Origin of the sequence: Caballeronia sp. LZ035 (genome assembly GCF_031451175.1) — a bacterium.
Classification (GTDB): domain Bacteria; phylum Pseudomonadota; class Gammaproteobacteria; order Burkholderiales; family Burkholderiaceae; genus Caballeronia.
Window position 1 is genome coordinate 439955 of record NZ_JARUXS010000001.1, and the last position, 55416, is coordinate 495370.

Annotated in this window: 56 protein-coding genes and 1 riboswitch (2 of these 57 only partly in view); of the genes, 29 read left to right on the top strand and 27 right to left on the bottom strand. The window is 64.4% G+C overall.

Going from position 1 to position 55416, the window contains the following annotated elements; translation table 11 throughout:
- Both aceK and QCE88_RS02090 read right to left on the bottom strand, forming a co-directional pair.
- Positions 1–221, bottom strand: partial view of a bifunctional isocitrate dehydrogenase kinase/phosphatase gene (gene aceK, locus QCE88_RS02085; protein WP_309898767.1) — the start only. 1582 nt of this gene lie to the left of the window's left edge; the window shows 221 of its 1803 coding nt (coding positions 1–221); the start codon lies at positions 219–221; its stop codon lies off the left edge, out of view.
- Between the two features lie 28 nt (positions 222–249).
- Positions 250–672: a MerR family DNA-binding transcriptional regulator gene (locus tag QCE88_RS02090; protein WP_309898769.1), complete on the bottom strand. Its 423-nt coding sequence runs from the start codon at positions 670–672 to the stop codon at positions 250–252.
- Between the two features lie 104 nt (positions 673–776).
- Between QCE88_RS02090 and QCE88_RS02095 the strand changes: the two genes are divergently transcribed.
- Positions 777–1850 carry an MBL fold metallo-hydrolase gene (locus QCE88_RS02095; protein WP_309898770.1) on the top strand — a complete coding sequence of 358 codons (1074 nt, stop codon included), beginning with the start codon at positions 777–779 and terminating at the stop codon, positions 1848–1850.
- 7 nt (positions 1851–1857) lie between these two features.
- Here the strand turns inward: QCE88_RS02095 and QCE88_RS02100 are convergent, their stop codons facing one another.
- On the bottom strand, positions 1858–3453 hold the full coding sequence (locus tag QCE88_RS02100; protein WP_309898773.1) for an ABC transporter substrate-binding protein: 1596 nt from the start codon (positions 3451–3453) through the stop codon (positions 1858–1860).
- Between the two features lie 211 nt (positions 3454–3664).
- Positions 3665–3860, top strand: a riboswitch (yybP-ykoY riboswitch).
- 97 nt (positions 3861–3957) lie between these two features.
- On the opposite strand from QCE88_RS02100, the gene QCE88_RS02105 reads away from it, so the two are divergent.
- A complete protein-coding gene (locus QCE88_RS02105; RefSeq protein WP_309898775.1) occupies positions 3958–4968 on the top strand; it encodes a sodium:calcium antiporter in 1011 nt (336 codons plus the stop codon).
- Positions 4969–5324: 356 nt separating this feature from the next.
- Here QCE88_RS02105 and QCE88_RS02110 read toward each other — a convergent pair whose 3' ends face one another.
- The 3 genes from QCE88_RS02110 to QCE88_RS02120 form a co-directional block, all read right to left on the bottom strand.
- Positions 5325–5624 (bottom strand): flagellar protein FliT, encoded by a 300-nt coding sequence (locus QCE88_RS02110; protein WP_309898776.1) that lies wholly within the window; start codon positions 5622–5624, stop codon positions 5325–5327.
- A 22-nt stretch (positions 5625–5646) separates the two neighbouring features.
- A complete protein-coding gene (gene fliD / locus QCE88_RS02115) occupies positions 5647–7173 on the bottom strand; it encodes a flagellar filament capping protein FliD (RefSeq protein WP_309898778.1) in 1527 nt (508 codons plus the stop codon).
- Positions 7174–7359: 186 nt separating this feature from the next.
- Positions 7360–8871 carry a flagellin gene (locus QCE88_RS02120; protein ID WP_309898780.1) on the bottom strand — a complete coding sequence of 504 codons (1512 nt, stop codon included), beginning with the start codon at positions 8869–8871 and terminating at the stop codon, positions 7360–7362.
- Between the two features lie 243 nt (positions 8872–9114).
- Between QCE88_RS02120 and QCE88_RS02125 the strand changes: the two genes are divergently transcribed.
- Both QCE88_RS02125 and rpsU read left to right on the top strand, forming a co-directional pair.
- Positions 9115–10065 (top strand): aldo/keto reductase, encoded by a 951-nt coding sequence (locus QCE88_RS02125; protein ID WP_309898782.1) that lies wholly within the window; start codon positions 9115–9117, stop codon positions 10063–10065.
- Positions 10066–10443: 378 nt separating this feature from the next.
- Positions 10444–10656: a 30S ribosomal protein S21 gene (gene rpsU, locus QCE88_RS02130; RefSeq protein WP_309807007.1), complete on the top strand. Its 213-nt coding sequence runs from the start codon at positions 10444–10446 to the stop codon at positions 10654–10656.
- A 112-nt stretch (positions 10657–10768) separates the two neighbouring features.
- On the opposite strand, the gene QCE88_RS02135 is transcribed toward rpsU, so the two are convergent.
- The 3 genes from QCE88_RS02135 to QCE88_RS02145 form a co-directional block, all read right to left on the bottom strand.
- Complete coding sequence (locus QCE88_RS02135) at positions 10769–11134, bottom strand: hypothetical protein (RefSeq protein ID WP_309898783.1); 366 nt, start codon at positions 11132–11134, stop codon at positions 10769–10771.
- 29 nt (positions 11135–11163) lie between these two features.
- Complete coding sequence (locus QCE88_RS02140; protein ID WP_309903325.1) at positions 11164–11589, bottom strand: hypothetical protein; 426 nt, start codon at positions 11587–11589, stop codon at positions 11164–11166.
- A 464-nt stretch (positions 11590–12053) separates the two neighbouring features.
- Positions 12054–12659, bottom strand: a complete 606-nt coding sequence (locus tag QCE88_RS02145; protein ID WP_309898785.1) for a DNA-3-methyladenine glycosylase I — start codon at positions 12657–12659, stop codon at positions 12054–12056.
- A 114-nt stretch (positions 12660–12773) separates the two neighbouring features.
- Here QCE88_RS02145 and QCE88_RS02150 point away from each other — a divergent pair, with 114 nt between their 5' ends.
- On the top strand, positions 12774–13703 hold the full coding sequence (locus QCE88_RS02150) for a BadF/BadG/BcrA/BcrD ATPase family protein (RefSeq protein ID WP_309898787.1): 930 nt from the start codon (positions 12774–12776) through the stop codon (positions 13701–13703).
- A gap of 104 nt (positions 13704–13807) precedes the next feature.
- Positions 13808–14647, top strand: a complete 840-nt coding sequence (locus tag QCE88_RS02155; RefSeq protein WP_309898788.1) for a Cof-type HAD-IIB family hydrolase — start codon at positions 13808–13810, stop codon at positions 14645–14647.
- A 94-nt stretch (positions 14648–14741) separates the two neighbouring features.
- On the opposite strand, the gene QCE88_RS02160 is transcribed toward QCE88_RS02155, so the two are convergent.
- The 3 genes from QCE88_RS02160 to QCE88_RS02170 all read right to left on the bottom strand — a co-directional run bounded on the left by QCE88_RS02160 (position 14742) and on the right by QCE88_RS02170 (position 17431).
- Entirely contained in the window at positions 14742–15023 is a 282-nt protein-coding gene (locus tag QCE88_RS02160; protein WP_309898790.1) for a hypothetical protein, read from the bottom strand.
- A 310-nt stretch (positions 15024–15333) separates the two neighbouring features.
- Positions 15334–16113: an aquaporin Z gene (aqpZ, locus tag QCE88_RS02165; RefSeq protein WP_309898792.1), complete on the bottom strand. Its 780-nt coding sequence runs from the start codon at positions 16111–16113 to the stop codon at positions 15334–15336.
- A 253-nt stretch (positions 16114–16366) separates the two neighbouring features.
- Complete coding sequence (locus QCE88_RS02170) at positions 16367–17431, bottom strand: glycosyltransferase family 4 protein (protein ID WP_309898794.1); 1065 nt, start codon at positions 17429–17431, stop codon at positions 16367–16369.
- Positions 17432–18149: 718 nt separating this feature from the next.
- On the opposite strand from QCE88_RS02170, the gene flhD reads away from it, so the two are divergent.
- The 15 genes from flhD (at position 18150) to QCE88_RS02245 (ending at position 32658) form a co-directional block, all read left to right on the top strand.
- Entirely contained in the window at positions 18150–18473 is a 324-nt protein-coding gene (gene flhD / locus QCE88_RS02175) for a flagellar transcriptional regulator FlhD (RefSeq protein WP_309807015.1), read from the top strand.
- 19 nt (positions 18474–18492) lie between these two features.
- Positions 18493–19068: a flagellar transcriptional regulator FlhC gene (flhC, locus tag QCE88_RS02180; protein WP_309898796.1), complete on the top strand. Its 576-nt coding sequence runs from the start codon at positions 18493–18495 to the stop codon at positions 19066–19068.
- Positions 19069–19209: 141 nt separating this feature from the next.
- Entirely contained in the window at positions 19210–20070 is an 861-nt protein-coding gene (gene motA / locus QCE88_RS02185) for a flagellar motor stator protein MotA (RefSeq protein WP_309898798.1), read from the top strand.
- A 40-nt stretch (positions 20071–20110) separates the two neighbouring features.
- Positions 20111–21109: a flagellar motor protein MotB gene (gene motB / locus QCE88_RS02190; RefSeq protein WP_309898800.1), complete on the top strand. Its 999-nt coding sequence runs from the start codon at positions 20111–20113 to the stop codon at positions 21107–21109.
- A 92-nt stretch (positions 21110–21201) separates the two neighbouring features.
- Positions 21202–21579 (top strand): response regulator, encoded by a 378-nt coding sequence (locus QCE88_RS02195; RefSeq protein ID WP_309898802.1) that lies wholly within the window; start codon positions 21202–21204, stop codon positions 21577–21579.
- 75 nt (positions 21580–21654) lie between these two features.
- The gene (gene cheA, locus QCE88_RS02200) at positions 21655–23949 is read left to right on the top strand and encodes a chemotaxis protein CheA (protein ID WP_309898804.1); all 2295 of its coding nucleotides are present in this window, start codon (positions 21655–21657) and stop codon (positions 23947–23949) included.
- 36 nt (positions 23950–23985) lie between these two features.
- Complete coding sequence (gene cheW, locus QCE88_RS02205) at positions 23986–24510, top strand: chemotaxis protein CheW (protein ID WP_309898806.1); 525 nt, start codon at positions 23986–23988, stop codon at positions 24508–24510.
- A gap of 28 nt (positions 24511–24538) precedes the next feature.
- Complete coding sequence (locus QCE88_RS02210) at positions 24539–26398, top strand: methyl-accepting chemotaxis protein (RefSeq protein WP_309898808.1); 1860 nt, start codon at positions 24539–24541, stop codon at positions 26396–26398.
- Positions 26399–26587: 189 nt separating this feature from the next.
- Positions 26588–27514 carry a CheR family methyltransferase gene (locus QCE88_RS02215; RefSeq protein ID WP_309898810.1) on the top strand — a complete coding sequence of 309 codons (927 nt, stop codon included), beginning with the start codon at positions 26588–26590 and terminating at the stop codon, positions 27512–27514.
- Entirely contained in the window at positions 27511–28263 is a 753-nt protein-coding gene (gene cheD, locus QCE88_RS02220) for a chemoreceptor glutamine deamidase CheD (RefSeq protein WP_309898812.1), read from the top strand. Before QCE88_RS02215 ends, cheD begins: the two co-directional genes overlap by 4 nt.
- Positions 28260–29381, top strand: coding sequence for a chemotaxis response regulator protein-glutamate methylesterase (locus tag QCE88_RS02225; RefSeq protein ID WP_309898814.1), 1122 nt, complete (start codon positions 28260–28262; stop codon positions 29379–29381). Before cheD ends, QCE88_RS02225 begins: the two co-directional genes overlap by 4 nt.
- Positions 29382–29432: 51 nt before the next feature.
- Entirely contained in the window at positions 29433–29828 is a 396-nt protein-coding gene (cheY, locus tag QCE88_RS02230) for a chemotaxis response regulator CheY (protein ID WP_309898815.1), read from the top strand.
- Between the two features lie 23 nt (positions 29829–29851).
- On the top strand, positions 29852–30544 hold the full coding sequence (gene cheZ / locus QCE88_RS02235; RefSeq protein ID WP_309903327.1) for a protein phosphatase CheZ: 693 nt from the start codon (positions 29852–29854) through the stop codon (positions 30542–30544).
- 296 nt (positions 30545–30840) lie between these two features.
- Complete coding sequence (locus tag QCE88_RS02240) at positions 30841–31323, top strand: DUF2844 domain-containing protein (RefSeq protein ID WP_309903329.1); 483 nt, start codon at positions 30841–30843, stop codon at positions 31321–31323.
- Between the two features lie 18 nt (positions 31324–31341).
- Positions 31342–32658 carry a DUF3443 domain-containing protein gene (locus QCE88_RS02245; RefSeq protein WP_309898817.1) on the top strand — a complete coding sequence of 439 codons (1317 nt, stop codon included), beginning with the start codon at positions 31342–31344 and terminating at the stop codon, positions 32656–32658.
- 57 nt (positions 32659–32715) lie between these two features.
- On the opposite strand, the gene QCE88_RS02250 is transcribed toward QCE88_RS02245, so the two are convergent.
- The 4 genes from QCE88_RS02250 to argS all read right to left on the bottom strand — a co-directional run bounded on the left by QCE88_RS02250 (position 32716) and on the right by argS (position 37021).
- The gene (locus QCE88_RS02250) at positions 32716–33492 is read right to left on the bottom strand and encodes an SDR family oxidoreductase (protein ID WP_309898818.1); all 777 of its coding nucleotides are present in this window, start codon (positions 33490–33492) and stop codon (positions 32716–32718) included.
- 20 nt (positions 33493–33512) lie between these two features.
- Positions 33513–34160 (bottom strand): thiol:disulfide interchange protein DsbA/DsbL, encoded by a 648-nt coding sequence (locus tag QCE88_RS02255; RefSeq protein ID WP_309898820.1) that lies wholly within the window; start codon positions 34158–34160, stop codon positions 33513–33515.
- A gap of 173 nt (positions 34161–34333) precedes the next feature.
- Complete coding sequence (locus QCE88_RS02260; RefSeq protein WP_309898821.1) at positions 34334–35095, bottom strand: SPOR domain-containing protein; 762 nt, start codon at positions 35093–35095, stop codon at positions 34334–34336.
- A gap of 141 nt (positions 35096–35236) precedes the next feature.
- Complete coding sequence (gene argS / locus QCE88_RS02265; protein ID WP_309898823.1) at positions 35237–37021, bottom strand: arginine--tRNA ligase; 1785 nt, start codon at positions 37019–37021, stop codon at positions 35237–35239.
- A gap of 311 nt (positions 37022–37332) precedes the next feature.
- On the opposite strand from argS, the gene QCE88_RS02270 reads away from it, so the two are divergent.
- Entirely contained in the window at positions 37333–37659 is a 327-nt protein-coding gene (locus QCE88_RS02270) for a DUF1840 domain-containing protein (protein WP_309898825.1), read from the top strand.
- A gap of 167 nt (positions 37660–37826) precedes the next feature.
- On the opposite strand, the gene QCE88_RS02275 is transcribed toward QCE88_RS02270, so the two are convergent.
- From QCE88_RS02275 to QCE88_RS02305, 7 genes are all read right to left on the bottom strand, one after another.
- On the bottom strand, positions 37827–38015 hold the full coding sequence (locus tag QCE88_RS02275; protein WP_309898827.1) for a hypothetical protein: 189 nt from the start codon (positions 38013–38015) through the stop codon (positions 37827–37829).
- Positions 38016–38213: 198 nt separating this feature from the next.
- A complete protein-coding gene (metH, locus tag QCE88_RS02280; RefSeq protein WP_309903331.1) occupies positions 38214–40958 on the bottom strand; it encodes a methionine synthase in 2745 nt (914 codons plus the stop codon).
- Position 40959: 1 nt separating this feature from the next.
- Positions 40960–42018: a homocysteine S-methyltransferase family protein gene (locus tag QCE88_RS02285; RefSeq protein ID WP_309898828.1), complete on the bottom strand. Its 1059-nt coding sequence runs from the start codon at positions 42016–42018 to the stop codon at positions 40960–40962.
- Positions 42019–42247: 229 nt separating this feature from the next.
- Positions 42248–42505: a DUF3567 domain-containing protein gene (locus QCE88_RS02290; RefSeq protein WP_309830134.1), complete on the bottom strand. Its 258-nt coding sequence runs from the start codon at positions 42503–42505 to the stop codon at positions 42248–42250.
- Positions 42506–42638: 133 nt separating this feature from the next.
- Positions 42639–43427 (bottom strand): alpha/beta fold hydrolase, encoded by a 789-nt coding sequence (locus QCE88_RS02295; RefSeq protein ID WP_309898830.1) that lies wholly within the window; start codon positions 43425–43427, stop codon positions 42639–42641.
- A gap of 137 nt (positions 43428–43564) precedes the next feature.
- Entirely contained in the window at positions 43565–44872 is a 1308-nt protein-coding gene (locus tag QCE88_RS02300; protein WP_309898833.1) for a DUF3108 domain-containing protein, read from the bottom strand.
- 109 nt (positions 44873–44981) lie between these two features.
- The gene (locus tag QCE88_RS02305) at positions 44982–45824 is read right to left on the bottom strand and encodes an IclR family transcriptional regulator (protein WP_309898835.1); all 843 of its coding nucleotides are present in this window, start codon (positions 45822–45824) and stop codon (positions 44982–44984) included.
- Positions 45825–45915: 91 nt separating this feature from the next.
- Between QCE88_RS02305 and QCE88_RS02310 the strand changes: the two genes are divergently transcribed.
- From QCE88_RS02310 to rfaE2, 7 genes are all read left to right on the top strand, one after another.
- Positions 45916–46902, top strand: coding sequence for a fumarylacetoacetate hydrolase family protein (locus QCE88_RS02310; RefSeq protein ID WP_309898837.1), 987 nt, complete (start codon positions 45916–45918; stop codon positions 46900–46902).
- Between the two features lie 111 nt (positions 46903–47013).
- Positions 47014–48180 carry an ABC transporter substrate-binding protein gene (locus QCE88_RS02315; protein ID WP_409018024.1) on the top strand — a complete coding sequence of 389 codons (1167 nt, stop codon included), beginning with the start codon at positions 47014–47016 and terminating at the stop codon, positions 48178–48180.
- A 19-nt stretch (positions 48181–48199) separates the two neighbouring features.
- Entirely contained in the window at positions 48200–49027 is an 828-nt protein-coding gene (locus QCE88_RS02320) for an enoyl-CoA hydratase/isomerase family protein (RefSeq protein WP_309898839.1), read from the top strand.
- 46 nt (positions 49028–49073) lie between these two features.
- Complete coding sequence (locus QCE88_RS02325; RefSeq protein WP_309898841.1) at positions 49074–49826, top strand: PhaM family polyhydroxyalkanoate granule multifunctional regulatory protein; 753 nt, start codon at positions 49074–49076, stop codon at positions 49824–49826.
- Between the two features lie 376 nt (positions 49827–50202).
- Positions 50203–51135: a MerR family transcriptional regulator gene (locus QCE88_RS02330; protein WP_309898843.1), complete on the top strand. Its 933-nt coding sequence runs from the start codon at positions 50203–50205 to the stop codon at positions 51133–51135.
- A 463-nt stretch (positions 51136–51598) separates the two neighbouring features.
- Complete coding sequence (locus QCE88_RS02335) at positions 51599–52477, top strand: ferritin-like domain-containing protein (protein WP_309898844.1); 879 nt, start codon at positions 51599–51601, stop codon at positions 52475–52477.
- A 162-nt stretch (positions 52478–52639) separates the two neighbouring features.
- Entirely contained in the window at positions 52640–53122 is a 483-nt protein-coding gene (gene rfaE2 / locus QCE88_RS02340) for a D-glycero-beta-D-manno-heptose 1-phosphate adenylyltransferase (protein WP_309898846.1), read from the top strand.
- Positions 53123–53134: 12 nt separating this feature from the next.
- Here rfaE2 and QCE88_RS02345 read toward each other — a convergent pair whose 3' ends face one another.
- From QCE88_RS02345 to QCE88_RS02365, 4 genes are all read right to left on the bottom strand, one after another.
- Positions 53135–53374: a hypothetical protein gene (locus QCE88_RS02345; RefSeq protein WP_309898848.1), complete on the bottom strand. Its 240-nt coding sequence runs from the start codon at positions 53372–53374 to the stop codon at positions 53135–53137.
- A 29-nt stretch (positions 53375–53403) separates the two neighbouring features.
- The gene (locus QCE88_RS02350; RefSeq protein WP_309898850.1) at positions 53404–54213 is read right to left on the bottom strand and encodes a type III pantothenate kinase; all 810 of its coding nucleotides are present in this window, start codon (positions 54211–54213) and stop codon (positions 53404–53406) included.
- A complete protein-coding gene (locus QCE88_RS02355; protein WP_309898852.1) occupies positions 54210–55109 on the bottom strand; it encodes a biotin--[acetyl-CoA-carboxylase] ligase in 900 nt (299 codons plus the stop codon). Before QCE88_RS02355 ends, QCE88_RS02350 begins: the two co-directional genes overlap by 4 nt.
- A 283-nt stretch (positions 55110–55392) precedes the next feature.
- Positions 55393–55416: the 3' end of a type II toxin-antitoxin system RelE/ParE family toxin gene (locus QCE88_RS02365; protein WP_309898853.1), read on the bottom strand. The gene runs 261 nt beyond the window's last position; only the last 24 of its 285 coding nucleotides appear in the window; its start codon lies beyond the right edge, outside the window — the gene reads right to left on this strand; it ends in the stop codon at positions 55393–55395.

Genomic DNA, 55416 nt, shown 5'->3' on the forward strand with positions numbered 1-55416 from the left:
TCTTCCAGCCGCATTACGCACTCCGCCACGCGCTCGTCGTAGGACGCGATGCGATCGCGCGCGAGCTGCTGCAAGGCCGGCCAGTCGCCGCGCTCGAACAGCGGCTTGGCGCGGATGGCGGCGTCGCGGAACACGCGGTAATGGCGATCGAATCCTTCGAGCATCGTCTGCGCGACGTCGAAGCCGATGTGCGACGAGAGCAGCTTGGGGAAGTGATTCATGTCGGCCTGCGCCTCCGCTGAGATCAGCTCATGCCGCCCTGGGTTTGCGCGGACGCTTTTCCGCACCCGCCGAGAGCAGCGCGCGGCCCTGTTCCTCGTAGGCGGCAAGTTCGGTGAGCGTCGTGTTCAGGTCTTCCAGTTGACGTTCGAGCACTTCCCGATGCGCGGCGATGGTATCGACGAAAGCCTGCAACTGCGTGTTCGACCCGGTGGGCGAGTCGTAGAGATCGAGCAGCGTGCGGATTTCCGAGAGCGTGAAGCCCAGCCGCTTGCCGCGCAGCGTGAGCTTCAGACGCGTGCGATCGCGCGGCGAATATACGCGTCGCAAGCCGTTCGACCCCGCGCGCTGCGGCGCGAGCAAGCCCTGGTCTTCGTAAAAACGAATGGCGCGCGGCGTGACGTCGAACTCGCGCGCCAGGTCGGTGATGGTGTAGTGCGTCGGTTGGGTCATCGCGGCCGGCAGCGCAAAAGCGCACGCAACGTTAGAATGGACGTTTACGTTATCGTCAACTTCGCCAGATTGCAACGCGGCGCAAACCCGGAGGCAAGGACCGAATGAACGCACTCGAAAGCCAGCTCGACTATGTTTTTGCGGACGAATTGCCGGAGGCCGGCGGCGTCAAGGAAGTCGCGCCGGGTGTGTTCTGGCTGCGCATGCCGTTGCCGTTCGCGCTCGATCACATCAATCTCTGGCTGCTGCGCGACGAGATCGACGGCGAGCAGGGCTGGACCGTCGTCGATTGCGGGATTTCGAACGAGACGATCCGCGCGAACTGGGAGCGCGTGTTCGATACCGTTCTCGATGGCTTGCCGGTGCTGCGCGTGATCGTCACGCACTGTCATCCGGACCATCTGGGTCTGGCCGACTGGATCTGCAAGGGCGGCGACAGCCAACGCTGGAACGTGCGGCTCTGGATCTCGCTGGGCGAGTATGCGATGGGCCGCGTGATGGCCGCGGGCGATGGCTCGAATGCGGGCGGCGAGCGCGCCGCGGCGCACTTTGCGGCGCACGGCCTGACCGACGAAGCCTCGCTCGACGCGCTGCGCAAGCGCGACAGCTACTATCCGACGCTGGTGCCTTCCATTCCGCATGAATTCCGGCGTATCCGCGACAACGATGTCATCCGTATCGGCGGGCGGGAGTGGACGGTGGTCGCGGGCTTCGGCCATTCGCCGGAGCATAGCGCGCTGTTCTGCGCGGCGGACAAGCTGCTGATTTCAGGTGACATGGTGTTGCCGCGCATCTCGACGAACGTGTCCGTGTTCGCGCTGGAGCCCGAAAGCAATCCGCTGGCGCTGTTCCTGGAATCGCTCGGCCGCTACGAGCCGATGCCCGCCGGGACGCTCGCGCTGCCCTCGCACGGCAAGCCTTTCCGGGGCGTGCGGACGCGCATCGGGCAACTGCGCGATCATCATCGCGCGCGGCTGGCGGAAGTGCGCGAGGCGTGCACGGAGAAGCCGTGCAGCGCCGCCGACATCGTGCCGATCATGTTCAAGCGCAAGCTCGACATTCATCAGATGACGTTCGCACTGGGCGAGGCGCTCGCGCACCTGCATGTGCTGTGGCTCGACGGAACGCTCAAGCGCCAGACCGGCGATGACGGTGTGATCCGCTTCTCGCCGGCCTGAGCTGAACTTACTGTACCGACACGCTGCCCAGGTTCAGCCGTCCGAACGGGCTCACGTTGAAGCCGCTGACGTTCGCGCGCGTGAGGGCGGCGGCGGTCGGATAGACGAGCGGAATCCACAGTGCCTGATCGTGAATGATCTTCTGCGCGCCCGTGTATGACTGCGTGCGCTTGGCGACATCCGGCGTTGCCTTGCCGTCGGCGATGAGCTTGTCGAGTTGCGGGTCGCAGTAACGCGCGAAGTTGATGCCGGACTTCACCGCGTTGCAGCTGAACAGCGGCGACAGATAGTTGTCGGGGTCGCCGTTGTCGCCTGCCCAGCCCATGAAGAGCATGTCGTGCTGGCCCAGCTTCGCCGAACGGATCAGCTCACCCCACTCGATCACCTTCACCTGCGCCTTCACGCCGATCTTCGCGAGATCGGCCTGCAGCAACTCGGCGCCGACCTTCGGATTCGGGTTCAGCACACTGCCGTTCGGACGCACCCAGATGGTCGTGTCGAAGCCGTTCGGGAAGCCTGCCTCGGCGAGCAGCTTCTTCGCGGCGTCGGGCGAATACTTGTAGGCCGCGATGTTCTTGTCATAGCTCCACGTGTTCGGCGGATACGGATTCACCGCGGCCGTACCGGTATTGTCGAACACGGTCTTCATGTAGGTCGTGCGATCGAATGCCATGTTGATCGCCTGCCGCACCTTGGGATTGTCGAGCGGCTTCTTCTCCGTATTGAGCGCGACGAACGCGGTCATGAAGGCCGGCGTTTCGCTCACTTTCAGCGCGTGATCCTTCTTCGCGTCGGTCACGTCCTGCGGCTTCGGCGAGAGCGCGATCTGGCATTCGCCGGCCTTGATCTTCTGCGCGCGCACGGCGGCGTCTGGCGTGATCGCGTAGATCAGCCGGTCGATCTTCGGCTTCGGTCCCCAGTAGGCCGGATTCACGTCGTAGCGGATCACCGAGTCCTTCGTATAGCTCTTCAGCGCGAACGGACCAGTGCCGACCGGCTTGCTGTTCAGGTCGGTCTGCTGGTTCGCCTTGAGCAGCTTGTCGGCGTATTCGGCCGAATAAATGGAGGCGAAACCCATCGTGAGGATCGGCACGAAGGTGGCGTTCGGCTCGTTGAGCTCGAATTTCACGGTGTGGTCATCGACCTTCGTCACGGCCTTGATGAGCTTCACGAGACCCATCGACTGCGCATGGGGAAAGCCGCTTGCGCCCGCGACCTTGTGCCACGGATTGCTGTCGTCGAGCATGCGCGAGAAGGTGAACACGACGTCGTCGGCGTCGAGCGCCCGCGTCGGCTTGAACCACTCGGTCGTCTGGAACTGCACGTTCGGACGCAGGTGGAAGGTGTACGTGAGGCCGTCGCTGCTCACGTCCCACTTCTCGGCGAGCGCGGGCGCGACCTTCTTCGCGGCTTCGTCGTAGGCGACGAGCGTGTTGAAGATGACATCGGCGGAAGCGTTGGTGGTCACGAGCGAATTGAACTGCACGACGTCGAAGCCGTCCGGGCTCGCTTCGCTGCAAACGGTGAGCGGCTTCGACAGCGCGATGCCCGGCGCGGCGAGCAGGATGGCCGCGGTGGCGGCGGCGACGAGTGTCAGGCGCATGAGATCTCCCGTGACCCGATGGTCACACGGCGTTTCGTTCTGGTTGGCGGATCAGGTCCGATGACGGTCGGCAGGCGCAGCAAGCAGCGCGCCCGGCGCGGCCAGCATAGCGAATGCTCGTTGCATCGACAACGATTCGATCCGCATACGCATATTCTCGAAGTCGGCCGGCGCGACGCGCGCGGCTTGCCGAAACCGGAGGCCTCGGGCTACACTTGCGCCGTCTTTGGGGAGTAGCCTTCCTTCGTGCGTTTCGTGCGCTTCGTGCGCGAAGGAGAACGCGTCAACATCCTCGGCCCTGCTGCCGTGGCGCGTTCGACCGGACCGGTTTGGCGAGACCATCGATGCACTGCGTCGTTCCTGGCCGGACGGCGCGTGGTGCATCGTGGTTCGCTCAGCGTCCGGCCGTGGAATGATCGTGTCCCTACAACTACAACGTCTCCCTGTCACGCGTCTTTCGGCGCTTCCGTCGCGTTCGTCGCATCGCTTCATGCGAGGTGCCGCATGACGATGCTCTTCATCGAACTCGCGCTGATGCTCGCGATCATCCTGATCGCGTCCGAACTCTTCACGAACGCGCTCGAACATCTCGGCGAGCGGCTCGGCATTTCCGAAGGCGTGACCGGCTCGCTGTTCGCCGCCGTCGGCACCGCGCTGCCCGAAACCACGGTGCCGATCATCGCCTTGCTCGGCGGCACGCCCAGTCGCGCGGTCAACGAGGAAATCGGCGTCGGCGCGATTCTCGGCGCGCCGCTGATGCTCGCGACACTCTCCACCTGCCTGATGACGATTGCGGTACTCCAGTCGCGCGGTCTGCATGGACGGATCGTGCCGGAGCGCAGCGGATTCACGCGGGACCTCAACTTCTTCCTGTTTGCGTTCCTGATCGCGTGCGCGGCGATGTTCGTCCCGCATCACGCGTGGCCCGTGCGGGCGATGTTCGCGGCGGGGCTCGTCGGGCTTTACGTGCTGTATGTGATCTCGACGTTCAGGGCGTCGGCGAACCTGGTCGAAAGCGGACACGGCACCGAAGCGCCCGAAGCGCTGTTCGCTTCGCGCCTGGGGTTGAAGACGTCCATGGGCAGCATCTCGCTGCAGTTCCTGGTGGGTATCGTGTTGCTGGTGGGCGGCGCGAAGGGCTTCATTCACGGCGTCGAAGGGGTGTCGCAGGCGCTCGGCATTTCGGCGCTGCTGCTGTCGCTGATCATCATTCCGATCGCCACGGAATTGCCCGAAAAGGTGAACAGTATTTTGTGGGCGCGCAGAGGGAAGGACACGCTCGCGTTCGGCAACATCACCGGGGCGATGGTGTTCCAGGGCACCTTGCTGCCCGCGATCGGCATCATGCTGACGCCTTGGGAGCCGCGTGTGGAAGTGCTGACTGGTGTGTTGATCACGCTGGCGGCAGCGGCGTGGCTGCGGTTCAATGCGAAGCCGAATGGCGTGGTGCTGTGGGCGTTGCTCGGGAACGGCGTGTTGTATGCGGCGTATCTGGCGTTGACGCTAGGGCGGTGAAGCGGAGGCGTGGATGCTGGGGCGTTGAAGCGGAAGCGGTGAAGCGGAGGCGTGACGCTAGGGCGTTGAAGTGGAGGCGCTGACGCAGGGACGCCGAAGCCAGGGCGTTGATGCGGAGGCGTTGAACGAAGGCGCTGACGCTGGGACGTTGAGGCGGAGGCGCTGTTACACGGACGCGTAAGGGGGGCGTTGATGCGGATGCGTTGATGCGGAAGCCTTGAAGCCAGAACCCCGAAGCCGCCCCGCAAATAAGAATGCCCGCACGAGGCGGGCATCAAGAGCGAAGCAGCGCGCCCGACATCGACGCGTTGTTCTTGTTGTTCTTGTGAATGTTATCGGCGGGCCAGCGGAGAACTTTAGAAGCGCGCGGCTTGTTGATAGCGGCTTGCGGCTTTGGCGCCATCCATCGACCGGCGATAGTTCGCGGCGAGCGCCGTCTGCGCCATCTGCGCGCGGGATGCAACGGCATCGATGCTCGCCTGGATCCTGCGGATGACCGCGAGCGACTCCGCCGGCTGCTCCGCTTGCATCGCCATGACGAGCGGTGCGCGCGCTTCGGTCAGCTCGGCGGCGCGCGCCCAGTCTTCGTTGCCCACTGCCGCTTCGATCGCCTCGGTCAGCGACCAGGCTTCCTGAATCAATTCGTGCTGGTTCATGATTCGGTCTGTCGTCTGTTGATTACTTGGCGTTCGTCGCCATGGCGCCTGCGCTGTTGGTGCCGCCGAACAGCGCGGTCAGATAGCTCGACTGAGTCGCCATCGACGACATCAGCGTATTGAGCGCGGTGAACTGATCGTTGTACGAGCTGGTCAGCTGCGCGGTGTACGCGGTGAGCTGAGTCTGCTGATCGGCGATGCTGGTCAGGTCGGCGTTGAGCGCGGTCGTGCGCGTGTCGATGATGCCGCCGGTCTGCAGGAACGCCGTCAGGCTCGTGTTGAGCTGCGCGGCCACGCCGTCGGTCGAGTTGAACAGCGAGGCCACCGTGCCGCTGTTGTTGGTGAGCGCATTGGTGAGCGCGTCTTCGTCGGTCGAGAGCGTGCCGTCCGGCTGCAGCGTGATGCCGATCGACGCCAGGTTCACCTTGCCCGTGCCGACGCCGATGCCCTTGCTGATCGTGCTGGAAATCGTGTTCTTGATCGTGTTCATCATCGAGTCGCCGAGCAGCGCGCCTTGCGAGCTGGAGGTCGAGTCGAAGGACGTCAGCGACGACGCCGTGCTGATGAAGTTGTTGTAGGCGGTGACGAAGGCATCGATGGCGGTCTTCTGACCGGTAACGTCCTGGCCGATCGTGAGCGTCTGCGTCGTGCCGACGGAGTCCGCGGTGATGTTCATCGTGACGCCCGTCACCGCTTCCTTGATCGTGTTGCTCGAACTCGTGACCGGCGTGCCGGCCACCGTCAGATGCGAGTCCACGCCCGCGCTGGATTGCGTCCAGCCGCTGGTGCTGCTGATGGTGGTGTGCTCGGGGACGGTGATGGTCTTGGTCGGATCGGTCGGATCCGGATCGGTCGTCGTGGTCGACGAGCTGACCTGAAGCTTGTTGATGGCGGAGGTGCTGCTGTCCGCGGTGACATCGACGCCGATCTGGTTGCCGAGACCCGTCGACGTGGAGCGCAGCACGAGGTGCGCGCCGTCCGAGCCGTTGACGATGGTCGCGGTGACGCCGGGATTGTCGGATGCCGAGTTGATCGCCGACACGATGCCCGAGAGCGTGTTGTTGCTGCTGTCGAGCTTGATCGTGCTGCTGTTGTTGCCGACCTTCAGCGTGATCGAGCCGGTGCCGAGCGCGTCGGTGGTCGAGAACGTGCCGGAGGTGATCGATTGTGCCGAGGCGACGTTCTGTACGTTGACCGCGTAGCTGCCGGCGACGGCCGTGGTGTCGGCGCTGCCGGTGAGGCCCTTGCCGTCGGCGGTGGCGGTGAACGAGCCGAGCGTCTTGCCGTTGGCGAGATTCGTGATCGAGCTTTGCAGCAGCGACAGCACGGACTTGAGCGTGCCGATCGCGGTGAGCTGCGTGTTGTCGGCGGTCTTCTTGTTGTTGAGCGCGTCGGTCTGACCTGCGACCTTCGCGTTGACGATCGCGGTGACGAGCGAGTTCACGTCCATCGTCGAATTGGTCGAACCGCTGATGATCGACTGTGCGGCCTGTTGTACGGCGCTGGTCGGATCGACAGTGGAACTCGATGTCGTGGCTACGGTGGTCATGTGTGCTCCGCTCGTATTACTTCGCGATCGTTTGGAATTGGGCGGAAGTCGTCATCTTCCGAAAACGCGCACAGGGAGACGAGCTCCCTTTGCGCTGACTACTTTGCTGCTTTTGCTGCGATTTGTTGCGTGCGGCGCGCATTGTACTGCCTGATGCGTGCCGCCTTGCTACGCCGGCCGCGATGCTTAGCCGAGGAGCTTCAGAACCTGCTGGGGCATCGAGTTCGCTTGAGCCAGCACCGAGATACCAGCTTGTTGCAGCACTTGAGCCTTCGACAGGTTCGCGGTTTCCTGCGCGAAGTTCGCGTCGGTGATCTGCGACTGTGCCGACGACAGGTTGGTCGACTGAGCCGTCTGCGTGGCAGCGATCGACGAGAAGCGGTTTTGCGCAGCGCCGAGGTCAGCTTGAATCGAGTTGACGTCGTTCAGTGCGTTGTCGATCGATTCGATCGCGAGGTTCGCGCCATTGGCCTTCGTCAGGTCGATGTCGGAAACCTTCGGCGGCACGTTTTGCGCGTTCGCTTGAGCGATGCCGGTCGTGGCAGCCGTTGCGTTGGGGTTAGCCGTGTCGAAGCCGGTCGGCGTCGTGCCGAGGGCGCCGGTCGTCTTGAAAGCGACCGAGCTGCCGTTCGCCGGAGTACCCGAGTTCGCCGTGACGGTGAACAGGGCCGCGCCAGCCGTAGCAGCATCATTGCCGTTCTGGTCGGTGTACGTCATCGTGCCATCGGACTTCTGCGTGATGGTGATCGACGTGATCGTGCCCGCGCCGGCGGCAGCGGCAGCGCCAGTGGCGTCCACGTTCAGGCCCGAGATCGTGCCGAACACTGCGGTGTTGCCCGTCGTCGGAAGCGTTGCAGCAGCGCTGGTCGTGTTCAGTGCGTCGAGGGAGGTTTGAGCCGCCGTCTTTGCGCTCGCTTGCGTCGATGCCGACAGTGCGCCCGTTGCGTTGGCCGTCAGCGTCAGCGACTTGCCCGTGCCGGTCGTCGTGCCCGAGAACAGCGCGGTCGTTGCTGCGCTGGACAGTGCCTGGTTGTTCTGGTCGGTGAACGTGAAGCCGCCCTTGCCGTCAGCCAGCACGTTGATCGACGTGATGTCAGCCTTGGTCGAGCCCGTTGCTGCAGCGCCGGCGCTCGTCAGGCTCAGGCCCGACAGCGTGCCGATCGTCGCGCCACTTTGCGGCAGACCGCCACCGAGTTGAGCAGCCGACACGCCGTTGCTCAGATCGATACCGATAGTCTGGCCGACGTTTGCGCCAACCTGGAACGACACCGTGCCAGCCGAACCGTCGAGCACGTTCGTGCCGTTGTAGGTCGTTTGCGAAGCGATACGGTTCACTTCAGCGATACGCTGCGTCACTTCCTTTTGCAGCGAAGCCTGGTCGCTCGACGACAGCGAACCGCTCGAAGCCTGCACAGCCAGCTGGCGAATACGTTGCAGGTTGTCGGAGATCTGCGACAGGCCCGAAGCAGCCGTCTGGGTCATCGAGACGCCGTCGTTGGCGTTCGACACACCTTGGTTCAAACCGTTGATCTGCGAGGTCATGCGCGAGGCAATGGCCTGGCCTGCTGCATCGTCGGCCGCGCTGTTGATGCGCTTGCCCGACGACAGGCGAGTAATCGCCGAAGACAGCGCGCTTTGCGTGCTGTTGAGGTTCTGCTGAGCAACCAGCGAGTTGATATTGCTATTGATACCGATCATTTGTTCTCTCCTGGGAGACTTATCTGGCTTTGGCTAATGGCACCGAGTTGTTGCCTGGCGGTCCTGCGCTCGGTGATAGCCGGCCGCCTACTTGAGGTTATCGGGCCACTCGAAAAAACTTAAGGCCGGGCTAACCGATTTGTGTAACGAATAGTGTCGACAGCCTTCGAAGGCCCGCCCAGCAAGCCTTCCGAATCACGCGTATGCTTTTTAGTCCCTCTTCCACGCGGATTCGGAGCATTCATGCAGACACGTAATGTCGGTATATCGGATTTGAAAGTCGCGCCTTTAGTATTTGGCGGCAATGTATTTGGCTGGACCGCCGACGAACGCACGTCGTTTTCCATCCTCGACGCATTTGTCGATCACGGCCTTAATTTCATCGATACCGCCGACGTCTATTCCGCCTGGGTCGAAGGTCATCAGGGCGGTGAATCCGAGACGATCATCGGCAAGTGGTTCAAGGAGAGCGGCAAGCGCCACAAGATCGTGCTCGCGACAAAAGTGGGCAAGCTCAGCACGCGCCCGGGGCTGACGGCCGCAAACATCGCCGCGGCCGTCGACGAGTCGCTCCGGCGCCTGAAGACCGATTACATCGATGTCTATTTCTCGCATCACGATGACGAAGCCACCTCGCTCGACGAGACACTCAATGCCTATCAGAAGCTGATCCAGGCGGGGAAGGTCAGGGTGATCGGGGCGTCGAACTACACTGGCGAGCGTCTGGAAGAAGCCTTGAAGATCGCGAAGGACTCGGGCCTGCCGAGCTATCAGATCCTTCAGCCCGAATACAACCTTTACGATCGCGAAGCCTATGAAACGGCTCTAGAACCGGTCGTGGAGCAGCACAAGGTGGCGGTCGTGCCTTACTACGCGCTGGCGAGCGGCTTTTTGTCGGGCAAGTACCGCTCGAAGGCGGACACGCAGAACAAGGCGCGCGGCTCGCGCGTCGAGAAATATCTGGACCCACGCGGCCTGAAGATCCTCGATGCACTCGATGAAGTCGCGAAGCGCAACGACACGACGCCCGCGACGATCGCGCTCGCGTGGCTCATTGCGCGTCCGAGCATCACGGCGCCGATCGCGAGCGCCACGTCGGTCGCACAACTGGAAAGCCTCGCGGCCGCGACGCGCCTTGTCCTGTCGAGCGAGGACGTCAGGCACCTCGACGAAGCCAGTGCGTGGCAGAAATAATCTGTCACATCAAGGAGTTGGGCAGTTAAAGGGTGTTGGCAGCGGCGCGCTGTTCTGGTAACATCGCGCCCGAATCGAGAAATGTGCCCGATTTTCTGCCTTCGCTTCCGAATGACAACGTCCAAAGCGACAATGTCAACATCCGGCGGCGAACGGCTCCGAATCGCGCGTTCACGTCGTTCTTTCGAATGCGCATGCCGCTTCGGCGGCTGAATCCCAACTCTCTCTGTTCCGGCCTCCGTGGCCGCTTTGCTCGTGTCCGTTGCGCCGCGCTGTCTGGTGTCATCCAGTGCCGCGTCCGGTGGACGATCGGAGTGCCGGGGCGCGGCGGTTTCATCGTCGCGCGCTTAGAAATACGTTTAGCAAACCAGGATTTACATGACCACTATCGTCCTCAAAGAAAACGAGCCGTTCGATGTCGCGATTCGGCGTTTCCGCCGCACCATCGAGCGCAACGGCACCATCGCCGAACTGCGCGAGCGCCAGTCGTACGAAAAGCCGACCACCGCGCGCAAGCGCAAGAAAGCCGCCGCTGTCGCGCGTCTGCGCAAGCGCCTGCGCAGCCAGATGCTGCCGAAGAAGATGCACTAAGCGTCGCGTGCAAGTCGGGGAGCCGTAATTCCTCGCCTTGCATGGCAAAACGGCGGTGCGACCCGTGAGGGCGCACCGCCGTTTTTTTGTGTACGCGTGTAAGAGGTGTGTGTCAGACGAACGCGTGACGCTTGCCGAGCGCCGCCAGCAGATGCGGCCATTCTTCCACGTCTGCGTCGTCGTGAACCTGTTCGAGTTCGATCAGCAGATCGATGATATGGGGATCGTAGGCATTCACATTCGACGCGTAGAGCGCACGCATCAGCTCGCCGTCCTGCGCATGCCGATAGTAGGAAATGCCGACGCCTTCCAGCGCCGCCTCGTACAGGTCGTCACGCACGAGCGAACCAATCGCGCACTTGCGGCCTTCCGGGCTGCGCAGGCGGCAGGAACCGTTGTCGTCTTCGGACACCGCCCGCTGGGTCAGCAGATGCGTGCTGACGCGTTCGTAAATGTCCTTGGGGCTCAACATCTTCATGGGGCTCAACATCACAGCACCTACCGTACTCAAGCAGCCGTTTTAAGAAGTTCGGCAGAAAGCCCGAACTGACGCGCGATCGACGAGAGACGCTCGCGCCATTCCCACTTGCCGAAGACGTCATGCACGTTTTGCAGGCAAGAAAGCAATTCGACGGTATTGGGATCGAACACGTTGATGCGTGCACGGAGCAGCGCGCGCTTGAGCGCCGCGACGCCTACATCCATGTAGGCCGGCACATGCTCGGGTGGTTTTGCGATGTAGCGGATGGGCACGCCCTCCATCGCCGTGACGTAGTCGCGTGGCCGGATGAACCGGCCGACAGGGCAGCCGCCGCAGTAGCCGCGATAGGCGCCGCCGCCATGCGGAAGCAATGCGGCTTGTCCCTGCAGGAACAGATGCTGTACGGCGCTGTTGAAAATCTCCTGATGGGTCAGGAAGTTCAAGCTTTTCATGATCTTCTCCCCTGCGCCCCTGCGCAGCGGCCATGCGTTTGAATTCGAGAACCTGCACCTGCTGCTCCGGAACGGCGGCGTTGTTGCGATGTTCAGCAACATCAAAAAACGCTGATGCCTTCCGGCCAAGCTTCGAACACGGCGCTCTTCCCGGCCTGGGCGTTCGGTCTCACTTTCGCCCTGTGTGCTCGCGTCGGATTGCTTCACTCGATGAACGATCCGTACACCGTCATTTATAACGGTTCGGTCCGGTAAAAAGGTGCGCCAACGCACGCGACGACGCCATTTTTACACGTACCGTACGTTCGTGCAGTGCGGAAAACCCGGTCAAAAGCCTTGCTGTTCGGGGTTTTGCGCGTGCTTCACTGCAAAAAAACACGCTTCCATCAGGACTTTCCCTAGGATGGGGCAATCGCACTCGAAACCGTGGCCAAAAAACTAAAACTCTCCGCGTTCGAAGATCTTCACTTCGACTTGGGCGACGCGCTCTTGCGTTTGGTCTTGCCAGAGGTTCGGGCAAGGCATCCGGCTGCGTGATCGTTGACCATGCCGGTCGCCTGCATGAAGGCATAGCAGATGGTCGTACCGACAAACTTGCAGCCGTACTGCTTGAGGGCGCGGCTCAGGGCATCCGACTCAGCCGTCGATGCGGGCGTGGGGTGCTTCGCGTCGCGCGGGGTATCGATGGTGACGCCGCCAACAAACGACCAGACGAAGTCCGCGAACGAGCCGTGCTCTTGCTGAATCTGCTGGACCGCGCGCGCGTTGAGCACCGCCGACGCAACCTTCGCGCGATTGCGCACGATGCGCGCGTCCTGCACGAGCCGCTCGACATCCTGGTCCGTGAAGCGCGCCACACGGCCGATGTCGAAATGCGCGAACAAGGTGCGGTAGCCCTCGCGCTTGTTGAGGATGGTCGACCAGGACAACCCCGCCTGCGCGCCTTCGAGCACCAGCATCTCGAACAGATGCTGGTCGTCGTGGGACGGCACGCCCCACTCATGGTCGTGGTAGTCGATCATCGCGTCGGTGGTGGCCCACGCGCAGCGGGCCGGTTGGGTGTCTGCCATGTGCGGTTTCCGGTGGTCATCAAGATCGCGTCAGCATAGCGGAACGTTCTTGTCTCGCCACCTCGTCCATTCGGCCAATTGGCGCAGTCCGCCGCGGCCGGTAAGCTGGCGCTCATGAACTCCTTTTCGACCATGACTTCCTTCCCGGCAACGGACGCCTTTCTGCTCGGCATTGATGGCGGCGGCAGCGGTACGCGCGTGATCCTCGCCAACGCGCATGGCGTCGAGCTTGCACGTTCCAGCGGCGGACCGTCGGGCCTCGGGCTTGGCGTCGAGCGGGCGTGGCAATCCATTGAGGACGCGTGCCGCAGCGCCTTCGCCAGCGCGGCGCTGCCGTTCGACTGGCGTGCCTGCTCGCTCGGCTGCGGCCTCGCCGGCGTGAACAACGCCGACTGGCTGGCGGCCTTCCTTACGGCTGCGCCCGAAGTGCGCGCGTTGCGCATCGAGAGCGACGCCTATACCACCGTGGTCGGCGCACATGGCGGTGAACCCGGCGTGATCGTCGCATTGGGCACGGGCAGCATCGCGGCCTCGCTGGACCAGGCCGGCGTATGCCACATCGCGGGCGGCTACGGTTTTCCGAGCGGCGACGAGGCCAGCGGAGCCTGGCTCGGGCTGCGCGCAGTGGTTCATTTGCAGCGCGTGCTCGACGGCCGGGCAGCGGAAGACGGCTGGTCCCGTGAATTGCTTGCCCGAACCGGCGCGACGGATCGCGACAGTCTCGTCGTGTGGCTGTGCAACGCCAACCAGACCGCTTACGCCACGCTCGCGCCCACCGTCTTCGCCTTTCGCGACCACCCTGGCGCCGCATGGCTGCTCGAGCAGGCCGGCCACGAGATCGAAACGCTCGTGGCTGCGCTCGATCCGCACGGCGCCTTGCCCATTGCCTTGTGCGGCGGGCTCGCTGTTCCGTACGAGCCGTTCGTGCCGGTGGGATTGCGCGAGCGGATGCGCGCGCCGCGTGCCGATTCGGCAGCGGGCGCGCTCGAACTGGCACGCCGGGCGGCGGCCGGGTCCGAAGAAGCCGTGGACCCGGCACGATAAAATGGCGCACTTCGCGGCAGGTTCCCGCCGCTCATCGCTCCGCGCGGGGCGCGCGCATCGCGTACGCGGCGCACCCGGCGCCTGAGCCTACGACCAAGGCAGGTATGTACTCGGCCATCGCTACCGATCTCGACGGCACGCTTCTCAACAGCGACCATCAGCTCGACCCCTTCACCGCCGAAACCGTGCGCACGCTCGCGGCGCGCGGCGTGCCCATCGTCATCGCGACGGGACGGCATTATCGCGATGTCGCCGGCATTCGCGACGTGCTCGGCGTTGACGCGTACCTGATCACGTCGAACGGTGCGCGCGTGCATGCGCCGGGCGATCAGCGCATCTATTCGCGCGATCTCGACCCGGCCGCCGTACGACGCCTCGTGCAGCCGGAGGTCGCGGGTGCGCATGGGCGCGTCATCGTCAATCTGTTCGCCGACGACGCCTGGCTGATCGACCGTCATGCGCCCGAACTGCTGGTCTTCCATCAGGATTCGGGATTCAAGTACGAAGTGATGGATCTGCGCGAGCACGACGGTGAGAACATCGCGAAGGTGTTGTACATCGGCGAGCCGGCGGATCTCAAGGAAACCGCGGCTAACCTGGAACGCGAGTTCGGCGACTCGCTGTATGTCACGTATTCGTTGCCGGATTGTCTCGAAGTCATGACCTTCGACGTCTCGAAGGGCCGCGCGCTGCGTTACGTTCTGGAACGGCTCGACATCGATCCGTCGCAATGTGTTGCATTCGGCGACAACATGAACGACATCGATCTGCTCGAAACCGCAGGGCATCCGTTCATGATGAACAACGCCAATCCTGACCTCATCAAGCGGCTGCCCGATGTGCCGCGCGTCGGCAACAATTTCGAGGCAGGGGTTGCGCATCAATTGCGCAAGCTGTTCGAGATTCGTGACGAACTGGCGTCGCCGGGTGACTCACAGGACTGAGCGCCGGACTGAGCAAAATGCAAAACGGGCGGCTGGTGTGATCCAGCCGCCCGTCGTTCCTTATTGGTCTCCCGCACGCGGATCACGCGCGTGCTTAGCCGCGATGTCCCCAGTTGTTGCCATAGCCACGATGATCCCAGCCGGTGCGATTCCAGTGGCCCTGGTCGCGGCCGTCATGCCAGCGCGGCGCTTCATGACGGTAGTACGGCGCGCGGTAGGCGGGCGCAGCCGGGCGGACATAAACGGGAGCCGGGGCCACATAAGCGGGCGCGCCGAGCGACACGCCGATGTGCAGATCGCTGTGAGCCTGAGCTGCGCCGACTGCACCCATGGCAAGACCGGCGGCGACGAGCATGTGAGTGACGATGCGCTTCATTGTGTTTCTCCTTGAAGGCGACGTGTATGTCGCATGAGTCCAATGTACGGGCGCAGCGTCTTACACGCTTCGACGACTTGTTACCGTATGCAAGGACGAAGTAAGGAGAAAAGAAACGCGGTGATTCGGACCGCATCCGTGTTAGCCCCGTCAAATGGGCTTCACGCGCATGCGGTCTGCAGCAGGAACTTAACGGCGCGACAAATCATAAGCATGCTTCGTAATTCGGCATTACATTTGTCGCGCCGGTTTAATCATTCGACGCCGATTAGCGTCTCAAAAGCTCGGCAACATCTCGGCAAACAGCCCGTCATTCGGCCTCGCGGGCCGTCTCTGCCAGAGGAAAACCCACCGTGCCCGGGCCGCTGTGAACCTTTAGAGGGTCTTCACGGGATGCCTGACGCGTGAGCGAGGGATAGACCAGCCCTGCGATGATCGCGCCGACGATAGGCGCAATCCAGAACAGCCACAACTGATCCAGCGCCCAGCCGCCGACGAAGAACGCCTGGCTCGTCGAGCGTGCGGGATTGACCGACGTATTGGTCACCGGAATCGACGCCAGGTGGATCAGTGTCAGGCAGAGGCCGATGGCGAGCGGCGCGAAGCCCTTCGGCGCCCGTTCGTCGGTAGCGCCGAGGATCACGAACACGAAGAAGAAGGTCATGGCGATCTCGCAGATCAGCGCGGCGACCATCGTGAAATGTCCCGGCGAATGCTCGCCGAAGCCGTTGGCAGCAAAGCCGCTCAGCGTGAAATCGAAACTCGGGTTGCCGATGGCGATCAGGTAAAGAACCCACGCCCCCAAGGTCGCGCCGATCACCTGGGCAACGATATACGGCACGAGATCGCGCACCGGGAAACGCCCCGCCGTTGCCAGGCCGATGCTTACCGCCGGATTCAGGTGGCAACCGGACACGTGGCCGATCGCATAAGCCATGGTCAGCACCGTGAGACCGAATGCCAGCGCGACACCGGCGAATCCGATGCCCGACTCGGGGAAGGCGGCGGCGAGCACGGCGCTTCCACAGCCGCCCAGGATCAGCCAGAACGTGCCGAAGATTTCGGCCCCGAGACGTTTCGATAAATTCATGTTTCCGCCTTCCTGAAATGTGAATTGCCGCTGTTTCGAAACGCGCACTTAATGAGCGCGTCGAGCGCAGTTTAAGCGCGCTTTCTTTTGCAAATTGTAAAAATTGATTGATAAATCGGCGAATTCACCACGTCATGAAGAATTTTAGGATTGTTCGGCCGAGCGCTTGGCAACAAACAACGGACGAAAAAAAACCGCCCAAAAGGGCGGTTTTTGCTGCGGTCACCGAAGACCGCAAAGGTGGCAACGCTGCTTAGCCGACGGCGACCTGACGCAGCACCGGGCGCTTGGCGGCCTGAAGCATCGCGGTGTAGCTGTCGACGTAATTCTGCGCCATCGTCTGCGAACTGAAGCGGCGTTCGAACTGTGCGCGAATCTCGGTGCGCGAGAGTTCGTCCAGACGCTGCAACGCACCCACGGCGCCCTGCACGTCCTCACAGATGAAGCCGGTCACGCCATGGTCAATCACCTCGGGCACCGAACCGCGATTGAACGCGATCACCGGCGTGCCGCAGGCCATCGCTTCGATCATCACCAGACCGAACGGCTCGTTCCAGTCGATCGGGAACAGCAGGGCCTTCGCGCCCGACAGGAACTCGGGCTTCTGCGCCTCATTGATCTCCCCGATGAACTCGACATTCGCCTGCGACAGCAGCGGCTCGATCGTGCTCTTGAAATATTCCTGGTCGACCTTGTCCACCTTGGCGGCAATCTTCAGCGGCAGGCCGCTTTGCGCCGCGATCTTGATGGCCAGATCGGCACGCTTTTCCGGGCAGATACGGCCAAGGAACGCCAGGTATTCCGGCTTCTTGTGCGGCTGCGGCGTCAGCAGTTCGTTCGGCAGACCGTGATACACGGTGTTTAGCCAGTTGGCCTGCGGCAGCGGTCCGCGTTGATTGTCGGAGATGGAAATCACGTTCGCCTTCGTGAACGTGTTGAAGATCGGCTGCAGTTCCGGCAGGTCGAGACGGCCATGCAGCGTCGTCACGAACGGGGTATCCAGTTGCGTGAACAGCGGGAACGGCATGTAGTCGAGGTGGAAATGCAGCACGTCGAACTCGTGCGCGCGGCGGCGGACGGTTTCGAGCAGCAGCATGTGCGGCGCGAGCGCGTCGCGGATCGTCGGATCCAGACGCAGAGCGCGCGGCCATGCGGCTTCCAGGGTCGCCTTGGTTTGCGAATCGCCGCTGGCGAACAAGGTGACGTCGTGGCCAAGATCGACGAGTGCGTCGGTCAGGTAGGACACCACCCGCTCAGTGCCGCCGTAGAACTTCGGGGGTACTGCTTCGTGCAACGGTGCAATTTGTGCGATTCGCATAACGTGACTCTCCTGTTTCGGGCAGAGCGGGCGCTTTCGCGTCAGGCTCAGGACCCATGCCGGTTAAGGCGATTTGAGGCATCGCAGTCACGCTCCGGTCGAGCGCTCAACACATGCCATTTCGGGCGGGCCGCGCAGGTAAGACGCCGCCCGAGATCGGCCCGGGGATGAAGATTACATCGCGACCGGGTTATCCCTTACTGCTCATTATCGGGATCGAGAGCGGCATTTCACGTCATTTTTCAATCGCTTATCGTTGTTACAGCACGAAACAAACGCTGTTACGAAGTCAGAAATTGCAGTGTTGTCAGCAATGTAGACGAATCACACATCCGGAAAAATGACCGCGCGGCAGTGTATAGCACGGCGCGTTCCCGAGCACCGAACCGGACTTTCGACTGACGCTGGCATGCCTTCACACCGCATAAACTTGTTGAACCTCCATTAAGTCAGACGAATAGCTGCCGATATCCGGTTCTTGCATCCACGGGTGCGCGACGACCCGTTTTCGCGCCGTGTAGGAAAAATTCCTACACGAAACCTCCTTGAAATCCTGCGATGCTTCGGACACGTTCTCCGACAGCCGCGCCTTCGAGCATCGGCGACAATCGTCTGGCACAAGAGAACACGTGCGGGGCCGGTTTCGCCGCGTCTGTCGCGAACCGAGCAAACGTTCCCCCGCCGGCCTGACCAGCCACGTAACGATTCGGGGAAAAAGATGACGAACAGCGCTACGAGTACGCTCGTGGAAATCCGCGAGGTGAATCTGTCGTATGTGCTTCTCGCCCAGCGTCTTCTGCAGGAAGACCGCGTCTCGGCGATGTACCGGCTCGGCCTGTCCGAGCAGGTGGCACAGGTGCTGTCCTCGCTCACGCTCGCCCAGGCCGTGAAGGTGGCGTCGTCGAGCCATCTGCTGTGCCGCTTCCGTTTCGACGACCACACCATTCTTTCGTCGCTGGCCGACAAGGACAAGAGCGCGGCGCTCACGCAGGCGCACGCGGCGATCCTGCTGGCCGACAGTCCCGTCGCGCAGATCGGCTGACGCACGAAGCGAACGGCCGATGGCGACCCGAAGCGTAGTGGCGGAAGTCCGCGAGATCACGCTCGCGATCGAACTGATCGAGCTCGGCGCGCGCCTGCAACTGCTCGAAGCGGAGACGAGCCTGTCGCGCGACCGGCTCATCAAGCTCTACAAGGAGCTGAAGGGCGCATCGCCGCCGAAGGGCATGCTGCCGTTCTCGACCGACTGGTTCATGACCTGGCAGCCGAACATCCATTCGTCGCTGTTCCACGGCATCTATCGTTTCATCGACGAACACGGCGGCGCCGACGGCACGCAGAGCACGATCCAGGCGATCGTGAAGAGTTACCGGCTCTATCTCGAACACGCCGCTCTATATGGCGACGAACCCGTGCTCTCGCTCACGCGCGCATGGACGCTGGTCCGCTATTTCGAGTCCGGCATGCTCCAGACCAACGCGTGCACCCGCTGCGGCGGACGTTTCGTCGCGCATGCGTACGAACTGCGCGCGGGCTATGTCTGCGGACTGTGCCAGCCGCCGTCACGTGCCGGCAAGACGCGCAAGACGCAGGCAGCGGCCGCCTTGGCGGAGCCCCCGCGGAGCCTTGCGGCCTGACGCCGCACGCGCCCGAAGCCGTTCTGCGGCGTGGGTTTCAACGTTTGCCGGCGGCTCGGACGCGCCATCAAAGTTTTCCAGTCGAGTGCCGTAAACCACCTAACGGCGGTCTTACCGCATCAAAAACGTGAGGACTCGACTGTGCTGATTCTTGTTGGAGCGCTCGTGACATTGCTGTCCGTGTTCGGCGGCTATGCCATCGAAGGCGGACACCTCGGCGCGCTGATGCAGCCGGTCGAGATCCTGATGATCGCGGGCGCGGGCGTCGGCGCATTCATCCTCGGCAACAACGTCAAGACCATCAAGGCGACCATCCAGGTCATCCCGACGCTCTTCAAGGGCGCGAAGTACAACAAGGGCATGTACATGGAGCTGATGGGCCTGCTCTACGTGCTGCTCGCGAAGGCCCGCAAGGAAGGCACACTCGCGCTCGAGGGCGACATCGAGGATCCGTCCAAGAGCCCGGTCTTCAGCCAGTACCCGCAGATTCTCGCGGATCACCACGTCGTCGAATTCCTGACCGACTATCTGCGTCTCATGGTCAGCGGCAACATGAATGCGTTCGAGATCGAAAGCCTCATGGACGAGGAAATCGAAACGCATCACGTCGAGGGCGAAGCGCCCGCGCACGCGCTGACCAAGGTCGGCGACGCGATGCCGGCGTTCGGCATCGTCGCGGCCGTGATGGGCGTGGTGCACACCATGGCCTCGGCCGATCAGCCGCCCGCCATCCTCGGCGAGATGATCGCGCAGGCGCTGGTCGGCACCTTCCTCGGCATTCTCCTTTCATACGGTTTCATCGGGCCGCTCGCCAACGTGGCCGAGCAGCGCGTGGCCGAGCAGACCAAGATGTTCCAGTGCATCAAGGTCACGATCCTCGCGAGCCTGAACGGCTACGCGCCCGCGATCGCGGTGGAGTTCGGCCGCAAGGTGCTGTTCTCGACCGAACGTCCGTCGTTCTCCGAACTCGAGGAACACGTGCGCCGGGTCAAGGCGAAGTGATGCGACGCTTTGCGCACGATCCATCGGTCAGGACTCAGCCATGAGCAACGACAGCGAACGTCCCATTTTCATCAAGCGCGTCGTCGGCAAGAGTGCCAAGGGTCATCACGGCGGCGCCTGGAAACTCGCTTACGCGGACTTCATGACCGCGATGATGGCGTTCTTCCTGCTCATGTGGCTGCTTTCCTCGACCTCGCCGGTGCAGCGCCGCGGCATCGCGGAATACTTCAACATGCCGCTCAAGGCGGCGATGGTCGGCGGCAAGACCGTCGGCATGGACAACAGCATCCTGATGGGCGGCGGCCGCGATATCTCCAGCGAGGAGCCGGGCGCCGCGCGCCGCTCGGAAGGCAGCACGCGGCTTGCGCAGCGCGCGTCGTCCACGACCGACGAGGAACTGCTCAAGGCCGCGCAAGGCGAACTCGAACGCCGCGAGCAGGCCCGTCTGCACGATCTCCAGGTCAAGCTGATGGCCGCCATCGAAGCCAATCCGACCTTGCGCCAGTTCAAGCAGCAGATCCGCATCGAGGCGACGCAGCAGGGCTTGCGCATCGAGATCGTCGATACGCAGAAGCGCCCGATGTTCGCGCTCTCCAGCAACGCCGTGCAGCCCTACATGCGCGACATCCTGCGCGAGATCGGCCGGACGCTGAACGACGTGCCGAACCGCATCGTCGTGCAGGGCCATACCGACGCCGTGAAATACGCGGGCGGCGAGAAGGGCTACAGCAACTGGGAGCTGTCGGCGGACCGGGCTAACGCGTCGCGTCGCGAGCTGGTCGCGGGCGGCATGGACGAAGTCAAGGTGATGCGCGTGCTGGGCCTCGCGTCCACACAGAATCTGAACAAGAAGGATCCGTTCGATCCGGAGAACCGGCGCATCAGTGTCATCGTGCTCAATCACAAGACGGAACTGGCGATGCTGCGCGACGACGGCGGCGCGGGCGCGACGCTCGACAACGGCACGGACGCGAACGGCGCACCGGCGACGCTCGGGCAACTGATTCCCGGCATCAGGGCGAAGAGCGCGACGCATTGAGCGCATGAGCCCGCGAAACAGCAGCCCTTAAAAAAACAGCCTCAAGACCGGACCCGTTTCGACCGTCATCCCGGCAACGGCAAGAGACAAACATGATCAAGAACATTCTGGCAATCGATGACTCGGCCGCGATGCGGCAAATCATCTCGGCGACGCTGGCGGTGGCCGGCTACGAAGTGACGGTTGCCTCCGACGGCGACGAAGGGCTGGAATGGGCGCTCGCCGAGCGCTTCGATCTCGTCCTGACCGACCATCACATGCCAGGCAAGAGCGGGCTCGATCTCATCATGGCCTTGCGCGCGAACCCCGCGTACCGCGCAACGCCGATCCTGGTGCTGACGACTGAAGACGGCGAACCGTTCAAGAACGCGGCGCGCAGCGCGGGCGCGACGGGCTGGATCGAGAAGCCGCTCGACCCGGACCTGCTGACCGAACTGGTCGCCGCGCTTTCGGAAGACGCGCAGCACTGAAAACGTCGCAAAAAACAGCATTGAAATGCGCGCAGCACGGCGCCGATTGAACAGCATTCCAGCGGTGACTCAAGCATGACACTCGACATTACCCAGTTCTATCAGACGTTCTTCGACGAAGCCGATGAACTGCTCGCGCAGATGGAGCAACTGCTGCTCGTTCTCGACATCGCGAATCCGGATCCGGAAGACCTCGCGGCGATTTTCCGCGCGGCGCATTCCATCAAGGGCGGCGCGGCGACCTTCGGCTTCACCGCGCTCACCGAAACCACGCACATTCTCGAATCGCTGCTGGACCGCGCGCGCAACAACGAACTCGTCCTGCGCCGCGACATGATCGACACATTCCTGGCGACCAAAGACGTGCTCTCCGATCAGCTCGCCGCCTATCGCGCGAGCGAGGAGCCGGGTGCCGCCGCGGCGGCCGCAATCTGCGCAAAGCTCGAACGCCTGAAGACCGAGAGCGCGGACGCCGCCGTGGCGCCGGTGGCAGCGCGCGTCGAGCCGCCCGCGCTGCCGGGCGCCGGGCACATCGAGGCCGCGGCGCCGCTCGCGCCGGCCTACGACGGCCCGAACGCACCGCCCGCGCACGTGCTCGCGCAGGCCATGGACATTCTCGAAGACGACGGCAACTGGGACGGCGCGTTCGAACTCGCCGACAGCAGCAACGCCGTCACGCATGCAGGATCCGTCGCTGAAGCGACGCCGGGACACACCGGCGCGCCGCGCGCGGAAGTTGGACCCCACCTGAAAATTACGCTACGGGGGGTGGGCGAGAAGGACCTGACGACTCTGATCGAGGAGTTGGGGAATCTGGGAAGCATCGTCGGGGAACAGAAGGCGGATGCCGAGTACGTCGTATGGCTCGACTCGGACGTTCCCGCCGACGACATCGTCGCCGTGTGCTGCTTCGTGATCGATGAAACACAGATCACGATCGGCCGGGGCGACGGCGCGGCGCAAGCCATCGAGGCGCAGCCGGCAACGGCCGCGCCGCAAGCGATGCAACCCACGCTACAGGAAGAGCAGAAGCAATCGCAGGCGCAACCGCCTGCATCCGTGGACGCTCACGAAGCAGTACAACAAGAAGCGGCAACGGCGGCGGGACAGCCCGCCGCCCAGCCGTCCAGGCCCGCAACGGGCGACGCCGAGAAAAAGGCGCGGCCGCAAGCCGCCGCATCGGCGGAAGGCAGCTCGATTCGCGTCGGCGTGGAGAAGGTCGATCAGCTCATCAACCTGGTGGGCGAACTCGTGATTACGCAGGCCATGCTCGCGGAAACCACCAGCACCTTCGATCCCGCTCTGCACGACCGTCTGTTCAACGGCATGGCACAGCTCGAACGCAACGCGCGCGATCTGCAAGAAGCCGTCATGTCCATCCGCATGATGCCGATGGACTATGTATTCAGCCGCTTCCCGCGTCTCGTGCGTGACATTGCCGGCAAGCTCGGCAAGGAAGTGGAACTCGTCACGTTCGGTCAGGCGACCGAACTCGACAAGAGCCTGATCGAACGCATCATCGATCCGCTCACGCACCTCGTGCGCAACTCGCTCGACCATGGCATCGAAACCATGGAAGCGCGCCGTGCGGCGGGCAAGTCCGCAACCGGCCAGCTCGTGCTGTCGGCGGCGCATCACGGCGGCAACATCGTGATCGAAGTAAGCGACGACGGCGCCGGCCTGCGCCGCGACAAGATTCTCGCGAAGGCGCAGAAGCAGGGCATGCAGGTGTCCGAGTCGATGAGCGACGAGGAAGTCTGGCAACTCATCTTCATGCCGGGCTTCTCGACCGCAGAACAAGTGACGGACATCTCCGGGCGCGGCGTCGGCATGGATGTGGTCAAGCGCAACATCCAGTCGATGGGCGGTCACGTCGAGATCAGCTCGCGCCAGGGCGCGGGCACGACGACGAAGATCGTGCTGCCGCTCACGCTCGCGATCCTCGACGGCATGTCGGTCAAGGTCGGCAACGAGATCTTCATCCTGCCGCTCAACTTCGTGATGGAGTCACTGCAGCCGGTGGCCGAGGACATCTACACGGTCGCCAACGGCGAGCGCGTGGTGCGCGTGCGCGGCGAATACCTGCCGCTGGTCGCGCTGCACGGTGTCTTCGATGTCGAAGGCGCGCGCACCGAACCGACCCAGGGCATCGTCACCATCATGCAGACGGAAGGGCGCCGCTTCGCGATGCTCATCGACGAACTCGTCGGCCAGCAGCAGGTGGTGGTCAAGAACCTCGAAACGAATTACCGCAAGGTGCACGGCATTTCCGCGGCGACCATTCTGGGCGACGGCAGCGTTGCGCTGATCGTCGACGTGGCCGCGCTCAATCGCGAGTCGCGCGTCCAGCACGGCGCGCACGCACATTAACCCTACCCGATCAGACGAAAGACACAGGGAGCTCTCGTGGCAGACATTCAATCGATCAACGCAGCGCCGTCGAGCGCCACGCGCCGCGACGCGCAACAGGCCGAAGCCGCCGGACAGGAATTCCTCGTCTTCACGCTCGGCGCCGAGGAATACGGCATCGACATCCTCAAGGTGCAGGAGATCCGCGGCTACGACAACGTCACGCGCATCGCCAATGCGCCCGGCTTCATCAAGGGCGTGATCAACCTGCGCGGCATCATCGTGCCGATCGTCGACATGCGCATCAAGTTCAACCTCGGCCGGGTCGACTATGACAACCAGACCGTCGTGATCATCCTGAACGTCGCGCATCGCGTGGTCGGCATGGTGGTGGACGGCGTGTCCGACGTGCTCACGCTCTCGCCCGAACAAGTGATGCCCGCGCCGGAATTCGGCGGCACGCTGGCCACCGAATACCTGACGGGCCTCGGCACCGTCGAAGGCCGCATGCTCATTTTGATGGACATCGAGAAGCTCATGACGAGCCGCGAGATGGAATTGATCGACGCCGTCGGCGCGTGAAACGGTTTAGCCAAGCAGGAACGAAGCCATGCTGAAGAAGTTGTCGATCCGCACGACGCTCACGCTCGTCGGCCTCCTGTTCGCCGGCTGTGCGGCGGTGATCGGCGCGCTCGCGCTCACTGGTCTCAACGCCGCAAGCTCCGCGCTCACGTCGCTCGCGCAACAGGACATGACCGCGATGCGCGCGCTGTCCGAAACCTCGTCGTATCTGCTGCGCTCGCGCATCACGCTCGACCGCGTGCGGTCGCTCGCCGAAGCGGGCAACGATGCGGAAGCGCAAAAGGCAATCGAGCGCGGCCAGTATCTGCTCGGGAAAAGCAACGAGAACTGGAAGCTCTATCTCGACACGTCGAAGCCGACGCTGCCGAAGGACATCCTCGACGCGCTCGTCACGCAACACGACGCGCTGCTCAAGACGGGCGTGGAGCCGGAGTTCGCCGCGATTCGCGCGAAAGACATGGCCGCGTATCACGCGATCGCCGACACGAAGATCAGCCCGATGTTCGTCGCCTTCGACCAGGCTGTGACCACCGCCGTCGCCGCGCAACAGGATCATGCCGAAAACGCGCGTGCGAGCACGGCGTCGCATGTCGCCGCGCTCAACGTGATGATCGGCGCGGTGCTCGCGCTGGCGGTGCTGATGTTGATCGGCACGCGCATGGCGCTGGCGAGCCTGATCGTCAAGCCGATCAACGAGGCCGTCGAGCACTTCGACCGCATCTCGAACGGTGACCTCACACATACCGCGCACAGCGACCAGGGCAATGAGATCGGCCGCCTGTTTGCGGGCATCGAACGCATGCGCGGCAACCTGACCACGATGGTGGGCGCGGTGCATCGCGGCGCGGAATCGATCGACGTCGGCGCGCACGAGATCGCGAGCGGCAACACGGATCTGTCGCAACGCACGGAAGAGCAGGCGGCATCGCTGCAGGAAACGGCGTCGAGCATGGAAGAGCTCACCAGCACGGTGAAGCAGAACGCCGACAACGCACGCCAGGCGAGCCAGCTGGCGGTGAATGCATCGGATATCGCGTCGCGCGGCGGCGAGGTGGTCGAGCAGGTCGTCGACACCATGCATGCGATTGCGTCGAGTTCGAGCAAGGTCGTCGACATCATCGGGGTGATCGAGGGCATCGCGTTCCAGACCAACATTCTCGCGTTGAACGCGGCTGTGGAAGCGGCGCGCGCCGGCGAGGAAGGTCGCGGCTTCGCGGTGGTCGCGGGCGAAGTGCGTTCGCTCGCGCAGCGCAGCGCGGCGGCGGCAAAGGAAATCAAGGCGCTGATCGGCGATTCGTCCGCGAAGGTCGACAGCGGCACCGAACTCGTGGCGCGTGCCGGCGCGACGATGGGCGAGATCGTGCAGGCCGTGCGCCGCGTGACCGACATCATGGGCGAGATCAGCGCGGCGTCGGAGGAACAGTCCGACGGCATCGAGCAGGTCAACCGCGCCGTCACGCAGATGGACAGCGTGACCCAGCAGAACGCCGCGCTTGTCGAGCAGGCAGCGGCCGCCGCTGCGTCGCTCGAAGAGCAGACGCGGCAGTTGAAGGGCGTCGTCGCGCAATGGCGTGTCGAGGGCGCAGCGCCTGCACGCAGCAGCGCTACGACGGCCGCCGCCCGGCTCGCGCCGGCTGCGCGCATCGAGCCGACGCCGGCGCGGGCCGCGGCCGTGAAGAGCACGTTCAAGCCGTCGAAGCCGGTTCAGTCCGCGAAAGTTGCGGCGGAGCCTAACGTCGCGACGGATGCGGCCGTTATCAAGGAAGTTGCAAAAGTCGCCGTGAAGAAAGCGGCCGCGCCCGCACCGCGTGCAAGCACGCCGGCAGCGATGCCCGCGCCGCGCGTCAAGGCGACGACCGCCGACGACGGCGACTGGGAAACCTTCTAAGCCTTCATTCAATCAAGTGCGAAACGGAACGACCATGCAGGCAGCGCGCGACACCCTCGACGAGCAGCGTTTCTTCGGAACGCCAGGACGTCGCGCGAGCGCACGGTCATCGCACGCCACGCAGTTTGCGAGCGCGACGGACACGCCACATCAGGCATCGGCAGCGATGCCGGGGAAGCATCAGACATCATGACGGCCACGCGCAACGCGCGTCTCGACATGCCCGCCCCGGTGCGTGGTGAAGTCGAGCGCGATTTCGAATTCACGGCGGCGGACTTCGCCCGCATCCGCGAGCTGATTCACCGGCGCGCGGGCATCTCGCTCTCGGACCACAAGCGCGACATGGCCTACAGCCGTCTGGCGCGCCGTCTGCGAGCCTGCGGCATCGACACGTTCAAGCACTATCTCGATCGCCTCGAAACTCACGAGGACAACGCCGAGTGGGAAGCGTTCGTCAACGCATTGACCACGAACCTCACCGCGTTCTTCCGCGAGTCGCATCACTTTCCGATCCTGTCGGAGTTCGTCAAGCGCCGCTCGCAGCCGTTCTCGGTGTGGTGCTCGGCGGCGTCCACCGGCGAGGAACCGTATTCGATCGCAATGACGCTGGTCGAAGCGCTCGGTGAACACGCGGCGCGCCAGTGCACGGTGTTCGCCAGCGACATCGACAGCCAGGTGCTGGCCAAGGCAGACGCGGGCGTGTATTCGCTGGACCAGGTCAAGACCATGCCTGTCGAGCGCCTGAAGCGCTTTTTCCTGAAGGGCACGGGCTCGCATGCGGGCCTCGTGAAGGTGCGGCCTGAACTGCGCGCGATGGTGAACTTCGGCCGCGTGAACCTGACCGATGCGCGCTACGACGTGAAAGGCCCGTTCGACGTCATTTTCTGCCGCAACGTGATGATCTACTTCGACAAGCCGACGCAGGGTCAGGTGCTGTCGCGCTTCGAGCCCTTGATGAAGCCGGGTGCGCTGCTGTTCGCGGGGCATTCGGAGAACTTCACGTATGTGTCGCAGGCCTTCAGGCTGCGCGGCCAGACCGTGTACGAACTGGCACGCGACGTCAAGCCGGGCACTGCGTCGAAAAGCGCACGCGCGCTGGCGGGAGAGGCAGCATGAGCGGACTGCCGATCGCGTCGAATCTCTATTACGACAATCACTTCAAGAAGCCGGGCGTCAAGCTGCTGCCCAACGAGTTCTACATGACGAGCGAGGACATGGTCCTCGTCACCGTGCTCGGCTCGTGCGTGGCGGCGTGCATCAACGACCGCACGGCGGGCATCGGCGGCATGAATCACTTCATGCTGCCCGACGACGGTTCCGACGCGTCGCATGCGTCCTCCGACTCGATGCGCTACGGCGCCTACGCGATGGAAGTGCTCATCAACGAACTCATCAAGCGCGGCGGGCGGCGTGAGCGCTTCGAGGCGAAGGTGTTCGGCGGCGGCGCGGTGCTCGCGGGCATGACGACGATCAACATCGGCGACCGCAACTCGGAGTTCGTGCGCCGCTACCTCGCGCTCGAAAAGATACGCATCGTGGCGGAAGACCTGCAGGGCATGCATCCGCGCAAGGTCGCGTTCATGCCGCGTTCGGGTCAGGTCATGGTCAAGAAACTGAAGACGCAGCACGATCCCGTGGTGGTCGAGCGCGAACAGGCGCTGGTGCAGCGCACGCCGGAAGAGCGCGCCGAACGGCTCGCCAAGGCGCGTGCGCGCGTCGAACTGTTCCAGTCGAATGGCAGCGCCGCCAGACCGCGCGTCGAACTCTTCACGAACCCGGCAAGCAACGTCGCGAAGCCGCGCGTGGAACTGTTCGGCAACGCGGCCCGCAGCGTGCGCGGCGCGAAAACGGCGGAGGAAGCATGAGCCTGAACCACGCGATCCCTGCGAAAACATCCGCTGTAACGAAGATCAAGGTGCTGTGCGTCGATGACTCCGCGCTCGTGCGCAGCCTGATGACCGAGATCATCAATTCGCAACCCGACATGCAAGTGTGCGCGACCGCGCCGGACCCGCTCGTCGCGCGCGAACTCATCAAGCAGCATAACCCCGACGTGCTGACGCTCGACGTGGAAATGCCGCGCATGGACGGACTCGATTTCCTCGAAAAACTGATGCGCCTGCGGCCGATGCCGGTCGTGATGGTGTCGTCGTTGACGGAGCGCGGCAACGAGATCACGCTGCGCGCGCTCGAACTCGGCGCGGTGGATTTCGTCACGAAGCCGAAGGTCGGCATTCGCGACGGCATGCTCGACTACGCCGAAAAGCTCGCCGACAAGATCCGCGCTGCGTCGCGCGCACGCGTCAGGCAGCACGCGCATCCGGCAAGCGCACCGGCCCAGACGAGCCCGCACAAGCCGGCGCCGCATTTCAACAATCCGCTCGTTTCGACGGAGAAGCTGGTGATCGTCGGCGCCTCGACGGGCGGCACCGAGGCGATTCGGGAAGTGCTGACGCCGCTGCCGCCTGATGCGCCCGCGGTCATGATCGCGCAGCACATGCCGCCGGGTTTCACGAAGTCGTTCGCGCAGCGTCTGAACGGCCTGTGCCGCATCACCGTGAAGGAAGCGGAGCACGGCGAGCGCGTGTTGCCGGGCCATGCGTACATCGCGCCGGGTCATGCGCACCTCGTGCTTGCGCGCAGCGGCGCGAACTATGTCGCGCATCTGTCGGATGCGCCGCCGGTGAACCGGCACCGGCCGTCGGTCGACGTGCTGTTCCATTCGGCGGCGCAGCACGCGGGCAAGAACGCGATCGGCGTGATCCTGACCGGCATGGGCCGCGACGGCGCAGCCGGTCTGCTCGAGATGCAGCAGGCGGGCGCCTACACGCTGGCGCAGGACGAAGCGAGTTGCGTGGTGTTCGGCATGCCGCGCGAAGCAATTGCAATGGGCGGCGCGAGCGAAATCGCGCCGCTGACGGAAATGAGCCGCCGCGTCATGGCGCGGCTCGCCTCGATGGGCGAACGCGTGCAGCGCGTCTGAGTTTTTTTGGATTGAGCGGCGCAGCCGCATTGAGAACACACGGGAGTAATGATGGACAAGAACATGAAGATCCTCGTCGTCGATGATTTTCCGACGATGCGCCGTATCGTGCGCAACCTGCTCAAGGAGTTGGGTTACTCGAACGTCGATGAAGCCGAAGACGGCGCGGCCGGTCTTGCGCGTCTGCGCGGCGGCGGCTTCGACTTCGTGATCACCGACTGGAACATGCCGAACCTCGACGGCCTCGCGATGCTGCAGCAGATCCGCGCGGACGCGGCGCTCTCGCATCTGCCGGTGCTGATGGTCACGGCCGAGTCGAAGAAGGAGAACATCATCGCGGCGGCGCAGGCGGGCGCGAACGGTTATGTGGTGAAGCCCTTCACCGCCGCGACGCTCGACGAGAAGCTGACCAAGATTCTCGAGAAGATGGCCAAAGCGGGGAGCTGATCGTGAACGATCTGACCACTGAACTGGCCGCCGCGGTCGCCTCCGCGGCCGAAGCCGAGGGCGACGCGTCGAGCGACCGCATTCTCGCGCGCATCGGCCAGCTGACACGCACGCTGCGCGACTCGATGCGCGAGCTCGGTCTCGACAAGCAGGTCGAAGCGGCGGCGCAGGCCGTGCCCGACGCGCGCGACCGCCTCAAGTACGTCGCGACGATGACCGAGCAGGCCGCCGAGCGCGCGTTGAACGCCATCGAACTCGCCAAGCCGGTGCAGGAAGCGATGCAGGGCGAAGCCCAGGCGCTCGATGCCCGCTGGGCCCGCTGGTACGACGCGCCGCTCGCCCAGAACGAGGCGGGCGCGCTGCTCGCGGACACCCGCACGTTCCTGCAGAGCGTGCCGGAGCGCACGCAGGCGACCAATGCACAACTGCTGGAGATCATGCTCGCGCAGGATTTCCAGGATCTCACCGGGCAGGTGATCAAGAAGATCACGGACGTCGTGTATCTGATCGAGCAACAACTGCTGGGCGTGCTGCTCGAGAACATCGCGCCTGAACGACGCGAGCAGTTCGCGGCATCGGCGGCGGCGTTGATGTCCTCGGCGAGCGGCAGTCCGGAAGGGCTCCTCAACGGGCCGCAGATCAATCCGGAAGGACGGAGCGACGTCGTGCAGGATCAGTCGCAAGTGGATGATCTGCTGGCCAGCCTCGGCTTCTGACGGTCTTTATCGGGGCGTCGGTTTGACGGGCCCGGTCCTTGCGAACGACGCGAAGCGCATGCCATTGCGCTTCGCGTTTTTTGTTTGAGCGCGTTTCCGAACGCTAGGCCTATTCCTCCCGGCTGGCATACTGGCGTTATTCACGCTGTAAGTTTCGGCGTGGGAAATACTGAATTAGTGGCGCATCTGTCACTCTACCGTCATAAGGTCCGCCGTTTCTGAGAGGGCGAAAGACCGGCAATCCGACAGGAGGCGCAGTGAAAGCACCGAAGCAAACCCGTCATGGGCGTCTGACAATGGCACTGGCTGGCGCGGCCGGCGCGCTGTGCGTTTGGGCGGCCGCGCCCGCATATGCAGCACTCGGCGGCGCACCGATGGCTGTGCCGCCAGGCGCCACGCCCCCCACCGCGAAGGCGGTCGCGCGGGCGGCCACCGCAAGCGGCGCATCCTCGAGCTCGTCAGCCGGTTACACCGTGCGGTCCACCTTGCTCGCGAGCGGCACCACCATCAATGAATACCTGTCGGCGCAAGACGTCGTGTTCGGCATTGCCTGGAAAGGGCCGCGCATGCCCGACCTCGCCTCGCTGCTCGGCAGCTATTTCCCCGAGTATCAGCAAGGCCTGAAGGCGCAACGCGCCGCGCGCGGCGGCCGCGGACCGGTGAGCCTGCAAGGCAGCGGTCTGGTCGTGGAGTCCGGCGGTCACATGGGCGCATTCCAGGGCCGTGCGTATCTGCCGCAATCCTTGCCCGCCGGCGTCGACGCCAGCGACATCCAGTAAGCGACGGGAGATACCGGCATGCAGCACACGACACTCGGCTTTCCCGCCATCAACCTGCAACGCGCCGGCGGTTTCGCCCGCTGGATGAGCGCGTTGTTCCTTTCGATCATGCTGGCAGCCTGCGGCGGCGGCGGCGACAACAACTCCAGCTCGAACAATGGCGGCTCATCCGGAGGCGGCGGATCGGGCGGCGGATCAGGCGGCGGCAGCACCCCCACCAGCCTGGCGACGGCCCAGCCCATCCAGCCCAACGGCACCAACGCCGTGCCGATCAACGTCAATTCGGGCGTGGCCGGCTTCGTCAACATTCCGAATGTCTCGGTCACCGTCTGCGCACCAGGCACCACGGTGTGCCAGACGATCAACAACATCCAGGTGGATACCGCGTCGTATGGCTTGCGTGTGCTCGGCTCCGCAGCGCAGTCGGTCATCACGAGCCTGCCGGGCGTGGCTGCGGCGAACGGCGGCCAGCTCGCGGAATGCGCGGGCTTTGCGGACGGCTATACCTGGGGCACGGTTCGCACGGCCGACGTGAAGATCGGCGCCGAGGTGGCGTCGAACGTGCCGATCCAGATCATCGGCGACCTGAACGCATCGGCTGCGCCGACGGGCGACAACGGCTGCCCGTCCGGCAACGACGAGAACTCGACGGATCAGATCGGCGCGAACGGCATTCTCGGCATCGGGCCGCAGGCGTCGGATTGCGGCAGCCTGTGCTCCACGACGGCGCTCAACCAGATGTACTACTCGTGCAGCAACGGCACGAACTGCGCGGGCACCACGGTGCCGGTGGCTCAGCAGGTCACCAATCCCGTCACCCGGTTCGCGGCCGACAACAACGGCGTTATCGTGCAGTTGCCGCCGGTGCCCGATGGCGGCGCCACCAGCGCGACCGGCGTGCTGATATTCGGCATCGGCACGCAAAGCAACAATGCGCTCGCGGGCGTGACGAAGTTCGGCACCGACCAGTACGGCAACCTGAACGGCACCTACAAGGGCAAAACCTACTCAACCTTCTTCGATTCCGGATCGAACGGCAACTTCTTCCCGGACAATTACACGTTGTGCTCGAGTGACAGTGCGTTCTATTGCCCAAGTTCGGAGCAATCGCTGTCGGCGACGATCACTGGCAACGAAGGCAACGCCTCGATCGTGCCGTTCCAGCTTGTCAGCGCGCGCACGCTGACAACAGATGGCTCGAAGTACGCGTTCGACAGCCTGGGCGGTCAACTGGGTCTGACCAACATGTTCGACTTCGGCTTGCCGTTCTTCTTCGGCCGGCACGTGTATGTGGGATATGAGTTGTCGAACAGCCCGGCGTACGTGGCGTTCTGATTTCAGACAAGCCCGCCTGAAAATGAAACCGGCTGCGTCAATGCGCAGCCGGTTTTTTTATTGCTCGCTCGTCCGTGGCTTGCGCGGCGCGCGTTCGAAGAGCCTGTCATAGAGCCAGCGCGGCAGCGCGTGCAGCAGCATGCCGGCCACCCGCATCTGCCATGGGAAGGTCGCATAACGCACCCTGCGCTCGATCGCGCGCGAAGCCTTCTCGGCAAAGCGGTCTGCATTCATGAGAAAGGGCATCGGATAGGGATTGTGCGCGGTCATCTCCGAGCGCACATAGCCTGGCGCGATCGTGACGACGGCCACGCCGAGCGGCCGCATCTCCACGCGCAACGACTCCAGATACTTCGCCGCCGCAGCCTTGGAGGCGCTGTATGCGCCCGAGCCCGGCAGCCCGCGCACGCCCGCGACGCTCGCCATGCCCACGAGCGTGCCGCGCCGAGCGGCCGTCATCGAGGCGATGAACGGTTCGAAGGTCGCGACCATGCCGTAATAGTTGATGTCCATCACGGCGCGGAAGGTGTCGAGATCGCCTTCGCCCGTCAGCACGCCGCGGCTCACGCCGGCATTGGCGATGACGACGTCCGCCGGGCCGTGCTCGGCGATGAACCGGCGCGCGGCATCGGCGAGCGCGGCGGCGTCGCGGACGTCGACGGGATACAGCGAGAGGGAGGCGTCTGGAAAGCGGGCGGCGAACGCCGCGAGGGAGTCGGCGCGCCGGGCGACCAGACCGACCGCGGCGCCGCGCCGCACATAATGCTCGGCCAGTGCCTGGCCGATGCCGCTCGACGCGCCGGTGATGAAGACCTTCAGGCGAACTGCATTCATACCGGCGCTTGGCGAGGGGATCAGAGCTTCTTGTCGCGAACTTGCTGGACCAGGAAGTCCATCACCTGCGTGGTGCCTTGCAGGCTGTTGGTCATGGCCGGACCGGTTTCATACTTGCCCTGCACGACGACCGTCGGCACGCCGTCGATCTTGTAGTCCTGCAACAGCTTGTTGTCACGCTGGATGGCGCTTTGCGTCGAGAAGGAGTTGTAGGCGTCCAGGTACTTCTTCTTGTCGATGCCCTGCGTCGCGAGGAAGTCCGCCTGCGCCTGCGGCGTCAGCAGATAATCCTTCTTCACGTGGATCTCGTTGAACACGGCCGGCGTGACCTTCTCGGCGACGCCCAGTGCGTCCAGCGCGTGATACATCTTCGAGTGCGGGATGAAGTCGTCGCGGAACGCCACCGGCACGCGCTTGAACACGACGTCCGGTCCCTGCTTCTTCTCCCATGCCTCGATATACGGCTCGAACTCGTTGCAGTGCGGGCAGCCGTACCAGAAGAACTCGATGACCTCCACCTTGCCGGCGGGTGCGCCGACCGGCTGGGCCGCCTGCAGCACGGAGTAGTCCTTGCCGGCGGTGGGGTCGGCCATGGCCGAACTCGCGACGCTCATCGAGGCGGCAGCAATGCCGAGGGACAGGGCGAACGCGCTAAACAGTTTTTTCATGATGGGAGAGTGAAAGCAAAAGAGTCGCGGAGGCTGGAAAAAGAGGCCCTCAAGTGGGACACACGATGCTTAAGCCATGCTTAAACCATGCTTGAGCGAAGTCCGGCGCCGCCGATCCTCGCGTTCGCCCGCGCCACGAACAGCGGCGCGGGCGTCCGAACTCGATGTGCCGCTTACTGCCGCGAGAAACGGATCACGGCGGTATCGACGCCGGCATCGGACAGACGCTGGCGCGCCGTGTTCATGTCCTCGAACTTCGCGAACGGACCAATCCGCACGCGATAGTACGTCACACCGCCCGCATCGCGCTGCGTGACGCGCGATTCGAAACCCTGGAAGCCAAGACGCGCGCGCTGCTGTTCGGCGTCGGCCTGGGTCTTGTACGCGCCGACCTGCAGGAAGTAGCCGGTGTTCACGTCGCCCGGTGCGGGCGGGGTGCTCTTGGCGGTGCCCGGTGCGGAACCGCCCTTGGGCGGCGTGGCGGAGGCGTTGCTGGTAGCGTTCGGCGCGTTCTCGGGCTTCTTCGCGGCGGTCGAACTAGCGGCCTTCGGGTTCGAAGCGGTTGTGCCCGACGGCGGCACTTCGACGATCTGCGGTTCGTCGAGCATGCCCGACGACTGCGTCTGGTTGTTGGTCTGGCCCGGCGCGGTATTCGGCGGCGTGGGCTGCGCGGCTTGCGGCACCGGCTGGCCCGGCGTCTTGCCCTGCAGCGGACGGTTCGGGTCGTAGGGCTGCGCGGCGGCGGGCGCGGAGTTGGCATCCGAGGCCGGCGGCGCGACCTTCGCGACGAACGGCGTGGGCGCGCGGGTGATGTACAGCGCGACGATGACAGCGATGGCCAGGCCAACGATCAGCCCCAGCACGATGCCGATGAAGGTTCCCCCGGTTTGCTTCGACTGCTTGGACTGACTGGTCGTGCGACGTGGTTTTGCCATCGTTTGGATCACCTGCGAGAAAGTCTTCTGGTTTGGCCGACGATTATAGCCGTGGCTTAATACCGTTCCGCGCCAGCCTCCCGTCCGCGCGCGCCGAAAACTCCGATTTCGCAGGGCGCGCGGTGCCGGGGGCGGCAGACATCACATCTTTTGGGGCGCGGAAACGCCAATCGTCGCGAGACCGTTCTCGAGCACCTGACGCGTGGCGGCCAGCAGCGCGATACGCGCGCTGCGTTCTTTCTCGTCGTCCACGAGCACGCGCTCCGCATTGTAGAACGAGTGAAATTCGCCAGCGAGATCGCGCAGATAGAAGGCCACCGCGTGCGGCGCGAGCTCGAGGGCCGCGTGCTGGAGCATGTCCGGATACTCGGCGAGCTTGTTGAGCAGGGCCATGGCGCGGTCGCTCGACAGCGGCGAGAGATCGGCTTGCGCGGCCTGCGAAAGATCGCCGGCGTAGCGTTCCTTCCAGTCGTTGAGAATCGTGCAGATGCGCGCGTGCGCGTACTGCACGTAGTAGACCGGATTCTCGTCGTTCTGCTTGAGCGCGAGATCGATGTCGAAGACGAACTCGGTGTCCGCCTTGCGCGAGATCAGGAAGAAGCGCACGGCGTCGCGGCCGCGGCGGATCGTGGCTTCGTCGATCTGGTCCGGCGCGGTCTCGTGGCCGGGCGCGAGACCGCCCGACCATTCGATCAGGTCGCGCACCGTCACATAGCTGCCCGCGCGCTTGGAGATCTTCACTTCCTCGCCGTCGCGCATGACGGTCACCATCTTGTGCAGCACGTAGTCGGGATAGCCCTTCGGAATGCCGACCCCCAGGCCCTGCAGGCCGGCGCGCACCCGTGCAATGGTGCCGTGGTGGTCCGAGCCCTGCACGTTGATGACCTTCGTGAAACCGCGCTCCCACTTGGTCACGTGATAGGCGACGTCCGGCACGAAGTACGTGTAGGTGCCGTCGGACTTCTTCATGACGCGGTCCTTGTCGTCCCCGTCGTCGGTGGTGCGCAGCCACAGCGCGCCGTCCTGCTCGTAGGTCTTGCCGGCGTCGACGAGCGCCGCCACCGTCTTCTCGACGCGCCCTTCCTTGTACAGCGACGACTCCAGATAGAACTGGTCGAACTTCACGCCGAACGCGGTCAGATCCATGTCCTGCTCGTGACGCAGATACGCGACCGCGAAGTGACGGATGGCTTCGAGGTCTTCGACGTCGCCCTGGCCCTTCACCGGATCGCCGTCCTTCGCCGCGACGGTTGCGCCCGCGAGGTAGTCGCGCGCGATGTCGGCGATGTACTCGCCGTTGTACGCTGCATCCGGCCATTCCGCGTCGCCCGGCTTGAGGCCGCGCGCGCGCAACTGCGTGGAGATGGCGAGATTGTTGATCTGCACGCCCGCGTCGTTGTAGTAGAACTCGCGGTGCACGTCGTAGCCCTGCGTGCCGAGCAGGTTGGAGAGCGCGTCGCCGAGCGCCGCCTGACGGCCATGACCGACGTGCAGCGGGCCGGTGGGATTCGCCGAGACGAACTCGATCAGCACGCGCCGGCCGGCGTCGCGGGTGGAGCGGCCATAGGCGGCGGCTTCGTCCAGCACGGCCGGGATCACGGCTTGCTTCGCCGTCGCGGCAAGACGCAGATTGATGAAGCCGGGACCTGCAACTTCCGCGCTCTCGACCAGCCCTCGGGCCCGCTCGGCGCCGAGCAAGGCATCGACGATCTGCTGCGCAAGCTGGCGCGGATTGCCGCGCAGCGGCTTGGCGAGCTGCATCGCGACGTTCGAGGCGACGTCGCCGTGCGCCGCGACCTTCGGACGTTCGAGCACGATGGCCGGCGCGACGAAAGCCGCTTCGCTGGCGCCCTGCGTGGCTTGCGCGACCTGCTTGACCGCGTCGAGGAGGAGCGTTTCGAGAGTGTGTTTGTGTGCGGGCAGCATGCTGAAAGTGATCCAGTGGAGCGGGTCCGGGAGGGTGCGGCGTCCTGATGGTGAACCGCGCATTCGCGATTCCGATGCGAGCGACGCCATTCACCATGACATTGTTCAGCGCGACGTTTCGTGCGCGCTGAGCGGCCACTGAGCGGCGGTTGGCCCGGTTTTAACCCTATGAAGTGGGGATTTTAGCAGGTGCTAATATGTCGAATCAGGGTGTTGTCACGTTGTCAGGGAGACCGGCTCATCGGCGCGCTGCTTGCAAACCGCCTTCTTGCAAACCGCCTATAACCCAACATAAAGCAAAGGACCATGCCATGCTGATCACATTCAAATCACCCGCCGCACCCGACGTCATGATGCTGGAGAACCTGGCGGAATACCTGCTCGGCATCATCGGGAAAAAGCTCACGGAGCGCGGCGTCATCACGCAAGAGGAACTGCCCTCGGCCATCCAGAAACTCGAAGCCGCGGTCAGCACGGACAAGAAAGAGCGCGCCGAGCACGACGGGCACTTTCATGAAGGCGAGGAAGGCCACGAGCCGCATGAGATTCCCATCGGACTCGCGCAGCGCGCCTATCCGTTCCTGGACATGATGCGGCTCGCGCAGAAGGACGGCAAAGATATCCTCTGGGGCGTCTGAACGCGCTTGGTCGGCTTTTAGCCCGCGCTTGTCCGTTCGCTGAAAACGAAAAACCCGCATCGTGTGATGAACGATGCGGGTTTTTTTTCAACGGCTGTTTCTGCTGGGTCTAACGGCTATGGGCGCGTCAATGCCGGCCCGTGTTGTTGCGTACTGCGCAGGCCCGCTTACTGCGACTGCCCGTTGGTCGCCGACTTGGGCTTCCGGGGCTTCTTGGGCTTCTTCTTGTGCTCGGTCTGCGGCGGCGAATACGACGATGCGGTCGTGCTGCTGGCAGGCTGCGCGAAGGTAACCGGACTCCACGCGAGAACGGCGGCTGCGATCGCTAGGGTGGCGGCGGACGTCAGCTTTTTCATGCGACTCTCTCCGAGACGAATTATGCGTGTCCGTCGTCATGACGGCGTATCGCAGCGACAGTCTACGGAAAGACAAAATTTCCCGCCGTCAGCCTGCCGCTTTTTCGCGCCTTTTTCCCTTTATAACGCCGCGCATATGGTTTTTTGCCACAGGCTGCGTGGAAGTCCGACTGGTCAGTTGCCCGGCCGGACGCTAGTTCAACGCTGCGGCGCGAGCGCCCGTTCGGCTTCGGTCAACGGCATGTTCATGCGCTGCGCATAGCTCGCCAGTTGATCGTCGCCAATCTTGCCCACCGAGAAATACGTGCTGTCCGGATGCGCCAGATAGAAGCCGGACACGCTGGCGGCGGGCGTCATCGCCAGCGATTCGGTCAGCTCCATGCCGATCTCCTCCGCCTGCAGCACGTCGAACATGTCGCGCTTGACGAGGTGATCCGGACACGCGGGATAGCCCGGCGCCGGCCGGATGCCGGCATATTTCTCTGCAATCAGCGCGTCGTTGTCGAGCGCCTCGTCCCGCGCATAGCCCCACAGCTCACGCCGCACGCGCGCGTGCAGCGCCTCGGCGAAGGCCTCGGCGAAGCGGTCGGCGAGCGCCTTGAGCATGATCGCGCTGTAGTCGTCGTGATCGGCCTCGAACTGTCGTTCCTTTTTGTCGACGCCCAGGCCCGCCGTCACCGCGAACAGGCCGATGTAGTCCTTCACGCCTGAATCCTTCGGCGCGATGAAATCGGCGAGCGAGCGGTTTGGACGCATCACGCCGTCCACCACCGGACGCACGCTCTGCTGGCGGAGGTTGCGCCAGGTCATCGCCACTTGCGTGCGGGATTCGTCGGTGTAGATCTCGATGTCGTCGTCGTTCACCGTGTTCGCGGGCAGCAGCGAAATCACGCCGTTCGCCGTCAGCCAGCGGCCCTGGATGAGGCGCGAGAGCATCGACTTGCCGTCGGAGAACACGCGCCGCGCCGACTCGCCGACGATCTCGTCGTTCAGGATCGCCGGATACGGACCGGCGAGGTCCCAGGTCTGGAAGAACGGACCCCAGTCGATATAGTTCGCCAGTTCAGCGAGGTCGTAATTGCGGATCACGCGGCGTCCGATGAAGCTCGGCTTCTTCGGCGTGGTCGCGCTCCAGTCGATCTTCGTGCGGTTGGCGCGCGCCTCGTCGTAGGTGACCATCGGCTGCGCTTTCTTGTTCGCGTGCTGCGTGCGGATGCGGTCGTAGTCGCTCTTGAGTTCGCCGAGATACTTCGCCGCGCCTTCGTCCGACAGCAGGCTCGACGCCACCGACACCGAGCGCGACGCGTCCGGCACGTACACCACGGGTCCTTCGTAATGCGGCGCGATCTTCACGGCGGTGTGCACGCGCGAGGTCGTTGCGCCGCCGATCAGAAGCGGCGTCTGCTTGCCGCGGAAATAGTCGTCGCGCTGCATTTCAGAGGCGACGTAGGCCATCTCTTCGAGACTCGGCGTGATCAGCCCCGACAGTCCGATGATGTCCGCGCCTTCTTCCTTGGCCTTCTGCAGGATGGTGGCGCACGGCACCATCACGCCCATGTTGACCACTTCGAAGTTGTTGCACTGGAGCACGACGGAGACGATGTTCTTGCCGATGTCGTGCACGTCGCCCTTCACGGTCGCAATGACGATCTTGCCCTTCGAGCGCACGTCCGCGCCGGCTTCGGCGAGCCGCTGCTTTTCTTCCTCGATGAACGGGATCAGATGCGCGACGGCCTGCTTCATCACGCGTGCCGACTTGACCACCTGCGGCAGGAACATCTTGCCCTGGCCGAACAGGTCGCCGACGACGTTCATGCCGTCCATCAGCGGGCCTTCGATCACGTTGATCGGGCGGCCGCCGGCGGCGTCGATCTTCTGCCGGACCTCTTCCGTATCCTCGACGATGAAGTTCGTGATGCCGTGTACCAGCGCGTGCGACAGCCGCGCCTCGACCGGCTGGTTGCGCCACTCGAGGTTCTCTTCCTTCTTCGCCGCGCCGGTCTTGAACTTGTCGGCGACTTCGAGCAGCCGGTCCGTGCCGTCATCGCGGCGGTTCAGCACCACGTCTTCGGTGCGCTCGCGCAGTTCGGCGTCGAGATCGGCATACACGCCCAGCTGGCCCGCATTGACGATGCCCATGTCCATGCCCGCCTGGATCGCGTGATACAGGAACACAGTATGGATCGCTTCGCGCACCGGATCGTTGCCGCGGAACGAGAACGACACGTTCGACACCCCGCCGCTTACCTTCGCATAGGGCAGGTTCTGCTTGATCCAGCGCGTCGCATTGATGAAGTCGACCGCGTAGTTGTTGTGCTCCTCGATGCCGGTCGCGATGGCAAAGATGTTCGGGTCGAAGATGATGTCTTCCGGCTCGAAGCCCGCTTCGTTCACCAGGATGTCGTACGAGCGCTTGCAGATCTCGGTCTTGCGCTGGAAGGTGTCGGCCTGGCCTTTCTCGTCAAAGGCCATCACGACCGACGCCGCGCCATAGCGGCGAATCAGCTTCGCGTGATGCAGGAACTGCTCCTTGCCTTCCTTGAGCGAGATGGAATTGACGATCGCCTTGCCCTGCACGCACTTGAGGCCCGCTTCGATCACTTCCCACTTCGACGAGTCGATCATGATCGGCACGCGCGCGATGTCCGGCTCCGACGCGATCAGATTCAGGAAGCGCACCATGGCGGCTTTCGAATCGAGCATCGCCTCGTCCATGTTGATGTCGATGACCTGTGCGCCGTTTTCCACCTGCTGGCGCGCGACGGCGAGCGCCTCGTCGAACTGGCCGTTCAGGATCATGCGCGCGAAAGCCTTCGAGCCGGTCACGTTGGTACGCTCGCCGACGTTGATGAAGAGCGAACCCTCGTTGACGTTGAACGGCTCGAGGCCGGAAAGACGCATCGTGTGATCGGTCATGGTGTGCGGGGTCGTGTGGGGTTCGATGTCAGGCTGCGTCGCGATACTGCGACGGGAACGCGCGCGGCTTCACGTCGGCGAGCGCCTTGGCGATCTCGGCAATGTGTTCCGGCGTCGTGCCGCAACAGCCGCCCGCGAGGTTCACGAGGCCGGCGGACGCGAACTCCTTCAGCAGGCCCGAGGTCACGTCCGGCGTTTCGTCGAAGCCCGTGTCGCTCATCGGGTTCGGCAGGCCGGCGTTCGGGTAGCAGGACACATAGGTGTCGCACAGCTTCGCCAGCTCGGCGATATACGGCCGCATCAGCGCCGCGCCGAGCGCGCAATTCAGGCCGAAGGTCAGCGGCTTCGCATGACGCAGCGAATTCCAGAAGGCCTCGACCGTCTGGCCGGACAGGATGCGGCCCGAAGCGTCGGTGACGGTGCCCGAGATCATGATGGGCAACAGCTCGCCGGTGTCGTCGAACAACTGGTCCAGCGCGAACAGCGCGGCCTTGGCGTTCAGCGTGTCGAAGATGGTTTCGACGAGGAACAGGTCGCAGCCCGCGTCGAGCAGCGCCTTTGCCTGCTCGTAGTACGCGTCACGCAGTTCGTCGAAGGTGACGTTGCGCGCGGCGGGATCGTTCACGTCCGGCGAAATGCTCGCGGTCTTGGGCGTCGGTCCGATCGCGCCCGCGACGAAGCGCGGCTTGTCCGGCGTCGAGTAGCGGTTGCAGGCTTCGCGCGCGAGCTTCGCCGATTCGAGATTCATCTCGGCGGCCAGCTTTTCCATGCCGTAGTCGGCTTGCGCGACGCTCGTTGCGCCGAAAGTGTTCGTCTCGATGATGTCCGCGCCCGCCGCCAGATACTGCTCGTGAATCTCGCGGATCACCTGCGGCTGCGTGAGCGACAGCAACTCGTTGTTGCCCTTGATGTCGCGTTCGTAGTCCTTGAAGCGCTCGCCGCGATAGGCGGCTTCGTCGAGCTTGTAGCGCTGGATCATGGTGCCCATCGCGCCGTCGAGAATCAGGATGCGCTTCTGCAGCAGGTCGGGCAGCACCGCGCCGCGTGTGTAGGCGCGCGCGGGTTTCGGAATGGCGTTCTGGGTCATGACGGACGAGGCCTGCACCAAATGGGAGAGCCTGACATTGTAGCGGTAGCCACGAGCGGTCGCTCCGGCGAACGGGCGCGGCCAGCGGCGCCAAACAAGGCAATGTCGGCAAAAAAAACCCCGCCGGTTGCATGGGCGGGGTCTTCGGGGAGGCGAGTGTCGCCGGAGCCGCATGACCGTGCGGCGGCGGGCGCGGACCGGCGGCATGCCGGCACGCGCGCATGGTGAATCAGTGAAGCACGACGGGCATGTTCATCAACATGTCGAACTGGCCAAGAAATTCGTCTACGTCCTCGAGCGACGGTTCTTCCTCGATCAGCTTTTGCACAGTCTCGCGAAACTTGGCGGCGAGCGCGCCGTCGATGAAGATCTCGCGCTGCGTGTTCTTGTCGACGATCTCGTAACCACCAGCGCGCATCGCGAGATGGTTGTCCTGCGGCGGAAACTCGACGACGCAATAGTTGGGGCTGTTGTAGATCATTTGCATGGCGACACTCCTTATTCCTTGATTGCTCCTGCAGCCTGAATCGTAAGTGGAGCGAGAGAGTGGGAATTCAAGGGGTGGCCCCGATGTGATGCCGTGGTATCGAGGCGTTCTTTTGCAGCAGCTACGGTAAGAATCACGCGGAATCGCGTAGGAAGTTTCCTAGAAGCGCGCTGAAACGTTGCGATTCCTCGACTGGCGTGAGGTGCGCGGCGTCGAGTGTTTCGAATTGCGCGTCCGGGATCGTGTCCGCGATCACTCTGGAAGCAGCAGGTGTCGTGCCAACATCACGCAAACCGGCAATGACCAGTGTTCGTTTCGCCACGGATGACAATCCCTCACGGGCGTCAAAGCCGCTGACCGCCTCCGCGGCCCGTGCGAAACCCTCGGCTGGCGTACGCGCAATGGTTTCCGCAATCGGCTCGACGACTTCAGGATGGGCCCGGCGAAACTCGGGCGTGAGCCAGCGCTCGAGCGTCGGTTCCACGATACTCGCGGTGCCGTTTTCGCGCACGGAGGCTGCCCGTTGTGCGAAGACCGGGCGCGCGTCATCGGGGATGAAGGCGGGCGCGCCGGCCACGGTCAGCGTCGCGACCTTGTCCGGGTGGCGGATGGCCAGCTTCTGCGCGACCATTCCGCCGATCGACAGCCCGACCACATGCGCCGTCGGCGCGCCGAGGCGGTCGAGCAGTTGGGCCAGGTCGTCGGCGAGATCGTCGATCGTGAAGCTGTCGGGCGAGGCGGTCGTTTCGCCGTGGCCGCGCAGGTCATAGCGCAACACGGTGAAATCATGGCGGAAGTATCCGGCCATCTGGTCCCAGACGGACAAGTCGCCCGCCAGTTGGTGAATGAAGACGATCCATGGGCCGCCTCCTTCGTTGTCGAGAACATAGCGGGTGTCGATGCGATTGATGGTCAACTGCATATCGGCTCCGTCAAGACTGCGGTTTGCGATGTTGTCGAATGACTGTGCTCTGCTGCGTTCAATGCCTGCGCGCGGCGTGGATGTCACGGCGTGTTACGGCCGCGAATCCCGGACGTTACGTCTGCGTTACGGTGCCGTTACGGCTTGGCCGTGTTCTGGACGTCCGGCGCGGATTCCTCTGACGCATCCGGCGTGCCCGCACCGGCGCCTTGATCCGGCGCGGCGGGTGCGGCGAGTGCGGCGGGTGCGGCGGGTGCGGCGGGTGCGGCGGGTGCGGCGGGTGCGGCGGGTGCGGCGGGTGCGGCGGGTGCGGCGGGTGCGGCGGGTGCGGCGGGCGTGTCGAGCTTGCCGGCCCACTGAAGTTCCAGCTGCATCCCGTTCGGCTCGGTTTGCAGAATCCGCACAGGCAGCCAGCCAATCGACGGCGCGAGCCAGATGTCGAGTTTGCGGCGGTCGCCTTCCTTGCGCGGCAGACGCGTGAAATGGCGCGCGCTCGTGAAACCGCCGCGAGTCTGCACGGTTTCGTCGCCGACGGTTTCGATCGACCAGATCTCGCTGCTGTCGTTGTCCGCGACGCTGAATTGCCGGGTCACGCCCGGCTTGTACCGGTCCGGCGCGCCGCGCACGAGACTCGACAATTGCATGACAACGCTGAAGCGGTCCTGCGCGCCGTCGGCGAGCGGCTGCGCCTGCGGGGTTTTCGTGTAGACGATCTGCTTCGTTTCGCGATTGAAGATGGCGATATCGGCGGCGCGGCGGCCGCGCTGCTCGGAGTACTGCTCCGGCGCGATGCCGAAGCCATCGAGATGGCCCTTGCTCGAGTACACATACGGGCCGACGAAAGGCAGCGGAATCGACACGACCATCTCGTAATGCGGGCCGTCGTGAGTCCAGTGGATCGTGCCGGTCTGATTCATCATGCCGTTCACGAGCGTGTCATAGCGCAGTTCGCCGCTTGGCGGAACGTTGAACGTGTCGCCCGAGGCTGCGGGTTGCGCGGTTGGCGCCGGCACGGGACTGGATGCGCCGGTAGCGGCGGCCGGCGCCGACGCGGCCACGCCTGATGAGGCTGCGGGCGCATCGGGTTGCGGCGTCGTCGCGCTCAGGATCGGCGCGGCAGGCGGTGCGGCAGGCGGCGCGGCGGGCGCGGGCTTCGGTGCAGCGGCGGCAGGCTTCGGAACTGGCTTGGGCTTGGGAGCTGGAGCAGGCGTCGGCGCGACCGGTTTCGGCGTGAGCAATTCGATCTGCACCGGCGGCGTCTCCGGCGACGGATTCTCCGGCTGCCGATTCCGCTCGAACCATCGCACCGCGCTCCAGTGCAGTCCCGCGACGATCAGTACGGCCAGCGCCCAGCGCCCCCAGCGGCGCGGCGCGGCGGACTCGGGGGCGGCATCGGACGGCTCGCCGGCGTTTGGGCGAGAGCGGCGGAACGGAAAGAATGGCATCGAGCGAAGGGTAAGGCGCGCGTAGCGCAGGCGACGCGACAAGGAACGCGAAAGGACTACGACACGCGCGACGGAACCGATGTTCCTCGGCACATTGCCGGTCGCGCGCTCAGCGTTCGCCTTCCTTGTACCCCAGTTCGTACGACAGACTGCGGGCGCAGTCGCGCAGCGCAGCGTCGATCTCGCCGTCCCAGCGCGTGTCGAAGGCGCCTTCGTGCCCCAGTGCGATGAGGCCCAGCGCAAGTTCGCCAGTGGCGTCGAAAACAGGCGTGCAGAATGCGTGGATGGTCGGCAGCAGCATGCCTTCGACCCGCGCCGCGCCATGCTCGCGCACCTCGGCCAGCAGCGGCTCGACATCGGCGAGGCGTTGCTTCGTCGCGGCGAGTTCGCGCTCGAGCATCGGCTGGGTCTTGCTGCGCGGCAGATAGGCGGCGAACAGCAGCCCCGTGGCGGACGACAGCAGCGGCATCACGTCGCCGAGCTTGAGCGACGCCTTCGCCGGATGGCTCGACTCCATCCAGTGCACGACCGTCGGCCCCTGATTGCCCCACACCGCGATGCCGACCGTCTGGTCCAGCCGGTCACGCAGTTCCGCGAGCGCAATGCGCGCGAGCCGCACGCCGTCCACGCGCGCGAGCCGCGCCAGACCCATTTGCAGCGCGAAGCCGCCGAGCTCATAGCGCCCCGACACCGGATCCTGCGACGCCACGCCCAGCCGCACGAAACTCACGAGATAGCGATGCGCCTTCGCCGGACTCATGCCGGCGCGCTGCGCGAGATCACGCAGCATCATGGCGCGGGGTTCGTTGGTGAGCACGTCGAGCAGACGGAAACCCACCTCGATCGACTGGATGCCGGAGCGCGTCTTCTCTTCGGCGATGTCGGCGTCGTTGGGGTCGTTGACGTCGAGTGTGTCGTCGTCGTCGGGCGCGGTGGAGCGGGTCGATGGCATGAATGAGAAATGCGGGGGAAAGCGCGGCCTTGGGGATTCACCATCGTAAAATACATTTCCCCTAACGTCATCCCACGTCACTTCCCGCTCTATGAAACTCGCCACGCTGAAGGACGGCACGCGCGACGGCCAGCTCGTCGTCGTTTCGCGCGATCTGCGCACGGCGGCCATCGCCGACGGAATCGTCTCGACGCTGCAGCGCGCGCTCGACGACTGGACCTTCTACGCGCCGCAACTGCTGGATCTGTACGAGGCGCTGAACCTCGGCCGCGCGCGCAACACTTTCCCGTTCGATCCCAAAGCCTGCATGGCGCCGCTGCCGCGCGCGTTCCAGTGGGCCGACGGCTCGTCGTACGTGAATCACGTCGAACTCGTGCGCCGCGCGCGCAACGCCGAGATGCCGGCCGAGTTCTGGACCGATCCGCTGATGTATCAGGGCGGCAGTGACGACTTCATCGGCCCGGCGGACGACATCGTCTGTGCGACGGAATCGTATGGCATCGACTTCGAGGCCGAAGTCGCGGTGGTCACCTCGGACGTCCACATGGCCGCGATGCCCGACGAAGCCTTGAAGAGCGTTCGCCTGCTGATGCTGGTGAACGACGTGTCGCTGCGCAATCTGATTCCCGCCGAACTCGCGAAGGGCTTCGGCTTCTTCCAGAGCAAGCCCGCGACCGCGTTCTCGCCGGTGGCCGTGACGCCCGACGAACTCGGCGATGCCTGGCGCGAAGGCCGCGTGCACCGGCCGATGACCGTGCACTGGAACGGCAAGAAAGTCGGCCACCCGGATTGCGGCACGGACATGGTGTTCCACTTCGGCCAACTGATCTCGCACGCCGCGAAGACGCGCAATCTGCGCGCGGGCGCGATCGTCGGCTCCGGCACGATCTCCAACAAGGACGCGACGCGCGGCTACTGCTGCATTGCCGAGAAGCGCTGCCTGGAGACCATCGAGCACGGCGCGCCGCAAACCGGCTTCATGAAGTTCGGCGACAGCGTGAAGATCGAGATGTTCGACGCGGATGGCAAGTCGATCTTCGGCGCCATCGATCAGGCGGTGGTGCAGCCGGAACACTGAAGAGCCGCGCGCTGCAACGGGTTTCGCCCGATGCGGGGCGCGCGAGCCGCGCCTTACACTTTGCCGGGCTGCTTTGCGCAGCGATCAGAACAAACAAAAAAGGAGACTCGCATGGCGGCAGGCAAGTGGAAGTTTCTGGTGAGCGCGGCGATGACGCTGGCCGCGACGGCAGCCTTCGCGCAGAGCGCGCAGCACGTGAAGATCGGCCTCGTGCTCTCCCTGACGGGACCGGCCGCGTCGCTCGGGATTCCGGCGCGCGACACCGTGGCGTTGCTGCCGAAGGAGATGGGCGGCCGGCCGGTCGACTACATCGTCCTCGACGACGCCTCGGACACCACGCAGGCCGTGCAGACCACCAAGAAGCTCATCAGCGAGGACCAGGTCGACGCGATCATTGGCTCGTCCATCACGCCGAACTCGCTCGCGATGATCGACGTCGTCGCGCAGGGACAGACGCCGATGATTTCGCTGGCGTCGTCGGCGAAGATCATCGAACCCGTCGACGACAAGCGGCGCTGGGTCTTCAAGACGCCGCAGACCGACGCGATGATGGCCTCCGCCATCGCCGAACATGCGAGCAATCACGGCGTGAAGACGCTGGCCTACATCGGCCAGGCGGACGCGCTCGGCGAGACCTTCTATGCCGAAGTCGCGAAGTTCGCCGAACTGCACAAGATCCGCGTGGTCGCGAACGAGCGCTTCAACCGCACCGACCCGAGCGTCACCGGACAGATCCTCAAGATCCTCGCGACGAAGCCGGACGCGGTGGTGGTCGGCGCCGCCGGCACGCCCGCCGCGCTGCCGCCGAAGACGCTGGCGCAGCGCGGCTACAAGGGGCTGATCTATCACAATCACGGCGTCGGCAACCGCGACTTCCTGCGCGTGTGCGGCGCGGACTGCAACGGCACCTTCCTGCCGACCAGCCCCGTGCTGGTCGCCGCGCAATTGCCGGACGATCATCCCGCGAAGCGCCTCGCGCTCGACTACATCAAACTGTACGAGGCGAAACAGGGCGCGGGCACGGTATCGGCGTTCGGCTCGTACACGTGGGACGCGGGCATGCTGCTGAATCGCGCGGTGCCCATCGCGATGAAAGCGGGCGCGCCCGGCACGCCGGCGTTCCGCAGCGCGCTGCGCGACGCGCTCGAAGGCACGAAGCAGTTCGCCGACACCAACGGGCAGGTCAACATGACGCCCAACGATCACATCGGCCTCGACCAGCGCGCACGCGTGATGGTCGAGATTCGCGACGGCAAGTGGCTCTACCAGCCGCGCTGACTCTTCATCTGACAGGATCATGAGCGACCTCTCCATGTACTCGGGCTATCGATCGCTCGAACTGCGCCGCCATCCGCACGGCGTGCTCGAAGTGGTGATGCCCGGCGCGGGCGCGAACAAGAGCGGCCTGTCCACCGCCGACGCCAACATGCATCGCGAACTCGCGGACATCTGGCGCGACATCGATCGCGATCCGGAGACGCGCGTCGCGCTGATCCGCGGCGAAGGCAAGGGCTTCTCGGCGGGCGGCGACCTCGGACTCGTCGAGGAGATGGCGAACGACTTCGACGTGCGCGCGCGCGTCTGGCGCGAGGCGCGCGATCTCGTGTACAACGTGATCAACTGCGGCAAGCCGATCGTCTCCGCGATGCACGGCCCGGCGGTCGGCGCGGGGCTGGTGGCGGGATTGCTGGCGGATATCTCGATCGCGGCGAAGTCGGCGCGCATCATCGACGGGCACACGCGCCTGGGCGTCGCGGCCGGCGATCACGCTGCAATCGTCTGGCCGCTGCTGTGCGGCATGGCGAAGGCCAAGTACTATCTGCTGCTGTGCGAGCCGGTGAGCGGCGAGGAAGCGGAGCGCATCGGGCTGGTGTCGCTCGCCGTGGACGAGAGCGAACTGATGCCGAAGGCGATCGAAGTGGCGAACCGGCTGGCGCAGGGCTCGCAGACCGCGATCCGCTGGACCAAGTACGCGCTCAACAACTGGCTGCGCTCGGCGGGCCCAACCTTCGATACGTCGCTTGCGCTTGAATTCATGGGCTTCGCCGGACCCGATGTGCACGAAGGCATGCGCTCGCTGCGCGAGCGGCGCGCGCCGGACTTTCCCGGCGGCGCGCCGTTCTGAGCCTGCGCGTTGAGTGCGAACACACACGCAATACAAGGAGAGTCGAATGACCGATCACCCTGGCGGAACGCCGCCCTACACGATTCCCGGTTTTCCCGGATTCGGTCAGGCGGACATGATGGGCAAGATGTGGGAACTGATGCGTCTGAATCCGTTTGCCGCCGCGATGCCGGGCGGCGGGCAGGGCGTGGGACCGTCTCTTTCGATGATGTCGGACATGCTCGCGCCCCTCACGAATATCGAGGAACTCGACAAGCGCGTGACCGACATGCGCGCTGTCGAGCAATGGCTGAAGCTCAATCTCAACATGTTGCAGTCGGCGATTCAGGCGCTTGAAGTGCAGCGCGCGACGCTTGCCACCCTGCGTGCGTTCGGCGCGTATGCGCAGACCTCGGTCGAGAGCGCACAGCAGGCGGCGGAGCAGTCGCGCAGTGCTGCCTCCGGCTGGCCGATGGGCGGGGTGTCCGCCGCGAAAGCCGAAGCGCGGACGCAGGAAGCGGCCGCACCCCAGGCTCCCGCCGATGAAGAAGAGGCCCAGGACAGGGAAACGGCTGCGCCGCCGCCTGGCTTTGATCCGTCGGGCTGGTGGAACGTCCTGCAATCGCAATTCAACCAGCTTGCGCATCTGGCGATGCTGCAGCCTGGGATGACGCCGCCGACCGGCGCGGCGGGCGCGGGCGAACCACCGGCAGCGGAGCCGGGCACGCAAGCGGCGGCCGACGCTGAACCCGCGTCTTCGGCCGCAGGGGCGAAAAAGGCGCCCGCGCGGAAAACGCCGCCCAGGAAGAAGCCCGCCTGAAATCCTGTGGTGGACAATTGATCCGATGAAACGGCGACGCAGCCTGCGTCGCCGTTTCAGCTTCCGGCGCTTCCGGATCGCCGGCAAGACCCGCCCGCCATTCATCCCGTCGAACAATTCGCGTTTCTCCACGCATCCGAACGCCTCGCTCCTCCGTATCGAAAACGGGCGGCAGGGCGCTTCGACGCACCCAATCGCTCAAATTCTGTCTATGATGAAAAGTAGACGGTGCTGAACTTTGTCCATGTTGTTGGTCGAAAAGGTAAGCCATTTCGACACGACCAGAGTTGTTTCATTAAATTTGTCCATGACAACTTCGCCACAACAAGAACTCATTTCGAAGCCGCTTCCGGATGGCGCCGGCCTTCCCGAGCCCATGCCACGGCCCGCTGCGACTGCCGCGGGCGTCGGTATCGGCATTGGCGCGATCGCGCAGGAGATTGGTCTGACCAAGGACACGCTGCGTGTCTGGGAGCGTCGCTACGGCTTTCCGCGGCCCATGCGTTCGCCGGGCGGCGAGCGGCTCTATCCGCAGGAGCAGGTCACCAAGCTGCGGCTCGTCAAGCGTCTGCTCGACGCGGGGCATCGTCCGAGCAAGGTGCTCGGCCAGTCGATCGATACGTTGCAGCACCTCGCCGAAAGCTCGGGCATCGGCCAGGATGCGCCGGACGTTGAACTCGATCATCTGATTTCGCTGCTGCGCGCCAGCAAATACGACGACTTTCGCTTTGGCCTGCTCAAGCGTGCCACGCGCGACGGCCTGGAACGTTTCGTACTGGATGTCGTGGCGCCGTTGTCCGCGCGCGTCGGCAATGCGTGGGCCGCCGGGACCTTGCAGGTGTTCCATGAACATCTGTTCAGCGAATCCATCCAGACCACGCTGCGCAATCTGATGCGTCCGCTGGCCGACGCCACGCGCGGGCGCGGCAGCCGTCCACGCGTGCTGCTCACGACGCTTTCAGGCGAAGGGCATGGCCTCGGCATCCTGATGGCCGAGGCGATGTTCGTGCTCTCCGAATGCGAGTGCGTCCAGCTGGGTTTGCAGACGCCGTTGCACGACATTGCGGCCGCGGTCACGGCGCACGACGTGGATATCGTCGCGCTGTCGTTCACGGCGGTGATGCCGGCGCAGTCCGTTGTCAATGGCCTGAACGACTTGCGCAAGCTGTTGCCGCCGCAGGTGCGCATCTGGGCGGGCGGCAGCAGTCCCGCGCTGCGCCGCAAGATTCACGACGACGTGCAACACGTGGCCGGGCTTACGCCGATCGACGAAGTGGTCGCCGAATGGCGTGAGTCGGCCATGCTATGATCAATGACGCTCGTTCAGGCGAGCGTTTGCACGCGATGCAGGCCCGGCACCGGGCGGACTGACAGGTCCGCGGAGTGTGGGCCAGCACGATTCAAGCGAGTGCAGGCGTATCCAGTCAGCGTCACGTGAACTGTCACATGGATACGCCATACTGCGTCGCCGGCACGTTGGCGGCAGGCTCAGCGCCACTTGACCATACCTCAGGCACAGGTTTCGCTCCTCACCCACGGTAGAACAAGACGTACGACACGGGACATCTGCACGGGGAAGTGCAGTGTTTCAGGCGGGACGCGACGCGTTGCCGCAGCGCAGATCGAGGCGCTTCGTTGTCGCTTTTTGTCTTCGGCCGACCGAATCCCGCGTAAAATTGAAAGCTTCGTCGTTCGCGGGCCTGGATTTCGGCAAGCGAGAACCGACGGTCATTACAGATATAACGTCGCATAAGTCGCATCAAGGGTGGACTATGAACACCATGCTTTATCCGGAATTGTATAAATCGCTGGAATCCGTCCGTTGGGACATGGAGAAGGACATTCCATGGGACCGGTTCGATGCGTCCCTGCTGACCGACGAGCAGGCCAAGACCATCAAGATGAACGCGATCACCGAATGGTCCGCGCTTCCCGCAACCGAGATGTTCCTGCGCGACAACCACAATGACAGCGACTTTTCCGCGTTCATGAGTGTGTGGTTCTTCGAGGAACAGAAGCATTCGCTGGTGCTGATGGAATATCTGCGCCGCTTCAAGCCCGAATTCGTGCCGAGCGAAGAAGAATTGCACGCCGTGCGCTTCGAGTTCGATCCCGCGCCGCCGCTGGAGACGCTGATGCTCCATTTCTGCGGCGAAATTCGCCTCAACCACTGGTATCGCCGCGCGGCCGAATGGCATACCGAGCCGGTCATCAAGCATATTTACGAAACCATCTCGCGCGACGAAGCGCGGCATGGCGGCGCGTATCTGCGCTACATGAAGAAGGCGCTCACGAACGCGGGCGACACGGCGCGCGCCGCGTTTGCGAAGATCGGCGTGCTGATGGCGTCGGCGCGTCGCACCGAAAAGCCGCTGCACCCCACGAACCTGCACGTCAATCAGGCGCTGTTTCCGCGCGATACCGTGCAATCCCGCCTGCCCGATCCGGAATGGCTCGAACGCTGGCTGGACGACCAGATCCGCTTCGACGACAGCTGGGAGCGCAAGGTCGTCGAACGCATCCTGCACAATCTGTCCATTCTGTTCGAGCGTTCGTTCGCGACGGCGCAGGAATTGAATCGCTATCGCAAGGAAGTGGTGCAGCGACTGCAGGCCGGAACGGCTGGCGGAGCGGCTGAACAGCCTGCCTGATTGATCAGTTACGCGCGCATCGCGCAGTGATTCGGAAACGGCCCGCCGGCACATGTCGGCGGGCCGTTTGCTTATGTGTCGCGCACCTGGATCGCCACGTCATCCGCCCTGGAGCGGCCGTGGCACAATGCGCGCTTTCAGAAACCCGCAACGAGTCCCGTCATGTCCGCCATCTTTGAACGCAAGATCATCACGCGCGACGCGCTCGCCGCGCTGCGCCCAGGGTTGACCGGTCCCGTCGTGTTCACCAACGGCGTGTTCGACATCCTGCATCGCGGTCATGTGACCTATCTCGCCGATGCCAAGGCGCTCGGTGCAACGCTCATCGTCGGGGTGAACAGCGATGCGTCGGTGCGCACGCTCGGCAAGGGCGACGATCGTCCGATCAATCACGAGGACGACCGCATGGCCTTGCTCGCCGCGCTGGAAAGCGTGGACTGGGTCGTGAAGTTCGGTGAATCGACGCCGCTCGAATTGATCGGCGCGCTGCGCCCGGATGTGCTCGTGAAAGGCGGCGACTACGACATGGACAAGCTCGCCGAAGCGGCACTCGTGCGCGGCTGGGGCGGCAAGGCGCTTGCCATCGAGTTCGAACACGACCGCTCGACCACCGCGCTGCTCAGGAAGGTGCGCGCGCAGTCCTGACGCGCCCCCGCGTCATTGTCCAAGCGGTGTGGACTGCACATTGGCCGCCGGCGCCGGACCGCCCACGCGCGGCTGGTCGAACGCTTCTTCCGGATGGATCGGGCGCGTGTTCAGCGCCTCGGGATGCACCTGCTGCAACAGGTGATGCGGCTCGCGCGCGCCCGCGGCAGGCAGCGGCCCGACCATGCCGCGCGCCACCGCGAACATCAGCAAGTTGGCGAGTATCAGTAAGGCGATCAGCCAGCGCAGCATTCGTGGGCTCCGTCCGTCGAATCAGCGAATCAGGATGAATGGGGTGCAGCGGCGTCGCGCGCGATGAGCGCGAGACCGGACAGCACGAGTGAGTCGTGGTGCGTGCAGGGCACGTCGAGCGCGTCCGCGATTTCGTGCGCCGCGCCGCCGCCGAGCACGAGGCGCACTTCGGCGTGCCAGTCTGCTTTCAGGTCGCGCCAGGCACGTTCGATCAGGCTCGCCTGCGCCAGCCGGCAGCCGGACGAAAGCGCGGCCGCCGTGTCCGTGGCGAACTGGCTGCGGGTCCGGTCCAGCGCGGCGCGTGCGGCAGCGGCATCGAGTGTGGGCAATTGCGCCGTGTGGCTGCCGAGCGATTCCATCATCAGTGACCAGCCCGGCGCGATCAGCCCGCCGGTGAACAGGCCGTCGGCGCGCAGGGCTTCGAGCGTCGTCGCGGTGCCGAAGGTCGCAACCAGCAAATGCTCGCCCGGATAGGCGGCTCTCGCGGCGATCAGGCCGCACCAGCGGTCGCTGCCGAGCCGCGATGGTTCGGTGTAGCCGTTGCGCACGCCGCATTGCTCGGCCTGCGCCTTGACGACGGTGCGCGGAACGGTGGGCCAGCGCGCGTCGATCAGGCGCTGGATGCGGTTCTGCACCGGCACGCCGGCGACGTTGGAAATCCAGACACCCGATGGCGCGGCGAGCGCGGACCAGGCGTCGAGCGCGGCGTCATCGGCGGCGGTGGAATGATGCGCGTGCTCGAATGCGCCGGTGGCGAGCGGCGCGCCGTCCGACCCGACGAGCGACCACTTGATGCGACTGTTGCCGGCATCGATCAGCAGGACCGGCGCATCGCTCACGGACGCTCCCTCGCGAGCCGCAGCGTGAGTTCGCCGGTCGTGACGGTGCGCGGACCTTCGGGCGCGTCGATCAGCAACTGGCCGCGTTCGTCGACGCCCGATGCAATGCCGCGCGTCACTTCCAGACCCTGGTCGAGCAGCGCGACTTCGCGGCCGGCCCAGGCGTGCGCGTCGAGCCAGCGTTGCCGGAACGGCCGGAAGCCTTCGGCCTCGAAGCGCGGCAGCGCGGTGTCGAGCGCGTTGAGCAGGGCCGCGAGCGTCTCGGTCAGGTTCGCGTCGGGCCATGCGCGCGCGAGGGCCGCCGGCGCGGCGCCGGGCGTGGACGACGATGCGGACGCCGAAGACGACCGGTTCGCATCTTCGACCTGTGTGGCGAGTTGTTCGGCGCCGTGCAGGTTCACGCCGATGCCGATCACGACGGCCGTGGCGCCGGGCGTGTTCCACGCGGTTTCGATCAGGATGCCCGCGAGCTTGCCGTCGTCGAGCAGGACGTCGTTGGGCCACTTCAGCGCAGGCCGCGCGGACGGTGAGAGCGGCAGGCGCGAAAGCGCGTCGAGCACGGCGGTGCCGATCGCGAGACTCAACCCGGAAAGCCCTTCGACCGGCCGCTTCAGCACGCAGCCCACCGACATCAGCAGTGCGTTACCCGGTTCGGCGAGCCACGCACGGCCGCGCCGCCCGCGTCCGGCGGTCTGCGAATACGCGACGCGCGCGCAGGGCGCCGGTGTGCTGTCGCGCGGCAGGGCGCGCAGTTGCGTCATCAGGTCGGCGTTCGTCGAGCCGGTTTCGTCGACGATATCGATGGTCCAGTCGCGGGCGGGACGCTCGGCGAGCGTCGCAAGCCGTGTGAGGTCGATGCGCCACGGCGCGTCAGGGGCGAAGGGAGTCGGGTTCATGCTGGCTATTGTAGCCGTGCGCCGAGCGACGCCACGCCTGTGAACGCTTATACGAAAGCGATGTGCAGTGTCTTGCCGCAGGCCGCCGCGTACTTTCGGAGGGTGGCGATGGAAAGCGAATGTGTTTCGCTGACGAGCAAGCTTTCGAGGCCCGCTACCGCCCACCCGGTCATGCCCATACATTCCCCGATCTGCGCTTGATTGAGACCGGCTTCCCGGCGGCCTTGCAGGAGAGCGTCGCGGACCTCATACCCAGCGTTCGAGACTTGATTCGTAAAGGCAGTCAAATTTCGTTCTCGCTGGGATA

Coding starts and splice junctions, on each gene's coding strand:
- QCE88_RS02090 (WP_309898769.1), bottom strand. CDS start 672: ATGACCCAACCGACGCACTACACCATCACCGACCTGGCGCGCGAGTTC.
- QCE88_RS02095 (WP_309898770.1), top strand. CDS start 777: ATGAACGCACTCGAAAGCCAGCTCGACTATGTTTTTGCGGACGAATTG.
- QCE88_RS02100 (WP_309898773.1), bottom strand. CDS start 3,453: ATGCGCCTGACACTCGTCGCCGCCGCCACCGCGGCCATCCTGCTCGCC.
- QCE88_RS02105 (WP_309898775.1), top strand. CDS start 3,958: ATGACGATGCTCTTCATCGAACTCGCGCTGATGCTCGCGATCATCCTG.
- QCE88_RS02110 (WP_309898776.1), bottom strand. CDS start 5,624: ATGAACCAGCACGAATTGATTCAGGAAGCCTGGTCGCTGACCGAGGCG.
- fliD (WP_309898778.1), bottom strand. CDS start 7,173: ATGACCACCGTAGCCACGACATCGAGTTCCACTGTCGATCCGACCAGC.
- QCE88_RS02120 (WP_309898780.1), bottom strand. CDS start 8,871: ATGATCGGTATCAATAGCAATATCAACTCGCTGGTTGCTCAGCAGAAC.
- QCE88_RS02125 (WP_309898782.1), top strand. CDS start 9,115: ATGCAGACACGTAATGTCGGTATATCGGATTTGAAAGTCGCGCCTTTA.
- rpsU (WP_309807007.1), top strand. CDS start 10,444: ATGACCACTATCGTCCTCAAAGAAAACGAGCCGTTCGATGTCGCGATT.
- QCE88_RS02135 (WP_309898783.1), bottom strand. CDS start 11,134: ATGAAGATGTTGAGCCCCAAGGACATTTACGAACGCGTCAGCACGCAT.
- QCE88_RS02140 (WP_309903325.1), bottom strand. CDS start 11,589: ATGAAAAGCTTGAACTTCCTGACCCATCAGGAGATTTTCAACAGCGCC.
- QCE88_RS02145 (WP_309898785.1), bottom strand. CDS start 12,659: ATGGCAGACACCCAACCGGCCCGCTGCGCGTGGGCCACCACCGACGCG.
- QCE88_RS02150 (WP_309898787.1), top strand. CDS start 12,774: ATGAACTCCTTTTCGACCATGACTTCCTTCCCGGCAACGGACGCCTTT.
- QCE88_RS02155 (WP_309898788.1), top strand. CDS start 13,808: ATGTACTCGGCCATCGCTACCGATCTCGACGGCACGCTTCTCAACAGC.
- QCE88_RS02160 (WP_309898790.1), bottom strand. CDS start 15,023: ATGAAGCGCATCGTCACTCACATGCTCGTCGCCGCCGGTCTTGCCATG.
- aqpZ (WP_309898792.1), bottom strand. CDS start 16,113: ATGAATTTATCGAAACGTCTCGGGGCCGAAATCTTCGGCACGTTCTGG.
- QCE88_RS02170 (WP_309898794.1), bottom strand. CDS start 17,431: ATGCGAATCGCACAAATTGCACCGTTGCACGAAGCAGTACCCCCGAAG.
- flhD (WP_309807015.1), top strand. CDS start 18,150: ATGACGAACAGCGCTACGAGTACGCTCGTGGAAATCCGCGAGGTGAAT.
- flhC (WP_309898796.1), top strand. CDS start 18,493: ATGGCGACCCGAAGCGTAGTGGCGGAAGTCCGCGAGATCACGCTCGCG.
- motB (WP_309898800.1), top strand. CDS start 20,111: ATGAGCAACGACAGCGAACGTCCCATTTTCATCAAGCGCGTCGTCGGC.
- QCE88_RS02195 (WP_309898802.1), top strand. CDS start 21,202: ATGATCAAGAACATTCTGGCAATCGATGACTCGGCCGCGATGCGGCAA.
- cheA (WP_309898804.1), top strand. CDS start 21,655: ATGACACTCGACATTACCCAGTTCTATCAGACGTTCTTCGACGAAGCC.
- QCE88_RS02210 (WP_309898808.1), top strand. CDS start 24,539: ATGCTGAAGAAGTTGTCGATCCGCACGACGCTCACGCTCGTCGGCCTC.
- QCE88_RS02215 (WP_309898810.1), top strand. CDS start 26,588: ATGACGGCCACGCGCAACGCGCGTCTCGACATGCCCGCCCCGGTGCGT.
- cheD (WP_309898812.1), top strand. CDS start 27,511: ATGAGCGGACTGCCGATCGCGTCGAATCTCTATTACGACAATCACTTC.
- QCE88_RS02225 (WP_309898814.1), top strand. CDS start 28,260: ATGAGCCTGAACCACGCGATCCCTGCGAAAACATCCGCTGTAACGAAG.
- cheY (WP_309898815.1), top strand. CDS start 29,433: ATGGACAAGAACATGAAGATCCTCGTCGTCGATGATTTTCCGACGATG.
- QCE88_RS02240 (WP_309903329.1), top strand. CDS start 30,841: ATGGCACTGGCTGGCGCGGCCGGCGCGCTGTGCGTTTGGGCGGCCGCG.
- QCE88_RS02245 (WP_309898817.1), top strand. CDS start 31,342: ATGCAGCACACGACACTCGGCTTTCCCGCCATCAACCTGCAACGCGCC.
- QCE88_RS02250 (WP_309898818.1), bottom strand. CDS start 33,492: ATGAATGCAGTTCGCCTGAAGGTCTTCATCACCGGCGCGTCGAGCGGC.
- QCE88_RS02255 (WP_309898820.1), bottom strand. CDS start 34,160: ATGAAAAAACTGTTTAGCGCGTTCGCCCTGTCCCTCGGCATTGCTGCC.
- QCE88_RS02260 (WP_309898821.1), bottom strand. CDS start 35,095: ATGGCAAAACCACGTCGCACGACCAGTCAGTCCAAGCAGTCGAAGCAA.
- argS (WP_309898823.1), bottom strand. CDS start 37,021: ATGCTGCCCGCACACAAACACACTCTCGAAACGCTCCTCCTCGACGCG.
- QCE88_RS02270 (WP_309898825.1), top strand. CDS start 37,333: ATGCTGATCACATTCAAATCACCCGCCGCACCCGACGTCATGATGCTG.
- QCE88_RS02275 (WP_309898827.1), bottom strand. CDS start 38,015: ATGAAAAAGCTGACGTCCGCCGCCACCCTAGCGATCGCAGCCGCCGTT.
- QCE88_RS02285 (WP_309898828.1), bottom strand. CDS start 42,018: ATGACCCAGAACGCCATTCCGAAACCCGCGCGCGCCTACACACGCGGC.
- QCE88_RS02290 (WP_309830134.1), bottom strand. CDS start 42,505: ATGCAAATGATCTACAACAGCCCCAACTATTGCGTCGTCGAGTTTCCG.
- QCE88_RS02295 (WP_309898830.1), bottom strand. CDS start 43,427: ATGCAGTTGACCATCAATCGCATCGACACCCGCTATGTTCTCGACAAC.
- QCE88_RS02300 (WP_309898833.1), bottom strand. CDS start 44,872: ATGCCATTCTTTCCGTTCCGCCGCTCTCGCCCAAACGCCGGCGAGCCG.
- QCE88_RS02305 (WP_309898835.1), bottom strand. CDS start 45,824: ATGCCATCGACCCGCTCCACCGCGCCCGACGACGACGACACACTCGAC.
- QCE88_RS02310 (WP_309898837.1), top strand. CDS start 45,916: ATGAAACTCGCCACGCTGAAGGACGGCACGCGCGACGGCCAGCTCGTC.
- QCE88_RS02315 (WP_409018024.1), top strand. CDS start 47,014: ATGGCGGCAGGCAAGTGGAAGTTTCTGGTGAGCGCGGCGATGACGCTG.
- QCE88_RS02320 (WP_309898839.1), top strand. CDS start 48,200: ATGAGCGACCTCTCCATGTACTCGGGCTATCGATCGCTCGAACTGCGC.
- QCE88_RS02325 (WP_309898841.1), top strand. CDS start 49,074: ATGACCGATCACCCTGGCGGAACGCCGCCCTACACGATTCCCGGTTTT.
- QCE88_RS02330 (WP_309898843.1), top strand. CDS start 50,203: ATGCCACGGCCCGCTGCGACTGCCGCGGGCGTCGGTATCGGCATTGGC.
- QCE88_RS02335 (WP_309898844.1), top strand. CDS start 51,599: ATGAACACCATGCTTTATCCGGAATTGTATAAATCGCTGGAATCCGTC.
- rfaE2 (WP_309898846.1), top strand. CDS start 52,640: ATGTCCGCCATCTTTGAACGCAAGATCATCACGCGCGACGCGCTCGCC.
- QCE88_RS02345 (WP_309898848.1), bottom strand. CDS start 53,374: ATGCTGCGCTGGCTGATCGCCTTACTGATACTCGCCAACTTGCTGATG.
- QCE88_RS02355 (WP_309898852.1), bottom strand. CDS start 55,109: ATGAACCCGACTCCCTTCGCCCCTGACGCGCCGTGGCGCATCGACCTC.